This window comes from Gordonia sp. SCSIO 19800 (assembly GCF_018132775.1).
In the GTDB taxonomy this organism is placed as follows: Bacteria; Actinomycetota; Actinomycetes; order Mycobacteriales; family Mycobacteriaceae; genus Gordonia; species Gordonia hongkongensis.
In genome coordinates this window covers 173,014-230,315 of the sequence record NZ_JAGRQM010000005.1, presented here as the reverse complement: position 1 = coordinate 230,315, position 57,302 = coordinate 173,014, and the positions used below count along the sequence as shown (strand labels likewise).

The window sequence follows — 57,302 nt, the reverse complement described above, 5'->3', positions numbered from 1 at the left end:
CACCGGAACGAGCCGGTGTCGGTGCTGAGGCCGGCGTAGACGCAGGTGGCGATGTCGGCGTCGAGTTCGACGCCCAGGTCGTCGAGGACGTCGAGCACCAGCACGGCGGTGCAGTCGGCGGCCGGGTCCACCAGGTCGAGATCGCCAAAACCGGGGTTCGACGCGTGGTGGTCGATGACGATCGAGGTCTGCGCCGCGGTGAACGTCTCACCGAGCGAGTCCAGCCGCTCGAGGTTGGCGGCGTCGACCGCGACCACCAGTGGGTGTCCGACGACCTGCGCCGGAGCGCACAGCAACTTGCCGCCGGGCAGCCCGGCGAGCGAGGCCGGGAGCTGTTCGGTCCCCGGGTAGGAGACCTCGACGTCGACGCCCCGGCGGTCGAGTGCCAGCCCCAGCGCCAGACCGCTGCCGATCGTGTCCGCATCGGGCCGGACGTGACAGCAGATGGTCACCGCGGTTGCGGAGGCCAGCGTCGCGGCGATCGCCGCGCTCGACGAACTGCTCACTCGCGGGTACCGGTGGTGTCGTCGTCCGCCGACCGATAGGGGTCGGAGTCCCCCGCCGGCTTCGCCTCGGCGGCGCGTCGGGCGACGAGTTCGTCGTTAGCGCGGGCGCGGGCGACGAGCTCCTCCATCTGACGCGCGGCATCGGGAACCGTGTCGAGTACGAAGCGCAGGGTCGGGGTGAAGCGCACCCCGGTACCCGCACCGACCTTCGACCGCAGCACGCCGGTCGCCTTCGCCAGACCCGCGGCCGCAGCCTCGAAGTCGGGTTCGGCGTCGATGGATTCACCCATCACGGTGTAGTAGATCGTCGCATCGTGGAGATCGTTGGTCACCCGGGCATCGGTGACAGTCACATACGCCAGTCGCGGATCCTTGATCTCGTGCGCGATCGCCGACGCGACGATCGACGAGATCCGCTTGGCCAGGCGCTGAGCCCGTGCCGGATCTGCCATTCCAGGACTCCTTCCATAGCGCTGCGTGCGCGCCGACCGGAGACCGGTCGGCGCGCACCACAACTGTCGAGATGTCGTACGAGGGTGGTCGTCGCCGCGATCAGTCGCGCGGCTTCTCCCGCAGCTCGTAGGTCTCGATCACGTCGTCCACCTTGATGTCCGAGTAGGTCAGCGTGAGACCACATTCGTAGCCTTCGCGAACCTCGGTGGCATCGTCCTTCTCACGCTTGAGCGACGACACGGTGAGGTTCTCGGCGACCACCACGTTGTCGCGCAGCAGGCGGGCCTTGGCGTTGCGCCGCATGATGCCCGACTGCACGAGGCAACCGGCGATGTTGCCGACCTTCGAAGACTTGAAGATCGCGCGGATCTCGGCGCGGCCGAGCTCCACCTCTTCGTAGATCGGCTTGAGCATGCCCTTGAGCGCGCTCTCGATCTCGTCGATGGCCTGGTAGATCACCGAGTAGTACCGGATGTCGACGCCCTCGCGGTTGGCCAGCTCGGTGGCCTTGCCCTCCGCCCGGACGTTGAAGCCGATGATGATCGCATCCGAGGCCGCCGCCAGGTTGACGTTGGTCTCGGTGACGCCACCGACACCGCGGTCGATGATCCGCAGCGAGACCTCGTCGCCCATCTCGATGTTCAGCAGGGCCTCTTCGAGGGCCTCGACCGTACCCGAGTTGTCACCCTTGAGGATGAGGTTGAGCTGGCTGGTCTCCTTGAGAGCCGAATCCAGGTCTTCCAGGCTGATCCGCTTGCGGCTGCGTGCGGCCAGCGCGTTGCGCTTGCGTGCGTTGCGCCGGTCGGCGATCTGCCGGGCGATGCGGTCCTCCTCGACCACGAGCAGGTTGTCGCCTGCGCCGGGGACCGAGGTGAAGCCGATGACCTGGACCGGACGCGACGGCAGCGCCTCGGGGACGTCGTCGCCGTGCTCGTCGACCATGCGTCGGACACGTCCGTAGGCGTCGCCGGCGACGATCGAGTCGCCGACCTTCAGCGTGCCGCGCTGGACCAGCACGGTCGCCACCGGGCCGCGGCCGCGGTCGAGGTGCGCCTCGATGGCGACACCCTGGGCGTCCATGTCCGGGTTGGCACGCAGGTCCAGCGACGCGTCCGCGGTGAGCAGGACGGCCTCGAGCAGTGCGTCGATGTTCTCGCCCTGCTTGGCCGAGATGTCGACGAACATGGCGTCGCCGCCGTACTCCTCGGGGACCAGACCGTATTCGGTCAGCTGCCCGCGGATCTTCTGCGGGTCGGCGCCTTCCTTGTCGATCTTGTTCACCGCGACCACGATCGGCACGTCGGCCGCCTGGGCGTGGTTGACCGCCTCCACCGTCTGCGGCATGACGCCGTCGTCGGCCGCGACCACGAGGATCGCGATGTCGGTCGCCTTGGCGCCGCGGGCACGCATGGCGGTGAACGCCTCGTGACCCGGGGTGTCGATGAAGGTGATCAGGCGATCCTCACCGTTGAGGTGGGTGTTCACCTGGTAGGCACCGATGTGCTGCGTGATGCCGCCGGCCTCGCCCTCCCGGACGTTGGCCTTACGGATCGTGTCGAGCAGTCGGGTCTTACCGTGATCGACGTGGCCCATGACGGTGACCACCGGCGGACGCTGTTCGAGGTCTTCCTCGCCGCCCTCGTCCTCGCCGTAGGTGAGGTCGAAGCTGTCGAGCAGCTCGCGGTCCTCGTCCTCGGGGCTGACCACCTGGACGCGGTAGTTCATCTCCGAGCCGAGCAGCTCGAGCGTCTCGTCGTTGACCGACTCGGTCGCCGTCACCATCTCGCCGAGGTTGAACAGCGCCTGGACCAGCGAAGCCGGGTTGGCGTCGATCTTGTCGGCGAAGTCGGACAGCGACGCACCGCGGGCGAGACGGATGATCTCGCCGTTGCCGCGCGGCAGCCGGACGCCACCGACGGCCGGTGCCTGCATGTTCTCGTACTCGGCGCGTTTCGCCCGCTTCGACTTGCGACCACGGCGCGGTGCACCACCGGGACGACCGAAGGCGCCTGCTGCGCCGCCGCGTCCACGGCCGCCACCGCCACCGCCGCCGGGACGACCGCGGAAACCGCCACCGGGAGGTCCTCCCGGTGCACCGGCTCCGCCGCCGCCGCCGCGGTAGCCACCGCCGCCGCCGGGGCCACCACGGCCTCCGCCGGCACCGCCGCGACCACCCGGACGGGCGTCGGGACGGGCCGCGCGCGACGGCATGGCGCCGGGACTCGGACGCGGGGGCATGTTGCCGGGATTGGGACGGGGACCGCCCTGGCCGGGAGCGGGACGACCGCCACCGGGACGCGGACCACCCTGGCCGGCGGCGCCGGGACGGCCACCGCCGGGACGCGGACCGCCCTGACCCGGTCCGGGACGGGCAGCCGGACGCGGCGCGGGCGCCGGTGCCGACGAATACGGGTTGTTGCCCACCCGCGGCGTACGCGGACCCGGCTTCGGGCCGGGACGCGGACCCGGGCTCGACGTGGGGGCAGACGGTGCTGCCGACGCGGCCGGGGCCTGCGGCGCCGGTGCCGCGGGACGCGGGCTGGGACGCTCCGCCGCGGGGGCGGGCGCCGGGGCCGGGGTCTCCGCCGGTGCGGGTGCGGGCTTGGGTGCGCCCGGCTTCGGCGCGTTGGTGCGCGGGCCGGGGCTCGGACGATCGGCGACCGGCGCCGACGGGGTTGCGGGTGCACCGGGCTTCGGTGCGTTCGAGTTGCCGGACGGCTTGGGTCCGGGCTTGGCGCTCTGGCGCGGGCCGGGGGCCGGGGACGACTTGGAGTCCTTGGCTCCCCCGTCCTTGCCGGGGAACGATTCACGCAGTCGACGGGCCACGGGGGCCTCCACCGTCGACGACGCCGATTTGACGAACTCGCCCTGCTCCTTCAGACGCTCGAGCACCTGCTTGCTCGTGACGCCGAGCTCTTTGGCCAATTCGTGCACGCGGGCTTTGCCTGCCACTGCTCTCCTCACTTGGAGGCCAAGCGGCTCACCCGCTACGGCCTCGATTTAAGTCCGGTACATGCTCATCGTGACTTCACGGTGTGCTCATGTCTTCTGCTACCTGTTCCGGCTCCGGGGAGCCATCCTCTGGTGGGTGATCGCGCCGAGCTGTTCGGTGAGATCGTCCGGGTCCACGGTCAGACCGGGGGTCCGGAGTGCCGCGGCGAAGGCCCGGCGTCGCGTCGCGGTGGAGATGCACTCCGACCGCGCGTGCAGCCACGCGCCTCGTCCCGGCATGGTCTTCGCGGAATCGACCACGACTGTCGGGGTGTCACCGCACAGCTGTGCGACGACACGGACCAACTCGCCGGCCTCTGCCCGCTGCCGGCAACCGATGCACATCCGGATGGGTGTGCCGCCGGCTGGCGAACGGGGGGCGGATCGCTGAACCATCGATCAGTCTAGCGCGAGCGGGCCCGGCGGGGACAATCGGCTGCTGTGCGTCACTCCGGCCCGCCCTCGGCCGCCGGCGCGGCGTCGGACCGGATGTCGATCCGCCACCCCGTGAGCCGGGCCGCGAGCCGGGCATTCTGGCCCTCTTTGCCGATGGCCAGCGACAGCTGGTAGTCCGGCACGATGACCCGCGCGGCCTTGGCGGCGGCGTCGACGACCGTCACCGAGACAACCTTCGCGGGCGACAACGCATTCCCGACGAAGACCGCCGGGTCGGTGTCGAAGTCGATGATGTCGATCTTCTCGCCGGCGAGTTCGCTCATCACGTTCCGTACGCGCTGGCCCATCGGACCGATGCACGCGCCCTTCGCGTTGAGGCCGGCCACGCCGGTGTGCACCGCGATCTTCGACCGGTGGCCGGCCTCGCGCGCCACGGCGACGATCTCGACGCTGCCGTCCTCGATCTCGGGCACCTCGAGGGAGAACAGTTTGCGCACCAGGTTCGGGTGGGTCCGGGACAGGGTGATCTGCGGACCGCGTGGTCCGCGGCTCACGCCGACGACGTAGCACTTGATCCGGTCGCCGTGGGTGTAGACCTCGCCCGGCACCTGCTCGGCCGGCGGGATGATGCCCTCGGTCGAGTTGGCGTCGCTGCCGATCTGGACGACGACCATCCCGCGCGCGTTGGCGCGCGAGTCCTGCTGCACGACGCCGCCGACGATCTCGCCCTCGTGGGCGACCAGGTCCCCGAAGTTCTTCTCGTTCTCGGCGTCGCGCAGGCGCTGGAGGATGACCTGCCGTGCGGTCGTCGCCGCGATGCGGCCGAAACCCTCGGGGGTGTCGTCCCATTCGTGGACGACGTTCCCGTCCTGGTCGACCTCCTGCGCCATCACACGGACGGCGCCGGACTTACGGTTGACGTCGACACGGGCATGCGGGGCGAAACCGTCGGTGTGTCGGTAGGCCGTCAGCAGAGCGGTCTCGATGGCGGTGATGACGGTCTCGATCGAGATGCCCTTGTCGGCCTCGATCATGCGCAGGGCGGCGATGTCGATGTTCATGTCGTCGATCTCCTATTCACTTGTCGTGTTCATTTGTCGTGTTCAGTTGTCGGGCGGCGGCGGGGGCGCGGCGCGCTTCGATCTCGTCGGGTTCGAGGCCGCACAGTTCGAGCTCGCGGACGCTCGGCTGAGAGAAATCCACCTGCACCACGGCTTCGGTCACCGAGGCGAGGTCGACGGTCTCCACCGCGATCCGCCCCTTGTGGTTCGCGACCACCTCGACCGCCGGAGCCGGGTCGTCGAGCAGCCTGCCGATGCGTCCGGTGACGGTGCGCGGCTGCGATCCGGGTCCGCCGTCGACCTCCACGACGACGCGCCGACCGGTGTTGCGACGCCAGTGCCGGGGCAGGGTCAGCGGGCTGTCGACGCCGCGCGAGGTGACCTCGAGTACGTAGGCGAGGTCGGCGAAGTCGGGCGTGGCGTCGAGGAGGTCGGAGATCTCGGTGCTGAGTACGGCGAGGACGTCGAGGTCGCTGCCACCGTCGCGGTCGACCACGATCGACAGTTCCTCCTGGCCGTCCCGGCTGCGCACCGTGATGTCCTCGAGGTCGAATCCCCGCTCGGCGACAAGCTTTTCGACGAGTTCGCGCACCTGCGTCGGGCTGATCGGCATGCCACTCCCCTCGTCTTCAGTTGTCGGGCCGTGCCGGGTGTCGCACGACGTTGCTCCGAACATCCTAGTGGATCGATCGCGCGGAGAACTGCTGGCATGATGTCCCGGGTGAGCATGCCCCCGATCGAGCGACGGACCCTGCGGCACCCGATCGACCGGCGCACCGCCTTGCGCGGCGGACTCCTCGCGGGCGCCGTCGTCGTCGGTGCCGGGGCGGCCGGCGTCGGACTGACCGGTTGCGATTCGTCGCCCTCCGCGGAGACCCTGCTGGCCGAGAGCCTGGTGCCCCTGGTGCGCTCGGCGTCCGCGGACGAGAGCACCGCGCGCGCCCTGGTCGCCGTCGAGCCCGCCTACGCCACCGCACTCGGTGTCGTGGCCGATCAGCGCGCCCAGCACGCTCGCGCACTGCGCGAGGAGATCATCCGGCTCGACCAGGAGGTGGCGGCGACACTCGACCGTCCCGCCACCTCGGCGACCGCCTCGACATCCCCGGCGGGTGCGCCACCGGCGGCACCGTCCCTCGCTCGACTGCGCGTCGATCTCGACGCCGCGGCCGGGCAGGCCCGCCGGGTCGCGCTCGGCGCCGCCGGGTACGCAGCCGGGCTGACCGGGTCGGTCGCCGCGGCGGTCACTTCGATGCGAGAGGTGCAACTGGCATGACGTCCCCCGTGAACACACCGGCGTCGGATTCGCCGGCCGCGCAAGCAGATCCCGACGACCCGTTGGTCGTCGCCGCCGAGACCGAGAACGCCGCGATCTTCACCTACGGCGTCATCACCGCCTTCGTCGCCGCCTCCCGTCGACGCACCGTCGCCGAGTACGCCGACGCCCATCGCGCCCGACGCGACGAGATCGACCGGACGATCGAGGCGGCGGGGAACACACCGCCGCTGGCGGCAGCCGGCTACACGCTGCCGATCGAGGTCACCGACCCGACCACGGCGGCCCGCGCCGCGCTCGGCGCCGAGATCGACTGTGCGAGCGCCTATCGTGCGTTGCTGGAGCAGGCCGACGACGAGACCGGACGCCGGATCGGCGCCGACGGGCTGTCGGACAGCGCGGTGCGCGCCGCGCGCTGGCGGGTGGCTCTGCAGGAGAGCCCGGTCACGGTGGCGTTCCCCGGCTCCCCCGCTGGCGGCTGAGCCGCCTCAGCCGCGGGCGGCCGCCACCACCGCGTCGACCGCGGTGTCGACCGCGACCTCGGTGGCCTCACCGGTGAAGCGGTCGCGGATCTCGATGGTGCCGTTGGCATATCCGCGGCCGACGACCACCACGGTCGGCATGCCGAGGAGTTCGGCGTCCTTGAACTTCACTCCGGGCGACGCCTTCCGGTCGTCGAGGAGCACCTCGAGACCGGCCGCGTCGAGGTCGGCGGCGAGCTGCTCGGCGCCGGCGACGGCGGCCTCGTCCTTGTTGGCGATGACGAGGTGAACCGCGAACGGCGCCACCGACTTCGGCCAGCGCAGACCCTTGTCGTCGTGGGACTGCTCGGCGATGACCGCGACGAGACGCGACACCCCGACACCGTAGGAACCCTGGGTCAGGCGGACCGGCTTGCCGTTCTCGCCGAGGACGTCCACCTCGAAGGCGTCGGTGTACTTCTGGCCGAGCTGGAAGATGTGCCCGATCTCGATGCCCTTGGCACTCACCAGGGGTCCGGCGCCGTCCGGCGACGGATCGCCGTCGCGGATCTCGGCGGCCTCGACCGTCCCGTCGGGCGTGAAATCGCGGCCGGCGACCAGACCGACGTAGTGCCGGCCCGGCTCATCGGCGCCGGTGATCCAGGACGTCCCCTCGACCACCCGCGGGTCGACGAGGTAGCGGATGCCGTTCTCGGCCAGCGCCTTCGGTCCGATGTATCCCTTGACGAGGAATGGGTTCGCGGCGAAGTCGGCGTCGGTGAGCAATTCGACCTCGGCGGGCTCGACGGAGGCCTCGAGACGCTTGAAGTCGACCTCGCGGTCGCCCGGGACACCGATGCCGGTGACCTCCCAGTCGCCGCCCGGCGCACGGAGTTTGACCAGCACGTTCTTGAGCGTGTCCGCGCCGGTGTACTGCCCGTCGAGCGTCGCGTTCGCCCAGTCGACCAGGCTGTCGATCGTCGGGGTGCCGGGCGTGTCGTGGACGACCGCCGCGGGCAGGTCGTCGTAGGGCAGCGGGTCGGGCGCGCGGGTGATGACCGCTTCGACGTTGGCGGCGTAGCCGGATTCGACGCAGCGCACGAACGTGTCCTCGCCGACCGCGGACTCGGCCAGGAACTCCTCGGAGGCGCTGCCACCCATCGCGCCCGAGGTCGCGGCGACGATGACGTACTCGATCCGCAACCGCTCGAAGATCTTCTGATACGCCTCGCGGTGCGCGTTGTAGGCGGTCTTGAGTCCGTCGTCGTCGAGGTCGAAGGAGTAGGCGTCCTTCATCACGAACTCACGGCCGCGGAGGATGCCCGCGCGCGGCCGTTCCTCGTCGCGGTATTTGGTCTGGATCTGGTAGAGGATGACCGGCATGTCCTTGTACGACGAGTACTCACCCTTGACCAGCGTCGCGAACAGCTCCTCATGGGTCGGACCGAGGAGCATGTCGGCACCCTTGCGGTCCTTGAGGCGGAAGAGCGAGTCGCCGTATTCGGTCCAGCGGTTGGTGGTGTCGTAGGGCTCGCGGGGCAGCAGGGCGGGCAGCAGGATCTCCTGGCCGCCGATGGCGTTCATCTCCTCGCGGACGACGTTCTCGATCGCCTTCAGCACGCGTAGACCGAGCGGTAGCCACGAGTACACACCGGGCGCGACCCGGCGGATGTAGCCGGCTCTGACCAGCAGCTTGTGGCTGGGGACCTCCGCGTCGGCGGGGTCGTCGCGCAGGGTCCGCAGGAACAGGGTCGACATGCGTGTGATCACGACCAACCAGCTTAGTTATGGTGTTGCGGTGCTCGTCATCCTGCCTCCCTCCGAAACGAAATCCGACGGCGGGCGCGGCGCTCCCCTGGATCTCGACACGCTGTCCTTCCCCGAGCTGAACCCGGTCCGCAAGCAGGTCGCCGAGGCGCTCGTCGCCCTGGCCGCCGATCTCGAGGCCAGTCGTACCGCGCTCGGGCTCGGCGCCACCCAGCTCGACGAGGTCGACCGCAACGCCGACCTGTGGCTGTCCCCCACCCGGCCGGCTCTCGAGCGCTACACCGGCGTCCTCTACGACGCCCTCGATCACCGGTCGCTGACCCGGGCGGGCAAGACCAAGGCCGCCGACCGGCTGGCGATCGGGTCGGCGTTGTTCGGTGTCGTGCGGGCACCCGATCCGATTCCCGCGTACCGGCTCTCGGGCGGGTCCAAGCTGCCCGGCATGCCCACGCTGGCGGCGCTGTGGAAGCCGGAGCTGTCCCCCGCACTGGACGCGGTCGACGATTTCGTCGTGGACCTGCGCTCGGGCGTCTACCACCAACTCGGACCGGTACGGGGTGCGGTGACGGCGACCGTCATGACCGAACAACCGGACGGCTCACGCAAGGTGGTGAGCCACTTCAACAAGCACTACAAAGGTCTGATGGCCCGCGAGCTGGTCCGCACGCGCCGCACCGTCCGCGACATCGACGGACTGGCCGCGGTCCTCGCCGACGCCGGGCAGCGGGTCGAGATCGAAGCGCCGGACCGCATCGTCGTACTGACCGACTGACCCGGCACCGAGGTCCGCGACGCTACTGCGCGTCGAAGTCGAAGAGGGTTGCGCCACCGGGCTCCACGGTCTGCAGGACGGTCGCCCGCCGCGGCGTCACCCGGTAGACGTACCAGGGCGGCGGGCCGGCCGACGGCGCACTGAAGTCGGCGGTCAGCGCGGCACCCGACTCATCGACGCGGCACGGCCACCCGTCGCTCGCCCACAGCTCCGCCATCTCGGCGACGACGGCGGGCTCGGTGACCAGGTTCGCGTCGCCCTCGACCACCAGGTCGGCCTCGTCGAGTGCCACCGACAGGGTGCAGCGCGGGTCGCGGGCGAGGTTGCGCGCCTTCCGGGTCGACGGACCGGTCTCCAGCCATATCGCGTCCCGGTGCCACAGCGCCCCGATGCCGGTGACGTGCGGGCTGCCGTCGGCGTTGATCGTGGCGATCCACCACGTGTGCCGGTCGGGGCCACCGGTCCCGGGTGCCTGGGACACCCCGGCGGTCAGTCGGGCCGCGACGGGCTGCCAGTCGAGCGTGCCGATGTCGTAGAGCCCAGCGAGATTCTTGGCATCCATAGCGGGACCGACCGTGCGTCCGCCCGGAATTCATCGCCGGGTGTCGGACCCCGGGGTGCTCGTATCGGCGTCGAGCCCGGCGTCGGCGGCTTCCTGGGCGGCCTGTCCCTCGGCGACCTGCTCCGGCGTGAACCGCATGAACAACACCACGACCGCGGCGAGGACGGCGATGCCCGCGCAGGCGGCGAAGGCCAGCCCGTAACCCTCGGCCTGCGCGGCGAGCTGGGTGGGGTTCATCGTCTCGACCGGCGCGGTGGTGCCGCCCTTCGACAGCGCGCGAGAGGTGACCATCGCACCGACGACGACCAGGCCGACGGCCCCGCCGAGGTTCTGCGCGACCTGCGCGAGCGCGGTCAGGGGGCCGATCTCGGTGGTGCCCACCCCGGCCACCACGGACAGGGTCAGCGGGATGACCGCCAGCCCGACGCCGAAGCCGATCACGACGACCGGGACGAAGATGCTCGGGAAGTAGTCCGGTGAGTCGGTCGCGATCGACGATGCGTAGAGGCAGCCGACGAGGATCACCGCGCCGCCGACCAGGACGAGCCAGCGCGGCTGGATCATCAGCGCCAGCTTCGACGCGATCGCCGCGGCGATGCCCAGCCCGAACGCGAACGGCACGACCGCGAGCCCGCTCTGGATCGGCGAGTACTGCAGGATGCCCTGCAGGTACAGCGAGATGAACACCGCCATGCACATCATGATCATGCTGGCGAGCAGGATGGCGAGGAGGGCTGCGACGCGTGAGCTGTTGTCGAAGAGGGAGAACGGCAGCAGTGGGTTCCGGGCGCGCCGTTCGACCACGATGAACGCGGCCAGGGCGAGTGCGCCGAGGATGAACGAGCCGACCACGACCGGCGCCGTCCAACCGTTGGGCCCCTCGTTCACCGCGAGCACCAGCAGGGTGCAACCGAGGGTGCCGAGGACCGCGCCGGGCACGTCGAGGGGCAGCCGCTCACCCTGGGATTCCCGCAGCGCGACGATCGCCCCGACGACGACGATCAGACCGATCGGCACGTTGATGAGGAAGACCAGGCGCCACGACAGCTCGGTCAGCACCCCGCCGAGGATGAGCCCGGCCACCGATCCCACGCCGGTCATGGCCGCGTAGACCGCGAAGGCCTGACTGCGCGGTTTGCCGGGCGCGAAGGTGGTGGCGACCAGCGCCATGGCGGTGGGCGCCGCGATCGCCGCCGACGCGCCCTGCAGGGCCCGGCCGGCGAGGAGGCTCGCCTCGTTCCAGGCCAGTCCGCACAGCAGCGAGGTGAGGGTGAAGGCGACCACGCCGACGATGAACATCCGCTTGCGGCCGAACGTGTCACCGAGACGGCCGCCGAGGAGCATGAGACCGCCGAACGCCAGCACGTAGCTGCTGATGACCCAATTGGCGCTGGACTCCGAGAGCGTGAGCGCGTCGCGGATGCTCGGGAGCGCCAGCGCGGCCACGGTGCCGTCGAGCACGACGAGCAACTGCATCCCGGACAGCACCAGGATCGGCAGGCCGAAGACCGGACGGAACTGCTCGCTGTTCGGAGTTCCTGTGTTCACCGTTCCAGTGTTCACGGTTCCGGTGTTCGCAGCTCCGGGAGTCGACATAGAGAACGACCGTACCGGCCGATCGCCGGGACATGCCAATCTGCGTTGATTCGGTCTGGGTTGATCTGTTCAGGCGCCCTCGGTGAACGCGGCCACGTCGCCGATGACGACGATCGCAGGCGGACGCAGCCCCTGCGCCTCCGCGACCTCGCCGGCGTGGGCGAGATCGGTACGCAGCAGACGCTGGGTCGGCAGGGATCCGTTCTCGATCATCGCGACCGGGGTGTCGGGCCGCCGGCCGCCGTCGAGCAGTGCGTCGGCGAAGACCTCGACCCGTTCGACCGCCATCATCAGGACCAGGGTGCCGCGCAGCTTGCCCATCGCCGACCAGTCGATCAGCGAGTCGGGGTGGCCGGGCGGCACGTGGCCCGAGGCGATCACGACCTCGTGGGTGACGCCGCGGTGCGTCACCGGGATGCCCGCCGATGCCGGTGCGGCGATCGAGCTGCTGATCCCCGGCACCACGGTGACCGGGACCCCGGCGGCCACACAGGCCTGCAGTTCCTCGAAACCCCGCCCGTAGACATAGGGGTCGCCGCCCTTGAGGCGGACCACGAACTTGCCCTCCTTGGCCTTCTCCACGAGGACGTCGTTGATGGCTTCCTGCTTCATCGCGCGGCCGTAGGGCACCTTGGCGGCGTCGATCACCTCGACCTGCGGGCCGAGTTCGGCGAGCAGTTCGGGGGGCGCGAGCCGATCGGCCACCACCACGTCGGCCTCGGCGAGGAGCCGCTGGCCGCGGACGGTGATCAGGTCGGGGTCGCCGGGACCGCCACCGACGAGGGCCACGCCCGCGGCGTGCGGGGCGGCGTCGTCGACACTCAGCGACCCCTCGGCGAGGGCTCGGCTCATCGCGGCGCGGAGTGCGGCCGACAGTTTGTGGTCGCCGCCGGCGAGGACGCCGAACTGGACGTCGCGGTGACGGCCGGACGCCGGGGTGACGGCGGTGCCGTGGCGGGCGTCGTCGGCCCGGACGCAGAACGTGTGCCTGCGCTCGGCCTCGGCCACCACCGCCTCGTTGACGGCGGGATCGTCGGTGCAGGCCATCGCGTACCAGGCGCCCTCCAGATCGCCGTCGGCGTAGCGGCGCTGGGTGACGGTGATGCCGGTGAAGGATTCGACGGCCGGGGTGGGATCGAGCGCGATGACGTGCACGTGGGCACCCGCGGCGACCAGATTGGGCAGCCGCCGCTGCGCGACGGACCCGCCGCCCACCACGACGACCTTGCGTCCGCGGAGGTCGAGGCCGACCAGGTAATGCCCCTCTCCGGAGGGGAAGGCGTCGGGCCCGGGGACGTGCGGGGGTCCTGGGACATTCGACCCGGGGACGTTCGACCCCGGGACATTCGACAGGGCGGAGTCAGGCTCGGACATGGGAGCTGACCTTACCGGGACAGCCGATCTAGAGCGGCAACTCACCCGTCCGCCGGACGTGGGCCCACACATCGGCAGCCGGGACACCGAGCCGGTGGGCCGCGGACTGCAGCAGCGCCCCGAGCAGGCTCGAGGTGCAGAACGCGGCGTCCAGCGAGTCGTCGGCGTTGATCCGGATCTGGTTCCACCACAGCGGGTTCCGGTCCGCGGCGGCCTCGGCCATGGCGATCGCGGTGGCGAAACCGGCAGGGGCGGAGGCGGACGGCCGCGCGCCGGCCCCCCTCACGTCGGTCACGGTCACGTCGGTCACGGTCACGTCGGTCACCGGGCCCGCAGTTCCCGTGCGTGCTGGCGCTGCAACGCCCGCTCCCGCGACTCCTCGAACTTGCGCACCTTGACGTCCATCTCCTCCAGGAACTCCGCGAGGCGTTCGCGGTAGTGTTCGCCGACCGGCCCGAAGTCGTCGCGCTCGAAGATGCGCCACTTCCGCAGCACGGGCATGACGACATCCGACATGTGTTGCGGCAGATCGTAGATGCCGCCCTTGGCGATCAACACGGCGTTGCGCCGGAAGTTCGGCATGGTCGCGCCGGGCATCTGGAAGTTGGTCACGATCGCGTGGATGGCGGCCATGGTCTGGTCGGGAACGAGGTCGAGCGCGCCGGCGACGATGTTGCGGTAGAAGAGCATGTGCAGGTTCTCGTCGGCCGCGACACGTTGCAGCATGCGGTCGGCGATCGGGTCCCCGCATGCCTTCCCGGTGTTGCGGTGCGAGACCCGGGTGGCCAGTTCCTGGAAACTGACGTACGCGACCGCGAACAGCATGTCGAAGCTGTGGTCGCGCTGCCCGTCGTCGTCGGGCAGCGGGTTGAATCCCGACGTCATGTGCGCCATGCGTATCTCTTCGAGCTCGACCGGGTCGACACCGCGGGTCACCACCAGGTAGTCGCGCATCACGATCGAGTGGCGGTTCTCCTCGGCCGTCCAGCGCCCCACCCACCAGCCCCAGGCATCGTCGAGGGTGAAGTTGTCGGCGATCACCCGGTGGTACGACGGCAGGTTGTCCTCGGTGAGCAGATTGGTGATCATCGCGGCCTTGGCGACATCGGAGAGCCGCGACTGCGACGGATCCCAGTCGAGTCCGCCGAGAGCTGCGAAGTTGCGTCCGTCGTCCCAGGGCACGTAGTCGTGCGGGTGCCAGTCGCGCGTCATCTTCATGTGCCGCTCGACCTCGGTCTCGCACACGGGCAGCAGTTCACGCAGTAGATCCGAACCGGTCATGCCGCGGTCGGCGGGTTCGGCGTCGGGGGGTCCGATGAGGGTGGTCACGTGCTCTCCTGATCACAGCGGGGTCGTACCATCCACTCTGCGCGGCGGGACGGGTGGTGCTCGTGAGGCGAAGGTCCCGCATGTATGGGGTCCGACGTCGCGACTTCCCGGCGCCGCACATCCGGTACTTTCAGACCCATGTCCCCTGTCACGACCGATTCGGCCACCGCCGATCCGACCCCGTCCCCGAATCCGGTCCGCGCCTACCTCGTCGACGACCACGAGCTCGTCCGGCGCGGTCTGCGCGACCTGCTCGGAACCGCCGGCGACATCGAGGTGGTGGGCGAGGCGGCCTCGGTCGGCGAGGCACTTGTCGGCATCCTGGCGACCAAGCCCGATGTGGCCGTGCTCGACGTCCGGTTGCCCGACGGCAACGGGGTCGAGCTGTGCCGGGACGTTCGCGCCGCCGAACCGGGGATCAAGTGCCTGATGCTCACGAGCTACGCCGACGACGACGCGCTGCTCGCCGCGGTCCTCGCCGGCGCCTCGGGTTTCGTGCTCAAACAGATCCTGGGGCACAACCTGGTCGCCGCGGTTCGGACCGTCGGTCGGGGCGGTTCACTGCTCGACGATCGGTCCACGGCGGCCCTGCTCGCCAAGCTGCGCAACGAGAAGCAGACCGAGAAGGATCCGCTCGCCGAGCTCACCCATCAGGAGCGCGAGGTGTTCGCCCTGATCGGCGAAGGCCTGACCAATCGGCAGATCGCCGGCCGGATGTTCCTGGCGGAGAAGACGATCAAGAACTACGTGTCCCGCATCCTGGGCAAGCTGGACATGCAGCGACGCACCCAGGTCGCCGTGATGGCGACCAGACTCCGCGACGGCAAGGAGTGAGCTAACCCACCAGCGGCACCGACCAGGTGAGCGTCGTCCCGCCGCCGCTGGTCCGGCCCTCGCTCGTCCCGCCCCCACTCGTCCCCCGCGGGCGGGTGACGATGCTGAACGTCCCGTCGCAGTCCTCGGCCCGGCGCGTCAGGTTCTCGAGACCGCGATAGGTGACGTCGGCGCCGATGCCGACCCCGTCGTCGCTGATCTCGACGGTCAGGACGTCGTCGGCGGTCACCGACACCGCGATGTGGTCGGCCCGCGCGTGCCGGAGCGCGTTGCTCAAGCCCTCTCGCAGGACGGCGTCGATGTGTGGTCCGAGGGAGTCCGGGACCACCGTGTCGACGGGGCCGTCGAACTCCACGCTCGGCGAGATCGACGCGTGCCCGGACAGTTCGGACACGATGTCGAGCACGCGCCGCCGCAGCGTCGGGCCGACGTCGGTTCCGTAGGGCGTCTGCAGGTCGAAGATCGAGGTGCGGATCTGGGCGATCGTGCGATCGAGGTCGGTCATGATCTGCTCCAGGCGCGCGGCCGCCGCGGCCGGATCGGTGGACCCGGCCAGCAGCGTCTGTACCGACATCCCGACCGCGAAGAGTCGCTGGATCACATGATCGTGCAGGTCGCGGGCGATGCGGTGCCGGTCTTCGAGGACCTCGAGATCGCGGGCGATCTGTTGCTGCTCGGCGTAGACGACCGCCAGCGAGGCGACCTCGGCGACACCGGCGAGCCCGGCGATCTCCTCGTCGTCCCAATAGGGGCGGTTGCGGTGGGTGATGAGCATCCAGCCGAACGCCCCCGATGCGCGCTGCAGCGGTTGCACCGAGGTCCAGCGGGCGCCGCGCCGGATCAGCGACTCTGCGATCTGGCCGGAACGCTGCACCCGCAGCGCCGTGGCGTCCGGCGGGATGAAGTGCTCGATCTCCACCGGGTCGCCGGTGTGCCCGCGTAGTTCCACCTCCCCCGCCATCTCGGTGAGCAGGTAGACATCGACCGCGCCGACGAGATCGGCGACATCGGCGCACATCCGGGACATTGTGTCCGACAACGCGATTCCGGCCAGCGGCTCCGACCCACGCCGGGCCAGAACCTGCATCCAGCGGTGGCGGGTGCGGGCCCGTTCGAAGAGACCCGCGTTGTCGACGGCGATCCCGGCGGCCACCGCCAGCACCGCGACGACGGTCTCGTCGACCTCGGAGAAGTCCTCCGCGGACCGCTTCTCGGTCAGGTACAGACTGCCGAACACCTCGCCGCGCACCATGATCGGAGCACCGAGGAAGGTGTGCATCGGGGGGTGGTTGGGCGGGAACCCGACCGACGTCGGATGGGCGCCGAGGTCGTGGATGCGGTGCAGGCGGGGATCGTCGATGAGCAGGCCGAGGACCCCGCGGCCGACCGGCAGATGTCCCATGGTGGCGCGTTGCGCATCGGTGATGCCGATGTGCACGAACTCACTCAGCCCGCCGTCCGGTCCGCGCACGCCGAGGGCACCGTACTGGGCGTCCACGAGTCCCGCCGCGACCTCGACGATGCGCTGCAGCGCGCGGTCGAGTTCGACCCCCTGCCCGACCACCAGCACCGCCTCCAGCAGTTCCCGGAGCAGGGCGGGATCGTCGGCACCGTGATCGGCGAGCGCGTCGAGCGTCTCGCGGAGCCGGTGCGCCAGCATCAGGACGCCCCGGGGGCGTCGCCGACGGACTGGGGCGTCGGCACCCGCCCACTCTCGACGGATCTGGACACGAAGCGGCACAACGCTTCCGGGATCGCGGCCGGATGCAGGTGCAGATACGAGGCGTGCACCGCGGCCGTCGCGACCCCGTGCATCGACGCGCGGCCGGCCGGATCCCGCCAGGCCCAGGCCGGGGCGAGCGCGCCGTCGCCGACCCCGCTGCGGTGGAACTCGTGACCGGTGACGCGTTCGCCGGTCCGGAACAGGGCCGAGTCGCCCACGGCCACGGCATCGCGGTATCCGAGCGTCAGGGTCGGGCCGAAGTGGCCGGGGATGTCGAGGACGCCGCTCATCGGGTGCCCGTCGAGTTCGGTGCACAGGTACAGCAGGCCCGCGCACTCGGCGTGGATCGGCCGACCCGCCGCGGCGTGCGCCCGGAGGTCGGCGCGCAGGAGATCGTTGGCGGCCAGCGCCTCGGCGTGTTCTTCCGGGAATCCGCCACCGATCACCACGCCGGCCGCGTCCGCGGGCAACCGGTCCACGAGCGGGTCGAAGACGACGACGCGCGCGCCGGCGGCGGTCAGCATCTCGGCGTGCTCGGCGTAACCGAAGGTGAACGCCGCGCCCCCGGCGACCGCGATCACCGGCGAACCGGCCGACGCGGCGGGACGATACGGCGCGACGGCTTCCGCAGCCGACCAGGCCGCGGCGTCGGGGACCGCACGTCCGCGGGCGGCGGCCACGATCGCCGGCAGGTCGAGGGCGCCGCGCAGGTGCGCGGTCATCGCGTCCACGGCGGCGACCGCGTCGGCGTTGCGTTCGGCGGCCGGGATCAGGCCCAGGTGCCGGGAGGGCACCGTCAGCGACGGGTGGCGCCGCAGCACCCCGAGAACCGGCAGTCCCACCCGCGCGGCGGCCTGTCGCAGCACCATCTCATGGCGTGGCGAGCCGACCCGGTTGAGGATGACGCCCGCGATCGACACCGAGGGGTCGTAGGAGAGGAACCCGTGTAGCACGGCGGCCAGCGACTGGCTGTGGCCCGCGGCGTCGACGACGAGGATCACGGGCGCACCGATGATCGACGCGACGTGCGCGGTGGAGCCGACGCCGAGTGAACCGGCGTCGCCGCCTGGACTGCCGCCCGTCCCGTTGCCGCTGTCGTGCTCCACGATCCGGCCGTCGAAGAGGCCCATCACGCCCTCGACGACCGCGATGTCGGCGCCCGCGGCGCCGTGGGCGAAGAGCGGCGCAATGCGTTCGGCGCCCACGAGATTCGGGTCGAGATTGCGTCCGGGTCGTCCGGCCGCGACGGCGTGGTAGCCGGGGTCGATGTAATCGGGGCCGACCTTGAACGGCGCCACCCGGTGTCCGGCCGCCCGCAGTGCGCCGATGAGGCCGGTCGTCACGGTGGTCTTGCCGCTGCCCGACGACGGCGCGGCGATCACGACGGCGGGCGTCGACGCCCGCGCGGAGATCACCATTCGATCCCCTTCTGCCCCTTGCGTCCGGCGTCCATCGGGTGGGCGATCTTGTGCATCTCGGTCACGAGATCGGCAGCGTCGACGAGGGCCTGCGGGGCGCGCCGGCCGGTGATGACCACGTGCTGGCGTCCGGGTCGGCGGGCGAGGGTGTCGAGCACCTCGGCGGTGTCCACCCAGCCCCAGTGAAGCGGATAGGTGAACTCGTCGAGGACGTAGAAGTCGTGTTCGCCGGCATCGAGACGGCGTGCGATCTCCGCCCACCCGGCCCGGGCGGCGGCGGCGTGGTCGTCGTCCTGGTCGTCGTTGGCCCGCAACCAGGACCAGCCCTGACCCATCTTGTGCCATTCCACCGGCCCACCGGCGCCGGTCTCCGCGTGCACCCGGTCGAGGGTGAGCATCGTCGACTCCTCCCCCACCTTCCATTTCGCACTCTTGACGAATTGGAACACCGCGACCCGCATACCCGCGTTCCACGCGCGCATCGCCATCCCGAAAGCGGCGGTCGACTTGCCCTTGCCGTCGCCGGTGTGCACCGCGAGGACGGGCTGGTTACGGCGCTGTCGCGTCGTCAAGCCGTCATCGGGGATGCTGACCGGAACTCCCTGGGGCACTCGACTTCTCCTCTGGTCTCAGATGGGGGGTGGCGGGGGCGGTCAGGCCGCTCCCCGCGCGGGTGCGTGTCCGGTCAGCGCGGTGGCGGACAGTTCGTCCATCGGGATCAGGCTCGCGCCGAGGTGGGCCGCGAGATCGCCGGCGAGTCCGAGCCGGACCATCCCCTGCTCGCAGTCGACGACCACGGACCCGATGCCGCGACGACGGATACCGTCCGCGGCTTCCCGCGCCCGTGCCATCGCGCCTCGTCCTGAGGTGGCACGTCCGTCGGTGAGTACGACCAGCAGCGGCCGCCGGTCGGGCTCGGCGCGGCGACACCGCTGCACGACATCGGCGGCGAGCTGCAGGCCCTCGCCGAGCGGTGTCCGGCCGCCGGTACGGATCTCCTCGAGGCGGCGCACCGCGATCTCGACCGATTTGGTGGGCGGCACCGCAAGCGTCGCGGAGGAACCCCGCGCCACGACCACCGCGACGCGGTCGCGCCGGGTATACGAGTCGCGCAACATCTCCACGCACAGTTCGGACACCGCGGCCAGCCGACGCCGGGCGGTCATCGACCCGCTGAGGTCGACCACGAAGACGACGAGGTTGGCCTCCTGGCCGACCCGTTGCGCCGACCGCAGGTCGGGGGCGGCGATCCGCACACCGCGCTCGGACCCGGCCCCGCCACGACCGGCCCGGCCCGCGGCGGAGAGCACCGTGCCGAACAGATGCATCGGTCGGCCGGCATCGAAGTCCACGGCGTGGGTGGTGTGTCCGCGACGGCTCCGCGCCTTCGAGCGGCGACCCGGGTCACCGTCGCCGAGTCCGTCGACGCGCAGGGTCGGCATGCGGCGAGCCGTCGAGGTCGGCACGGATCCGAACGCCGGTCCGGGAGCGTGCTGCGGGGCGTCGGTGTCGCCGGTCTCGGACGCCGCATGGGAGTCGGGGTCGGTGTCGGGCGCCGGGCCGGTGTCGGACGCGGAGTCCGGGGCCTCGCCGCCGCCACCGGGCGGTGGTGTCTCGGGCGGTTCCGGGTCGTCATCGGGCGAGTCGGGTCCGGCCGCGTCCTCGCCCGCCGACATCGCCTCGTCGAGCTGGTCGCGGCTGAGCCCCGACTCGTCGAAGGGGTTGCGGCGGCGCCGATGCGGCAGCGCGAGCTCGACGGCCGCCCGGACGTCGGTGTCCTCGACGGCCGCCGCCCCGCGCCAGGCGGCATGGGCGAGCGCGGTCCGGGCCACCACGATGTCGCCGCGGAGTCCGTCGACGTCGAGGTGGGCGCAGATCCCGGCGATACGGCGCAATTCCCGGTCCGGGAGGGCCACCGCACCCACAGCGGCTCGTGCGCTCGCGATCCGTTGTGTCAGTTCGTGTTCGGCGGCGGCATGGGCGGCGACGAACGACGCCGGATCGGCGTCATACGCCATGCGGCGGCGCACCACCTCCACGCGTTCGTCGACGTCGCGGCCGGCGGCCACGTCGACGGCGAGCCCGAACCGGTCGAGCAGCTGCGGGCGCAGCTCGCCCTCCTCCGGGTTCATGGTGCCGACGAGTACGAAATCGGCCGCCTGGGTGTGTGACACACCATCGCGTTCGATCGTGACCCGTCCACTGGCCGCCGCGTCCAGCAGCACGTCGACGAGGTGGTCGGCGAGCAGGTTGACCTCGTCGATGTACAGCACCCCGCGGTGCGCCCGGGCGAGCAGACCGGGAGTGAACTCGGCACGGCCGTCCCGCAGCACCGAGGTGAGGTCGAGCGAGCCGATCACACGGTCCTCGGTTGCACCGATGGGCAGTTCGACCACGCGGCCGGCGGTGTCGTCCGTGGCACCGGGGACGCTGAGCAGCGGACCGAGCCCGCGCACGATGGTCGATTTCGCCGTGCCCTTCTCCCCGCGGATCAGGACACCCCCGATACCCGGCGAGATGGCCGACAGGATCAGTGCGAGCTTGAGCTGCTCCTGCCCGACGACGGCGCTGAACGGATAGCGCACGTCGGCGTGCGTGTCCACGGAAGCGGGGAGTTCACCGAGGGTCGTCATCGTGACCCGGCGCGGAGCATCGACACGTGGGGGATCCCGTCCTCGAGGTAGTCGTCGCCGTCGCGGACGAAACCGAACTTGCCGTACATCTCGGTGAGGTAGGCCTGCGCCTCGATCCGGCACGGGCGCTCCCCGACCTCGGCGAGCGCGGCGGTCATGAGGGTCGCCACGAGGCCGTGACCCCGATGGTTGCGTTCGGTGCAGACGCGGCCGATCCGGAAGACCTGTCCGCCGTCGGCCTCCGGTTCCTCGAGCAGACGCAGCGTCGCCAGTACCGCCCCCGGGTCGGGCCCGTCCTCGTCGCCTCCGTCGGTCCGGTCCCCACCGTCGGTGATCCAGAACTGGCGCGTCGTCGGTTCCAGGTCTCGGCCGTCGAGTTCGGGATACGGACAGGCCTGCTCGACGACGAAGACCTCGACCCGCAGCCGGAGGACCCGATACAGCGTGGCTGCGTCCATGTCGTCGGCCAGGGCGCGGTGCACCCGCGGTTCAGAGATCATGTGTCGTGGTTAGCACACAAGGCGACCGGACTTCACCTCGCGCGGATCAGCCGGCGGTGGCGGGCGCGAGCCGGCCGGTCTCGGCCGGGACCTCGTTCCGGTCGGTCAGCTGCAGCGTCTTGTTCGTCCAGTCCCACACCTGGCGGTACAGGTCGCGGTTGTCGTTGAGCTTCTGACCGAAGGACGGGATGATCGCGGTCAGCTTCGACGACCAGCCTGCGTACTCCTTCGGGAAGCACTGTTCGAGCACCGAGATCATCGCCGGCACGGCGGTCGAGGCGCCGGGGGACGCACCGAGGAGCCCGGCGATGGTGCCGTCGCCGGCCGCGACGACCGCGGTGCCGAACTCCAGCTGACCACCCACCCCGGTCTTGCGGATGACCTGCACGCGCTGTCCGGCGGTGATGAGCTCCCAGTCGGCGCCGAGCGCGCGGGGGACGAATTCCGACAGCGTCTTCACCCGGTCGGCCGGCCCGGCGGCGAGCTCGCTGATGAGGTACTTGAGCAGCCCGAACTCCTTGGGCGCGATCGACACCATGGGGAGCAGGTTGCCCGGCTTGATCGAGGCGGGCAGGTCGGTGATTTTGCCGCTCTTGAGGAACTTCGGCGACCACCCGGCGTACGGGCCGAACAGCAGGCCCGGCTTGTGGTTGATGACGCGGGTGTCGAGGTGCGGCACCGACATCGGCGGGGCACCGACGGCGGCCTGCCCGTAGACCTTCGCGTGATGCTCGGCGACGAGATCGGGGTTGGTGCAGCGGAAGAACTCACCGGACACCGGGAACCCGCCGAACCCCTTGGCTTCTTTGATGCCCGACTTCTGCAGCAGGTGCAGCGCACCGCCGCCGGCACCGACGAACACGAACTTCGCGTGCACGGACAGCTTCTGCCCGGTCCGGCCGTTACGGACCTTCACGATCCAGCTGCCGTCGGACTGCTTGGACAGGTTGGTCACCGAATGGCCGAAGTAGATGTCGGCGCCCTGGGCGACGTAGTTGAGGAGCTGCTGGGTGAGCGCGCCGAAATCGACGTCGGTACCCTGATCGAACCAGTTCAGCGCGACCGGGTCGGCGAAGTCGCGTCCCTCCGACATCAGCGGCAGGCGCGCGGTGAACTCGGCCGGGTCGTCGATGAACTCCATGCCCTCGAACAGGGTCTGGGTCGCAAGATTGTCGTAGCGCTTGCGGAGGTACTTCTGGCCTTCGGCGCCGTGGGTGAAGGCGACGTGCGGGATGGGGTTGATGAACTCCGACGGGTCACCGAGGATGCCGTTGTCGACCGAGTGGGCCCAGAACTGGCGCGACACCTGGAACTGCTCGTTGATGGTGAGCGCCTTGTCGATGTTGACGTCGCCGTCGGCGGTCTTCGGCGTGTAGTTCAGCTCGCAGAGTGCCGAGTGTCCGGTGCCGGCGTTGTTCCACGGGTCGCTGCTCTCGGCGGCTGCGGCGTCGAGCTGCTCGAACAGGCTGATCGACCAGTCGGGCTGAAGCTGTCGGAGCAGCGCTCCGAGGGTCGCACTCATGATTCCCGCACCCACCAACGCGACGTCGGTCGTGATCACCGTTTTCGACACCTGGACTCCACTTCACCTGGAGGGACACTGTGACCGGTGTTCGTCGCGGCACGTCGTCCCGGATGGCAACTTCTCGACCGGGCACTTCTCACCCGGTCCTTGTCGATCGTCATTGTCCAGCATGGCACGTCCAGCACGAGAATCGACCTTCGCAACTGTGTGCTGCACGACATCCGGGCTGTCCTGACCTGTCACTATGCTGGTCGCCGTGAGCGCATCCGCAGCCGCCGACTGGCAGCCCGACCGATTTCTCGAGGACTACCGGCAACGCGTCCTCCCCCTGGGCCCCGATCCCGACGGTGAATCGCCGATCACCGCGACCCTGGTGCGACGCGCCGAGTCGTCACCCGCGCGCGGCGCCGTGCTCTACGTCCACGGGTTCACCGACTACTTCTTCCACGAGCCACTCGCCGACTTCTTCGTCGACCGCGGGTACGCGTTCTATGCCGTCGACCTGCGAAAATGCGGGCGATCGCGGCAATCGCACCACACGCCGCACTTCACCACCGGCCTCGCGATGTACGACGAAGAGCTCAACGCGTCACTGCGGATCATCCTCGACGAGGTGGGACCCGACTGCCGGGTCGTGGTGGCCGGGCATTCGACGGGCGGCCTCATCACCGCACTCTGGCTCGACCGGTTGCGACAGCGCGAGCCGGCGCTGCACGCGGCAGTTGACGGACTCCTGCTCAACTCACCCTGGTTCGATCTGCAGGGCGACGCGGTGCTCCGCACCCTCCCGGTCACGCTGCTCGTCAAGGCGATCGCCGCCGTCGCGCCGACCAGGGTGATACCGAAGGAACTCTCGCAGGCCTACGGCGAGAGCCTGCACGACAGCGCGCACGGCGAATGGAAATACGACCTGTCGGCGAAACCGCTGGGCGGATTCCCGGTCACCTTCGGTTTCCTCGACGCGGTGCGCAGCGGTCAGCGTCGCCTGCACCGCGGCATCGACGTCGGTGTTCCCGCGCTCGTGTTACGTTCGGACAAAACGCATTTCGCCAGGACCTACTCGGCGTCCACCGATCATGCCGATGCCGTCCTCGACGTCACCCACATCGCCCGCTGGAGCGGGTGCCTCGGCGGCCGCGTGACCGCGGTACCCATCCCCGACGCCCGGCACGACGTCTTCCTCTCCGTCGCACACGCCCGCGAGCACGCCTATCGCGAGGTCGACCACTGGCTGTCCGCCGTCCTCTCAACCGAAAGCGAGAATCCCCTATGACCGCCACGCAGGTCGTCGACCTGGCCATCATCGGCTCCGGCAGCGGCAACGCCATTCCCGATGACCGCTTCGCGGACAAGACCCTCGCGATCTTCGAGGAGGGCGTCTACGGCGGCACCTGCCTCAACGTGGGGTGCATCCCGACCAAGATGTTCGTCTACGCCTCCGAGGTGGCCGAGATCGCCACGCACGGTGCGCGCCTGGGCGTGCACTCGAAGGTGGACTCGGTCGACTGGCCCGGCATCGTCGAGCGCGTGTTCGGCCGCATCGACCCGCTGTCGCAGGGCGGCAAGGAGTACCGGGTCGACCGGTGCGAGAACATCACCGTGTACGACTCCCATGTCGAATTCGACGGGCGCGACGACGACGGCCGGTACCGGTTGGTCACGCGAGACGGCGACACGGTCCTCGCCGACGAGGTCGTGCTCGCCGCCGGATCGCGCGCGGTCATCCCCCAGATCGTCGCCGACTCGGGGGTCACCTACTACACCAACAACGACGTCATGCGTCTTCCCGAGCTGCCCGAACGCCTGATCATCGTCGGGAGCGGTTACATCGCAGCGGAATTCGCACACGTCTTCGGCGCGCTGGGCTCACATGTGTCGATCATCGCGCGCGGCCCGGCTCTGCTCCGGAAGCAGGATGCCGACATCTCCAACCGCTTCACCCAGGTGGCCCGGGAGAAGTGGGACGTGCGGCTGGAGACCACGATCACCGAGGCCGAGGACCTGCCCGACGGCGGTGTGCGGGTCGGGCTCTCCGACGGCGCGACACTGGAGGCCGACGTCCTGCTGATCGCGACCGGCCGGCAGCCGAACGGCGACCGGCTCAACCTCGACTCCGTCGGCATCGAGCTCGATGACGAAGGTCGCGTGCGCTGTGATCAGCACGGTCGCACCGCTGCCCGCGGAGTGTGGACGCTGGGCGACGTCAGCTCGCCGTACCAGCTCAAACACGTCGCCAACCACGAACAGCGGGTGGTGCAGGCCAATCTCCTGAAAGGCTGGGACGCAACCGATCTGGACGCCTTCGACCACCGGTACGTCCCGGCGGCCGTGTTCACCCACCCGCAGATCGCCGCGGTGGGCCTCACCGAGGACGAGGCTCGCGAGGCCGGCCACGACTTCGCCGTCAAGGTCCAGGCCTATGGCGATGTCGCCTACGGCTGGGCGATGGAGGACACCACCGGATTCTGCAAGCTGATCGCCGAACGCGGCACCGGCCGGCTGCTGGGCGCACACCTCATCGGCCCGCAGGCACCGACGGTCATCCAGCCGGTCATCCAGGCGATGCACTTCGGCCAGACCGCACACGAACTTGCCCGCGACCAGTACTGGATCCACCCGGCGATGCCCGAGGTCCTGGAGAACGCGATCCTCGGCCTGGACATCTGACGGCCAGGCCCTCCGAGCGACCTCAGAAAATCGTTGAGCGCAGGGCGATCTCGCTGGCGAGGGCCGGGGCCGCGCGCTGCGGGATCCAGTGGTCAACGCCCGCGAGTTCGCAGTAGCGGAAGTCGCCGTAGACGTACCGACCGCTGCCCTGCGCCTGTTCGCGACCCAGGGCGGTGTCGGCGTCGCTCCACAGCAGCGTGGTCGGGATCTCGACCGGCGGGCACGCCATCGTCGCCTTGATGTCGCCGGTGAAGTTCGCGCGGTACCAGTTCAGCGCCGCGGTCAGGGCGCCCGGTTCCCGCAGCGGGGCGAGTTCGTCCTCGGAGATCCCCACCGCCCGCAGCTCGGCGGCGTCGTCGGCGAGCAGCCTCTCCTCGGCCCCGTCGGCCACGAAATCGAGGATGTACGAAGAACGTTCACGCTGGTCGCTACCGACGAGCGCGTCGCGCATGGCCGACGGATGCCCGGTGCTGGCGACGACGAGACCGGTGAACCGGTCGGGGTACTTCCCGGCGAGATGCCACGCGACGATGCCGCCCCAGTCGTGCCCGACGAGGATCGCGTAGCCGATGCCGAGGGCGTCGAGAACCCCGATCACATCGGAGACGAGGTGGGTGAGCCGGTAGTCGTCCACCCCGGGCGGCCGCGCGCCGGGGCTGTACCCACGTTGATCGATGACCAGTGTCCGCAGCCCCGACTCGTGCAGGCGCGGCAGTACGTCGTCGTAGCAACTCCCGTTCACCGGGAACCCGTGCAGCAGCAGAACCCACGGACCGGTCTCCGGTCCCCCGATCCGGACGTCGAAGGTGAGGCCGCCCACGGTCACCTGACGTCGGTCGTCGATCATGGGGCGGTCTTCAGTCATGGCGCCCACGATAACCCGTCTCCACGACCCCGGCGTCTACAAGTCCTCGAGGTGGTGACGGATGACCTTGGGGTGGCGCGGCGGCCCTTGTTCGATGAGGCGCGTCACGGCGTCGAGGTCGAGGTGTTCGGTGACGAGATCGGCCATCGCGTCGACCTGTCGCCGACGTACGGCGTCGACGTCGGTGCCCGGCGCCACGCGGAATCCTCGGACACCGGCCTCGGCCGCCACGTCGGCCAGAAGTCGACGCCGGAAGTCGTTGCACGCCAGCAGTCCGTGCCAGTGGGTACCCCGGACCGCCCCCCGCACCGCGCCTTCCGGACCGTGCCGGTCGTCGACGATCCACGTGTTCTCGGCCGATCGGGTCACCCGGCCGTGATGGATCTCGTAGCCACTGATCGGCACCCCTGACATCGGAACACCGGACACCTCGCCGCCGGTCCCGGTCACCTCGCCGCCGGTCCCGGTCACCTGCCGCACGGTTTTTTCGGCGTAAAACTCGATGTCGAGGTCGAACAACCCCAGTCCGGGCACCCGCCCGCGACCGGACTCCACTCGGTCGTCGAGGGTGCGGCCCAGCATCTGGAATCCGCCGCACACGGCGACGATCGGACGTCCGCGGGCCGCGCGTTCGGTAAGTGCCTCCCCGAGACCGCGCGCCCGCAGCCACTCGAGGTCGGTGATGGTGGCGCGGGTGCCGGGCAGCACGACGAGGTCGGCGGCCGCCACCCCGGCCGGGTCGTCGACCCAGGTGACGTCGACACCGGGTTCGCAGGCCAGCGCCTCGACGTCGGTCGAGTTGGAGATCCGCGGCAGCCGGATGGCGGCGACCCGCAATCGAGGTACTCCGGTCGCGGAGGATTCGGTGAACGAGCGCGGTGGCCCGACCCGCCGCCCGACCGGCGCCGCGAGCGAGTCCTCGGCGTCGAGCCACAGGTCGTCGGCGAAGGGCACCACCCCGAGTGTCGGCCGTCCCGTGATCGCCTCGACCTGCCGCAGTCCCGGCTCGAGGATCGACGGGTCACCACGGAACTTGTTGACCACGAACCCCGCGATCAGCCGCTGATCGGCGTCGTCGAGGACCGCGGTGGTACCGAACAGATGGGCCAGCGACCCGCCGCGGTCGATGTCGGTGACCAGCACCACCGGGAGGTCCGCCGCCTGTGCGAGACCGAGATTCGCGATGTCGTTGGCGCGCAGATTGATCTCGGCGACCGAACCCGCACCTTCACAGATGACGACGTCGAAGTCGCGTCGGAGACCGGCCAACTCGTCGGCGACGACGGCACGCAGCCGCGCCCGCCAGTGCAGGTAGTCGGCGGCCCCGACGTCTCCGGCGGGCCGACCGCGGAGGATCACGTGCGAGCGACGGTCACTGCCCGGTTTCAACAGCACCGGGTTGAACCTGGTGGAGGGTTCGAGGCCACAGGCGAACGCCTGCAACGCCTGGGCACGACCGATCTCGCCGCCGTCGAGGGTGACCACCGAGTTGTTGGACATGTTCTGCGCCTTGAACGGTGCGACCCGCACACCGGTGCGCCGCAGCGCACGGCACAGCCCGGCGACGATGAGGCTCTTCCCGGCATCGCTGCTGGTACCGCCCACGAGCAATGCGCCACCGAGTCCGTCCACCCGGAACAGACTAGAGGCCGAACCCGAGGCCGCGACCACGGTGGCGTCGTTCACAAGTCCCACCGTTCACCTCGCGGTCGTGCGGGTCTGGATACAGTGACCCGGACGAACAGGTCGACAGCCGGTCGTTCGGAGTCAAGGGGGGTCATCGGACGTGGAGGTCGTGAAGCCCGGGTCCGTGTTCGCCGGATATCGCGTCCTCTCGATGCTCGGGCGCGGCGGCATGGGACAGGTCTGGCTCGTCGAACACCCCACCCTGGGCCGCCGCGAGGCCCTCAAGATCATCTCGCCGAACCCCGCCGATCCCAGTTTCGCCGAGCGGTTCCGCAACGAGGCCCGCACCGCCGCGGCCCTCGATCACCCCGGCATCGTCACGGTCTACACCCACGGCGTGGAGAACGGCAGCCCGTGGTTCTCGATGTCCTACCTCGAAGGCGAGGACCTCGCCGCCGCGTCGGCCCTGCCGGTCGACGACGTGGTGACGGTCGTCGGCAAGGTCGCCGACGCGCTCGACTATGCCCATACCCGGCGCGTCATCCACCGCGACATCAAACCCGCGAACATCGTGGTCGCCCGCGGCCCCGACGGCCGGATCACCCGGGTCACCGTGCTCGACTTCGGCATCGCCCGCCTGATGGACGGCGCGAAGATGACCGCGACCAACCTGTTCGTCGGCACCCTCGCCTACGCCGCACCCGAGATCCTCACCGGCGAACCGGCGATCCCGGCGTCGGACCAGTACGCGCTCGCGTGCACGACCTTCCAGCTGCTCACCGGATCGCAGCCCTATCCCGGGCAGACCCCGATGGCCCTGATCGCCGGCCACGTCAACACGCCCGCACCGCGGATCTCCGAGCGCCGCCCCGACCTCGTCCACGTCGACGCCGTGTTCGCGCGCGCCCTCGCCAAGAACCCCGCCGACCGGTTCGCGTCCTGCTCCGAGTTCGCCGCGGCGCTCGCCCGGGCGGTCGAGATCGCGTCGACGGCGCCCTCCGTCGTCGCGGCGCAGGCACCCGGCCGTCCGTTCTCACCACCGCTGCCCACCCAGCAGGCGCCGGTGCACCCGGTGGCCCACCGTGCCCAGCCACCTGGCGGTCACCCACCGTTCCCGGCGTACGGTCCCGGCGGGCCGCCGCCGGGTCCACCACCCGGATATGTGACCGGGCCCGGCGGACCCCACGGACCCGGCCCGGGGTCCCGGGGAACGGGCTCACGCACCGCCTGGATCGTCGCCGCGGTACTCGGCGTCGTCGTCCTCGTCGTCGGTGTCGTCGGCGCCGCGATCGCCCTCAGCGGATCGGGGTCGGGTCCAGGGACGGCGCCGGTCGCCGGGTCATCGACGACGCCGCCCAGCAGTTCCGGCGGATCCTCCACCGGCAGCGATGAGTTCGAGTCCATCGCCTCCAGCGGGGACAGTACGTGCGCGGTGCGCGGCAATCGACTGTACTGCTGGGGCGACAACGAACGGGGCACGCTGGGCGACGGTACGACCACCGACCGCCCGCGCCCGGTCGCGGTCACCAGCATCTCCGACGTCTCGGCGGTGAGCATGGGCGGCCTCGGGACGACCTGCGCGATCAGTTCCGGAGACCTCTACTGCTGGGGTTACGGGATCGGACCGCCCGGGCAGAACGTGCCGCTGCCGACGAAGGTGTCCGGCCTGTCCCGGGTGTCGGCGGTGTCGGTCGGGCTCACGATCTGCGCGATCAGCGACGGCGACGCCTACTGCTGGCGCAACAACGCGAGCGGCCAGGTCGGCAACGGCAGTACCGGGTCGGTGGACGTGCCCACCCGCGTCGCCGGTCTCTCGGACGTGACCGCCGTGTCCACGTCGCACACCACGAGTTGCGCCATCGCCGGCGGTTCGGCGTACTGCTGGGGCAACAACCGGGAAGGCCAGATCGGCGACGGCACCACACTCGACCGCCTCACCCCGACCCGGGTCCTCGGACTCGACTCGCCCACGTCGATCAGCACGAGCCTGTACTCGACGTGTGCGGTCGCCGGCTCCGGCGGCGTGTTCTGCTGGGGCCAGAACACCAGCGGCCAGCTCGGCGACGGCACCGAGCAGAACCGGCGCACCCCGACCCGCATCGACGTCCGCGGGGCCACCGAGGTGTCCACGGCGGCCTACGGCGGTTGCGCCGCCGCGGGCAGCTCCGCCTACTGCTGGGGTTCGCGCAGCGATCAGCCGGACAAGAGCCCCGACCGCGTCAACGGACTGTCGGGGGTCACCGAGGTCACCACCGGTTCGGCGAACGTGTGCGCGGTCGCGGACGACGAGATGTACTGCTGGGGCCTCAACGGCCAGGGTCAGCCCGGCAACGGGACGACCACGACGAGCAGCGAACCGCAACCCGTCCGCTTCCCCGCCTGAGCGTCTCGGTTGTCGGACCGAACCTCAGTTGTCGGGCCCGATGTCAGTTGTCCGGCACAGTGAGAATCTCGGCGCCGTCGTCGGTGACGACGAGGGTGTGCTCGAACTGCGCGGTCCACCGGCGGTCGGCGGTCACCACGGTCCAGCCGTCGTCCCACATCTCCCACGGCAGTGCGCCGAGGTTGATCATCGGCTCGATGGTGAAGACCATCCCGGGTTCGAGGACCGTGTCGACGTTCGGTTCGTCGTAGTGCAGCACGATCAGCCCGTTGTGAAAGGTCTCACCGATGCCGTGGCCGGTGAAATCGCGCACGACCGTGTAGCCGAACCTGTTCGCGTAGGACTCGATGACCCGACCGATGACATTCAGCTCGCGACCCGGTTTGACGGCCTTGATGGCCCGCTCGGTCGCGATCCGCGTCCGCTCGACGAGATCGGCGGCCTCCTGGTCGACGTCGCCGGCGAGGAAGGTCGCGTTGGTGTCGCCGTGCACGCCGTGGATGTAGGCGGTGACGTCGATGTTGACGATGTCCCCGTCCTCGATCACCGTCGAATCCGGGATGCCGTGGCAGATCACCTCGTTCAACGAGGTGCAGCACGACTTCGGAAAGTCCTTGTAGCCCAGGGTTGACGGGTAGGCACCGTGGTCGATCATGTACTCGTGCGCGATCGCGTCGAGTTCGTCGGTGGTCACGCCCGGGGCGACGGCCTTGCCCGCCTCGGCGAGTGCGTTGGCCGCGATCTTGCTCGCGATGCGCATCTTCTCGATCGTCTCGGCGGTCTGCACCCAGGGCTCATGGCCCTCGTTCACCGTCGGCTTCCACACGTATTCGGGACGTTCGATGGAGTCGGGCACGGACCGGATGGGCGACACGATCCCCGGCGTGAGGGCACTGCGAACTGGCATGCGACCAGACTATCCCGGCCCGTCGCGGCGAGGCCCGTGGGCGGACACCGCGGCGAACGTCACTAAGCTCGCCGGGAGGAGCCGATGGGAGGCCATCGGAGTCGACGATGGAGGTGTGCGGTGCGGACCAGGGGCTTACGGGCGGCGCTGGTGATGGTGCTGACCGTGCTGAGCCTGTCGGCGTGCTTCGTCACCCCGATCGAGCAGGAGCGGCACTCGCCGGGCGCACATCTGCGCGACGGCCCGCAGACTGCGACGCTCGCGGAGTCCGACGTCACGCCCGTCGTCGAGAATCCCGCTCCCCGGCTGCCCGCGACCGTGGACTCGCTGCGGTACGGCGACGTGACCGTCGACGACGCCGACCGGATCATCGCCGTAGACATCAACGGAACCCTCGGCAACATCGTGTACGCCCTCGGACTCGGGTCGCACGTGGTGGGGCGCGACACGTCCACCGCCTTCCCCTCGGCGAGATCGCGGCCGGTGGTGACCAACCGCGGACACAGCCTCAACGCCGAATCCGTTCTCGCCCTTGACCCGAGCGTCCTGCTCGTCAGCGAGTCCACTGTGCCCACCGCCGCCGTCGACCAGATCCGCGACTCCGGCGTCGCGGTCGTCGTGTTCCCGGCCGCCCGCAATCTGGAGTCGAACGACACCCTGATCCGCTCGGTCGCAGCCGCACTCGGTGTCGCCGATGCCGGCGAGAAGCTCGTCGCCCGGACCGACGCCCAGATTCAAGAGGCGCGCGCGCTGGTCCCGGATCCGTCCGGAGATCCCACCATGGCGTTCCTCTACATCCGCGGACGCAACCTGCTGCTGCTGGCCGGGCCCGGATCGGGTGCCGACGACCTCATCGAGGCGCTCGGTGGCCGGGATGCCGGCGCGGCAGCCGATCTCACCGGCGCGTTCACCGCGATCAGCGCCGAGGCCATGATCACGGCCAACCCGGACGTGATCCTCGTGATGACCCAGGGCGCGGCCACCGTCGGCGGACCCGAGGGGGTGCTGACCCTGCCGGGTGTGGCCGACACCGAGGCCGGCCGCAACGGACGGGTCGTGCAGATGGACGAGAGTCAGATCCTGGCGTTCGGCCCCGAGGTCGGACTGGTGCTGGGTGCGCTGGCGAGGTCGATCTACGCATGACCGACCCAGCGCGGACCACGACGGACCCGGCGACCGAGCCGACGACCCCGTCGGCCGTCGTCGCTCCCCCGGCCGGCACGTCGCATCGGGTCCGTGACCTCACGGTGGTGGCGGTGATGCTGGTCGCCTTGGTCGTGCTCGTCATCGTGTCCGCGGGCACCGGAAAGGTGTCGGTGCCGCCGCTCGAGGTGCTCGGCAGCCTCGCCCACCATTTCCACCTCGATCTCGGACCGCTCCCCTCCCACCCGAACGGCGAAGGCGCGCTGTGGAATGTGCGCTTCCCGCGCATCGTGCTCGGACTGTTCGTCGGAGCCGCGCTCGGCGCCGCGGGTTGCCTCCTGCAGGGAGTGCTGGCGAACCCGCTGGCCGAACCGGGGATCATCGGCGTCTCCTCCGGCGCCGCGGTCGGCGCCTGTCTGATGATCGTGCTCGCCGGCGGGACCGCCGGAGCCGGTGGCGCCGCGGGCAATTGGGCTCTCGCCGGGGCCGCCTTCGTGTTCGGCCTCATCACCGCGGCCGCGGTGTACGTGTTGTCCCTCCGCGACGGCTCGTCGTCGGCGATCATGCTGGTGCTCACCGGTATCGCGGTCAACGCGTTCGCGGCCGGGATCATCGCGTTCCTCACCTTCGTGGCCACCACCGCGGCCCGCGAGCAGATCATCTTCTGGCAGCTCGGTTCGCTCGCCGGACGCACCTGGAGCGAGATCTGGGTCGTCGCACCGCTCGTCGTGGTGGGTGTCGCGGCCTGCCTGTTCCTGGTCTCGAAGCTCGATCTGCTCGCGCTGGGCGACATCCAGGCCGCCTCCCTCGGCGTGAACGTGGAGGCCGTCCGCCGGCAGGCGATCGTCCTCACGGCGGTACTGACCGCCGCCGCGGTCGCCTTCGCCGGGATCATCGCCTTCGTCGGCCTCATCGTGCCGCACGTGATGCGCCTCATCGTCGGCCCGCGCCACGCGATCTTGTTACCCACCAGCGTGATCGGCGGCGCGCTGGTCATCACCGGCGCCGATCTCGCCGCCCGGACGATGCTCGGTGACGCCGACCTCCCGCTCGGGATGTTCACGTCCCTGATCGGTGGCCCGGTCTTCTTCATCCTGTTGCGTCGCAGCCGTCACGCGGGTGCCGGATGGTGACCGAAACCGCCGCGACGACGACCCCGGGCATCCACGCCCGAGACGTCTCGGTCGTTCTCGGCGGACGCGAGGTGGTGAGCGCGGTGACCCTCGAGGTCGGACGTGGTGAACTCGTCGCCCTCGTCGGTCCCAACGGATGCGGCAAGTCCACGCTGTTGTCGGCGCTGTCGGGCACCCGCACTCCGAGCCGCGGTCACATCGAGGTCGACGGCCGGGACGTCGCGACGACCTCGATGCGCGAACTCGCCCGCCACCGCTCGCTGGTGACCCAGCAGAACCGGGTGGACACCCCGTTCACCGTGTCCCAGGTCGTCGCGATGGGCCGCTACCCGTGGCTGCGGACGCCCCGCGCGGCGAACTCCCCCGCCGTGATCGCCGACGCGATGGCACTGTGCGAACTCGGCGACATCGCCGACCGGCCGTTCGGACAGCTCTCCGGCGGCCAGCAGGCGCGTGTCTCCCTGGGCCGTGCCCTCGCCCAGGACACTCCCGTCATGATGCTCGACGAGCCGACCGCGGCACTCGACATCCACCATCAGGAGCAGGTCCTCGACATCCTGCGCGTCCACCGCGATGCCGGGAACGCCGTGCTGCTGGTGGTGCACGACCTCACCCTCGCCGCCGCCTACGCCGATCGGGTGGCCGTGATGAAAGACGGCCGGCTGCTCGCGATCGGGCCGACGTCGGAGGTGATGACCGTCGACCTGCTCAGCCACACATACGACCACCCCGTCGAGGTGATCGAGCATGCCGGGCGACGGGTGATCCTCCCCGTCCGGACACCTGGTAGCGCCTAGAAGATGGTGCGCACTGTGGTGAGGGCGTCTCAGGAGAGAGGGCGCACCGCGTAGCCCGGTCCGAGACCGGCGAAGAAGTCGCGGGTGACGGCCACCGCGTTGTTCGAGTCACCGCCGCCCACCACGAGGGTGGCGAAGGCGATGTCGCCACGGTAACCGGCGAACCAGGCGTGTGACCCGCCGGCGAACTCCGCCTCACCGGTCTTGCCGAAGACCGCACCCTGGCCGTCGATCACCGACGCCGTACCGCTCGTGATGACCTCGCGCATCATCGGGCGCAATTGGGCGTAGACCTCGGGCGCCATCGAGGGCGTCGGTCCCTCGACCTTCGTCGGCTTGTCCAGGATGAGTTGCGGCACCGGGGCCTTTCGACCGTTGGCGACGGTGGCGGCCACCAGGGAGAGGCCGAGCGGCGAGACGAGGACCTTGCCCTGCCCGAAGCCGTCCTCACTGCGGGCGACGAGTTCGTTCTCGATCGGCACCGAGCCGGACACGGCGTCGAGGCCGGCGATCTCGTATTGCTGCCCGACGCCCATCGCGGCGGCGGCGTGCGCGAGGTCCGACGGACCCATCTCGCTGGCGAGCTTGGCGAACGTGGTGTTGCAGGATTGCGCGAACGCCCGGAGCATCGACACCGTCCCCAGCGAGAACCCGTCGTAGTTCGGGATCAGGCGCGGCCCGATCTGGATCGCGCCGGGACATCCGACGGGGGTGTCGGGGGTGGCCATCCGATGGCTGATGGCGGCCGCGGCGGTCACCATCTTGAAGGTCGACCCGGGCGGGTACAGACCGGTCGTCGCGATGGGCCCCGACCGGTCGGCCGCGGGATTCTGGGCGACCGCGAGGATCCGGCCGGTGGACGGCTGCACGACGACGAGCGCGATCTGGAACCGGTTGGTGGCGTTGACCGCTCGCTGAGCCGCGTTCTGCACCGTCCGCGACAGACTCAACGAGACCGCCGGCGCGGGGTCCGGGTCGTGGTCGGCGAGGACGTCGGCGTCGAGGCCGTTGGGGTTGACCGTCACCACCCGCCAGCCCGCCCGCCCCGACACCTCGGAGTCGACGACCTTCTTGACCTCGGTCAGCAGGGCAGGCGCGAATCTCGGGTCCTCGGGGACCAGTTCGGCCTGTTCGTTGGTCACGACGCCGGGGATCGCCAGTTGGTCGCGCAATCGGTCGAACTGGTCGTGGGACAGCCGGGCGAGCGGGTACTGCTGCCGGTTCGCGGTGACCTGTTCGATGATCGTCTGCTCGTTGAGCGAGGGACTGAACCGGCGCAGTACCGCGACCGCACCGGTCACCGACTCGGCGACCGACGCACCCTGTTCGGCGGCGGCGGTCGCATCGAAGTTGACGCCCACGACGGTGCCGTTGACCATCACCTCCGAGCCGTCCGACTCGTTGACCGTCGCGCGCGGCGCCTCGACGATCTGGAGCGAAAGGCGTTGATCGGCACCGAGTTTCGGATGGATGTTCGTCGACGCCCAGCGCACCGCCCAGCCGTCGTCGGACCGGCCCATCCGCAGGGTGGCGTCGTAGGCCCAGTCGCGGCCCCGCGGCAGCGCCCACGTGTAGTCGACGTCCACCTCGGCGGTGTCCCCGGTGACGCGGACACGCCCGGCCTGCGACTCGAGCGCTTCGGCACCCAGCCCGGCCCAGGCCGACTCCATCGCCGACTCCGCGGCAGCGGGGGTGTCGGTCAGCGCCGCCGCGGTCGCGACCTCACGATCGGCGTAGGCCTGCAGGAAGCGCTCCGCGGCGCGGCGCGGGCCGTCGTCCTCGGAGGCCGAACAACCGACCGTGGCCACCGTCACGGCAGCACACACCGCGACGATCACCGCCGGGGTCCATCGAGTTCGCATGCGCCACATCGCAGTCGAGTCTAGGGTGGCCCGGCCGGAATCCCGCGACGCCACGCGGGGCGGGCACTCAGTCGACGAGGACGGTCGCGAAGGTGCCGACCTCGGTGAACCCGATGCGGTCGTACACCGCGCGCGCGGTCACGTTGAAGCTGTTGACGTACAGACTCGGAATGCGGCCGTGAGCGGCGACGGCCTCCGCGACGGCCGCGGTACCACCCAGTCCCAGTCCCTCACCGCGCCGGTCGGGGTCCACCCAGACTCCCTGGATCTGGCCGACCCGGCGGGACAGCGAGCCGATCTCGGCCTTGAACACGACGTCGGGGCCGTCGAACCGCGCGAACACCCGCTGCGCGGTGATGAGCGAGGCGAGGCGTCGTCGGTAGGAGCGGCCGCCGTCGCCGGCCGTCGGATCGACACCGACCTCGCCGATGAACATGTCGATGGCCGCGGGCATGTACGCGTCGAGGTCGTCGAGGGTCACCAGTCGCACGAGCGGGTCGGCGGATACCGCCGCGCAACATGTGAGGGCGAGCAGCGGCTGCACCGGCCGGACCTCACGCGCCGGACCCCATACCGGCTCGATCTGTTCCCACATCTGCATCACGAGGTCGGCGCGGCCGACGATGGAGGAGCATGCCCGCGGTCCGGCGATGGCGCGGTCGGAGAAGTAGTCGAGATCCTCGGGCGAACCGGTGAGCGGGATCAGGTTGGCGCCGGAGAAGCACAGGGACGACGCGGGATTCTGCGCGGTCCACAGCTCGCCGCCCAGCAACCGAGGGTTGATCCCGTGCGTCTCGAAGCGGGCCGCGACCATGCACATCGCCACCGGGTCCGAGGTGAGGACACGTTCGACAGCAGCCGCATCACGAGCGCCGAGCGGCTTGTCGCCCAGTAGCTTCAGCAACGCCGCTCCTCCCTCTCGAGCCTGCCGCCGACCTAGGAAACGGTCACCACGGGCGGGCCCACGTGAGTACCGTCTCCAGTTTCTCCTGATTCCTCGGCGATCCGCAGCGCTTCTTCGATCAAGGTCTCCACGATCTGCGCCTCGGGAACCGTCTTGATGACCTCGCCCTTGACGAAAATCTGCCCCTTGCCGTTTCCGGACGCCACGCCGAGGTCGGCCTCGCGGGCCTCGCCGGGGCCGTTGACGACGCACCCCATCACAGCGACGCGCAGCGGGACCTCCATGCCCTCGAGCCCGGCGGTGACCTCGTCGGCCAGCTTGTAGACGTCGACCTGGGCGCGGCCACACGACGGGCACGAGACGATCTCGAGCTTGCGCGGGCGGAGATTCAGCGACTGCAGGATCTGGTCGCCGACCTTGATCTCCTCGGCCGGCGGGGCCGACAGGGACACCCGGATGGTGTCGCCGATGCCCTCGCTGAGCAAAGCGCCGAAGGCGACCGCGGACTTGATCGTGCCCTGGAACGCGGGCCCGGCCTCGGTGACCCCGAGGTGCAGCGGGTAGTCGCAGGCGGCGGCGAGCTGGCGGTAGGCCTCCACCATGATCACCGGGTCGTTGTGCTTCACCGAGATCTTGATGTCACCGAAGCCGTGCTCCTCGAACAGCCCGGCCTCCCACAGCGCCGACTCGACGAGCGCCTCCGGGGTCGCCTTGCCGTACTTCTGCAGGATCCGCTTGTCGAGGGACCCGGCGTTGACGCCGATCCGGATCGGGATCCCGGCATCACCGGCCGCCTTGGCGACCTCCTTGACCCGGCCGTCGAACTCCTTGATGTTGCCCGGGTTGACGCGCACGGCGGCACAGCCGGCGTCGATCGCGGCGAAGATGTACTTGGGCTGGAAGTGGATGTCGGCGATCACCGGGATCTTGGACTTCTTGGCGATGATGGGCAGCGCCTCGGCGTCTTCGGGGCGCGGGCACGCGACGCGCACGATGTCGCACCCCGAGGCCGTCAACTCCGCGATCTGCTGCAGGGTGGCATTGATGTCGTGGGTCTTGGTGGTCGTCATCGACTGCACCGAGATCGGGTGGTCGCTGCCGACGCCGACCGAGCCGACGAAGAACTGCCGGGTCTTCCGACGCGGGGCGAGCACCGGCGGTGGTCCAGCGGGCATGCCGAGTCCGATCGGCACGGCGGTCGCGGGAGTCGGGGCGTTCATCTCGTTCACCTCTGGGGGTTTCGGTTCTTCGGTGGTATTCGGAGCCGGACGGCGACCCGGATCGTCCGGGTCACTGCCACGGGTTGATCGGGTTGATGATGTCGGCGGTGAGCGTGAGCACCATGAAGCCGGCCATGATCACCACGGCGGCGTAGGTGATCGGGAGCAGTTTGTAGTAGTCGACGGCCCCACCGGGTGCCCGGCCGAACCAGCGCCGCACGGTGTCGCGGCCCTTCTCGTAGCCGACGATCGCCATGTGTCCGCCGTCGAGCGGGAGGAGCGGGACCAGGTTGAACAGTCCCAGGAAGAAGTTGATGCTGATCAGCAGCATCCAGAACAGGTCCCACAGCCCGCGCTCGACGGCCTGTCCGCCCAGAACCGAGGCGCCGTAGACGCTGACCGGGGTGTCGAGGGCGCGTTCGCCGCCGGTGACCGCGGTCCACAGCGCACCGATCTTCGACGGCAGGGACAGCAGCGCGTTCCAGGTCTCGACGAACAGGTCGCCGGTGAAGCCGATCGCGCCGGGCACGATCTCGAAGCCGCTGTAGGTGATGACGGTCGGCGGGACGTCGTAGGCGATCCCGACCATGTTGTAGGTCTGGGTCTCGCTGGTGCCGTCGGCGTTCGTCGTCGTCACAGTGGTGGGCTCGGGGGTCATCGTCAGGTCGAGTCGCTGACCGTCGCGGTCGACCGTCAGCGCGACCGGGCCGGCGGACTCGCGGATCACCGGGGTCAGATCCGACGCCCGGTCGACCGGCTGGCCGTTGATCGCCACGATGTCGTCGCCGGGGAGCAACCCGGCGACCTCCGCGGGACCGGTGCCGGCGGCACAGGGCGCGTCCTTCTTCTCACCGTCGACGATCGTGCTGGTCGCCGGCACGCACTGCGTCTCGGCGACGCGTGCCGGGGTCGGCCCCGGGTTGAGGTTCGGCAGTCCGAACGTCAGACCGACGATGATGATGAGAACGAAACCGAGGAGGAAGTTCTGGGCCGGTCCGGCGAACAGCACGACCAGGCGTTTCCAGGCCTTCTGCTTGTACATAGCCCGGTCCTTCTCGTCCCAGGCCAGCTCCTCGTGCGGGGTCATTCCGGCGATGTCGCAGAATCCGCCGAGCGGCAGCGCCTTGATCCCGTACTCGGTCTCGCCGCGACGGGTGGACCAGATCGTGGGACCGAAACCGACGAAGTATCGCCGCACCTTCATGCCCGTCGCCTGCGCGGCCCACATGTGACCACATTCATGCCAGGCGACCGACAGCAACAGCGCCACGGCGAACAGCGTGACGCCGATCGCGAAACTCACGTACCTACTCCATCCGGATCACGGGGCGCACCCGCTCACGAGGGCCGCCGATCAGACGGATGCGGCCGCGACCAGCTGCGCAGCACGATCCCGGGCCCACCGATCGGCGGCGAAGACCTCTTCCACAGTACCTGGCGTCCGGCGCCACTGATCTGCCTCGCCGAGCACCTCCTCGATGACCTCGACGATGCGCGGGAACCGGATCGCACCTGCGAAGAACCCTGCTGCGGCGGCCTCGTTGGCGGCGTTGTAGACGGCCGTCAGGCTGCCTCCCGCCGCACCGGCGCGTCGAGCCAGGTCGATCGCCGGGAACACCGCGTCGTCGACGGGCTCGAACGTCCACGACGACGCAGTCGAGAAGTCGCAGGCCGTCGACGAACCGGGCACCCGGTCCGGCCATCCCAGGGCCAGGGCGATGGGCAGCTTCATCGACGGCGGTGAGGCCTTCGCCACCGTCGCCCCGTCGACGAAGGTCACCATCGAGTGCACGATCGACTGCGGGTGGACGGTGACGTCGATGTGGTCGTAGTCGACGCCGAACAGCAGGTGCGCCTCGATGACCTCGAGGGCCTTGTTGACCAGGGTCGCGGAGTTGAGCGTGATCATCGGGCCCATCGACCATGTGGGATGTCGGCCGGCCTGCTCGGGGGTGACGTCCTCGAGTTGCGCACGGGTCCATCCGCGGAACGGGCCACCCGACGCGGTGAGGACCAGTCGATCCACCTCGGCGGCCGTTCCCGCGCGCAGGCATTGCGCGATCGCGGAGTGCTCGGAGTCGACCGGGACGATCTGCCCGGGAGCGGCGGCGTCGAGGACGAGCGCCCCGCCGGCGACGAGTGATTCCTTGTTGGCCAGCGCGAGCCGGGCACCCGATCGGAGTGCGGCGAGGCTGGGCGCCAGGCCGATCGAGCCGACGACGGCATTGAGGACGACATCGACCCCGGTGTCCGCGGCGACGGCGTCGACCAGGTCGCACATCGCATCGGCTCCGCCGAGGACCCGGCCGCCGAGGCGATCGGCGAGCTCGTCCGCTCGCGCGGTGTCGGCGACGGCGATCCGCGAGGCCGGCACGCCGAACGCGGCGGCCTGATCGGCGAGCAGATCGGGATTCGCCCCACCGGCACCGAGACCGGCGACCTCGAAGCGATCCGGATGCTCGGCGATCACCTCGAGAGCCTGGACGCCGATGGAACCGGTGGAGCCGAGGATCAGCACGCGTGTGGGCACGCACCCATTCTGGACCATCCACGTCGACGAACCGCCGCCGCCGGTGACACCGGACCGTCCTGCGGGCGGGGGGTGCCGCTATGCTGCTCGGAGAACTACTACCGATCGTCAGACATCTGACGTCCGCGCTGTGAGGAGTGGCTGTGGCAAGCACCGATGTTGAGCACACTGTGGGGCACGGCGATGGAGGGCATGGCGAAGTCGAGGTCATCGACACCGGCTGGCGCCGCGAGCCCGCCGATGCCCCGTCCGCCCGGTTCGGCTGGCACGGAGCGGCGACCAAGACCTTCTACGGTGCGGCCATCTTCTTCGCGCTGTTCCTCCTCGCGATGATCATCGGCAACCACACCGGTCACATCGAGGACCTGTACCTCATCGCCTTCGCCGCGGGCACCCTGTTCTTCGCCGTGCGCGGATGGTGGATGAACCGCGGAAAGTGGTCCTGACCAGACACATCGATTCATCGACGACGAACGCCGAGCGGTGATCCGCTCGGCGTTCGTCGTATCTGCTTCTCAACTCGCCCCGGGTCGACGCCCCGGGGTCAGCGCTCTTCGGCCGCCAGCTGACCACACGCGGCGGCGATCTCCTGCCCGCGCGTGTCGCGGACGGTGCACGAGACCCCCTGTTCGCGGACCCGGCGGACGAATTCGCGTTCCACCGGTTTGGGACTGGCGTCCCATTCCGATCCCGGCGTCGGGTTCAGCGGGATGAGGTTCACGTGCACCAGCGACCCGAGGGCGCGGTGCAGCTTCTCCCCCAGCAGGTCGGCCCGCCACGGCTGATCGTTGACGTCGCGGATGAGGGCGTACTCGATGGAGACGCGCCGTCCGGTGGTGTCGGCGTAGTAGCGGGCCGCCTCGAGCACCTCGGCGACCGACCACCGGTTGTTGACCGGGACGAGGGTGTCGCGGAGTTCGTCGTCGGGCGTGTGGAGGGAGACCGCGAGCGTCACCGCGAGCCCCTCGTCGGCGAGACGGCGGATCGACGGCGCGAGACCGACGGTCGACACGGTCACCGAGCGGGCGGAGATCCCGAGGCCCTCCGGCGCCGGCGAGGTGATCTGCCGGACGGCGCTGACCACTCGCTTGTAGTTGGCCAGCGGCTCACCCATGCCCATGAACACGACGTTCGACAGGCGTCCGGGCTCGCCGAGTTCTCCGTCGCGCAGCGCGCGGGCCGCGGCCCTCACCTGATCGACGATCTCGGCGGTCGACAGGTTGCGGTCCAGTCCGCCCTGCCCGGTGGCACAGAACGGGCAGGCCATGCCGCAGCCCGCCTGGCTCGAGATGCACAGCGTGTTGCGATCGGTGTAGCGCATGAGGACGCTCTCGAGGAGTGTGCCGTCGTGCAGGCGCCAGAGCGTCTTGCGGGTGGAGTCGTCGTCGCAGGAGATGTGCCGGACCGGGGTGAGCAGCTGCGGGAAGAGCTTGTCCCGCACCGATTCGCGCGACGCCGACGGCAGATCCGTCATCTCGTCGACGTCACCGTTGAGGCGCGCGTAGTACTGGCGGGCCAGTTGATCGGCCCGGAACTTCGGCAGCCCCAGGTCGGCCAACACCGCGACGCGACCGGCGGGGTCGAGGTCGGCGAAGTGTGTCGGCGGCCGCCCACGCTTGGGCGCGTCGAACACAAGTGGCAATGAGGTCATTTCGCCATTGTCGCATGTCATGATGAAGTGATGACGACACCCGAGGACCGACGGCACACGGGTTCGGTACCGGCGTGGGGCGAACAGCCCGCCGGGTCACCGCCACCGGCGACCGGCCATGCGCACACCCCGGAGCAGCACGCCCCCGACCCCGACCCCGACCATCGCGACCGTCTCCGCCGCACGGTCGCCGATGTGGAACACACGCGGACGCGCGCCACCTGGTTCGGCGTGGTGATCGGCGCGATCATCCTGGTCCTGCTGCTCGTCTTCATCGTGCAGAACCTCCAGTCGCAGAACATCGACTTGCTGTTCTGGGAGGTCAATCTGCCCCTCGGGGTCAGCCTGCTGATCGCGGCCATCGCCGGTGCGCTGGTCGTCGCGCTCGTGGGCGGCCTGCGGATGCTCCAACTGCGACGCGCGCTGAAGAAGGCAGCCAAGTAACGTCCGGCGGCGCGCTGGCCCGCGCTCAGAGCAGCGCGGTCAGCACGACCCACACCACGAACGCCGACGGCAGCAGGCTGTCGAGCCGGTCCATGATGCCACCGTGGCCGGGCAGCAGCGTGCCCATGTCCTTGATCCCGAGATCGCGCTTCACCTGGGATTCGACGAGATCACCAAGGGTCGCGCAGACCACCAGGACCGGTCCCAGGATGATGCCGATCCACCAGTGGCTCTCGAGCAGGAACACCACGCAGCCGACGGCACCGACAGTGCCGACGACGAGCGAGCCCACCATGCCTTCCCAGGACTTCTTCGGACTGATCGCCGGCGCCATCGGGTGCTTGCCGAACATCACGCCCGCGGCATAGCCGCCGACGTCGGAGCACACCACGACGACCATCAGCGTGGCCACTCGGGCCGCCCCGTCGTCCTGCACCACCAGGTGGGCGCCGAACGACGCGAGCAGCGGCAACCACGCCAGCACGAACACCGTGACGGCAAGGTCGCGGAGATAGTTGACCGGCGCCTTGTCGATGCCCTGCCCGAGGAGCTTCCACACCATCGACACCAGGGCCGTCGCCACGAACGCGACGAGAGCTCCGGTCGGACCCCAGGGCCAGCTCGCCCAGATGATGGCCTGGCCGCCGATGAGCAGCGGCCAGAGAGCGACGTCGTAGCCGCCGGTGCGGAGACGTTTGATGACCTCCCAGGTGGCGACCGCGAACGCGACCGCCACGAGGCCGTACCAGACCTTCGGGACGAAGATCAGGATCGCGATGATGCTGATGCCGAGTGTGCCGCCGACCGCGATCGCGGCCGGCAGGTCGCGGCCGGCGCGCGACTTCTTCTCACCGCCCCGTTGCGGAACCTCGTTCACACCTCGAGCAATTCGTCTTCTTTGTGCTTGACCAAGTCGTCGATCTGGTGCACGTAGGTCGCCGTGGTCTTGTCCAGTTCCTTCTCGGCGCGTGAGACCTCGTCCTCGCCGGCCTCGCCGTCCTTCTGGATGCGCTTGAGCTCGTCGGCAGCCTTGCGCCGCACGTTGCGGATCGCCACCTTCGCGTCCTCACCCTTGCCCTTGGCCTGCTTGACCAGATCGCGGCGACGCTCCTCGGTGAGCTGCGGGACGGCGACCCGGATGATCGTGCCGTCGTTGGTCGGATTGACCCCGAGGTCGGAGTTGCGGATCGCGGTCTCGATGTCGCGCAATGTCGACGCCTCATACGGCTTGATCACGACGAGTCGCGGTTCGGGCGTGTTGATGCTCGCGACCTGGGTCACGGGGGTCATCGAGCCGTAGTACTCGATGTTGACCTTGTTGAACATGGCCGGGTTCGCCCGCCCGGTGCGGATGGAGCCCATGTCCTCCTTGGCGACGTTGACCGCCTTCTCCATCTTCTCCTCGGCGTCGAGCAACGCGTCGTCGATCATCTTCGTCCTTGTTCCGTTCGGTCGGTGTTCTCGTCGATCTCGGGGTCAGGCGCCGGTTCAGGTGCTGACCAGGGTGCCGATGCGGTCACCCGCGACCGCACGGGCGATATTGCCCTGCTGGAGCAAATTGAACACCAAGATCGGCATCTTGTTGTCCATACACAGGCTGAAGGCCGTCGCGTCGGCGACCTTGAGCTCCTTGTCGAGCACCTCGCGGTGAGTGATCTCGGTGAAGAGGGTGGCGTCGGGGTTGGTACGCGGGTCGGCGTCGTACACGCCGTCGACCGCCTTGGCCATCAGGACCACCTCGGCCTTGATCTCCAGCGCACGCTGGGCCGCGGTGGTGTCGGTGGAGAAGTACGGCATCCCCATGCCGGCGCCGAAGATGACGACGCGGCCCTTCTCCAGGTGCCGCTGGGCGCGCAGCGGGAGATACGGCTCGGCGACCTGCCCCATCGTGATGGCGGTCTGCACCCGGGTCGAGATCCCGCGCTTCTCCAGGAAGTCCTGCAGCGCAAGGCAATTCATGACCGTGCCGAGCATGCCCATGTAGTCCGAGCGGCTGCGGTCGAGCCCTCGTTGCTGGAGTTCGGCGCCGCGGAAGAAGTTGCCGCCGCCGATCACGACGGCGACCTGGACACCGGAATTGACGACGTCGGCGATCTGGTCGGCGACGGTACCCACGACGTCGGGGTCGAGCCCGACTTCGCCGCCACCGAACATCTCGCCGCCCAACTTCAGCAAGACCCTACGGAATCCATCCCGCCGGATGGGGTCGGACGCTTCACTCATCGGCTTCCTCACTCGTCGGTTCGGTGAACTATCGTACGTCGTCACCGGAACGGACCCGCGACACGCGTCGTGCGCGCCGCGCGAGGGTGCCCTGGGGATTCAGCCGCGCAGGGCCGCCTCGAACTGCGGCCAGGCACGATGCAGTTCGTCCTGCCAGTACGGCCACGCATGGGTACCGCCCTCGTAGAGGTGGAACGTCGCCGGCACACCGATGTCGCGCATCCGGCGCTGAAAGTTCTTCGTGCACTGCGCCGTGGCGGTTTCGATCACCGCCCCGACCGCGATCTGGTCGAACAGCTTGGAGCCGTTGCCCTCGATGCCGGGGCCGTCGAGGGTGTCGTACCGGCCCGGCATCCCGGATCCGTTCGAGACGTAGATCGACGTTCCCCGGAACGCCTCGGCGTGCAGGTACGGATCGTTCGCACGCCACGCGGGGTCATCAGGCGGTCCCCACATGTTCAGGGTGTTCGCACCGCCGCGGCCCTCGACGACCATCCGGACGACGGCCTGCCCAAGCGGATCGCTGGTCTGCGCGCAGCCACTGAACGAGCCGATCGCCTGATAGACCGACGGCGCATGCAGGGCCAGCTGGAACACCGACGTGCCCGCCATCGAGATCCCGGCGATCGCATTGCGTCCGGTGCCGTCGAAGCGCTCGTCGATCGTTGCCGGCAACTCCTCGGTGAGGAAGGTCGCCCACTTCTGCCGCCCCAGCACGGGGTCGGACCGCTGCCAGTCGGTGAAGTAGCTCGCCGCGCCGCCCATCGGGACGACGATGTTGACGTTCTCGTCGGCGAAGAAGGTCCGGATGTCGGTCCGGTCGAACCAACTGCTCCCACCTTCCCCGCCGGCCGCGCCGTTGAGGAGGTAGAGCGTCGGGGCGGACCCCTGTCCGCGGGCCGGCCACACCTTGACCGGGACCACCCGACGCATCGCCACCGACCGGACGGCGACCTCGATCTCACCCCCGCGCTGTACCGTCTCGCCGACGATGCGAGCGGGCGCGGGTGTCGCGGCGGCGGGCGCCGCCAGTCCGAGTGTCGCAGCGAGCAGCGCGATCACGAGGGTCGCGGTCCGCACCGTCGTGTGCAGGTTCCCCGGTCGGTCACCGTTGGCAGACCCGTCGTCCATACCCCTCGCCTTCATTCGGGTGCGACCGCCGTCACACGCGCAACCCCGGCAGTGTGCCCGACGCACCGCCCGATGTCCACATGGGTCAATCGTCCAGCACCGCAACGGCATTCGATGAGACAGAGAGACAGGGACTGATACAACGTCTCATCGCACCACGGTTGTCCCGTTTCCCCGGCCGTCGAGGTTACCGTGCGGTAGGGTGCGTCCCGGTCGGCCGCTCCACCGTCGGGGACACCTCGGACATCTCTGGTGCGTCGGTCGCCGGATCCACTTTCCCGCAGGCGAATCGAGGAGCACACATGATGAAGTTCGGCCTCATCGAGGAATGGGAGCCCCGTCCCGGTCACCTGACCAGCTGGGTGGCCTCCCTCGCTTCGGTGACGAATGCCGATCGGGCTCCTGTGCATCCCTCCCCACCGTCCCACCAGCAGGAGGAGTACCTGCGTGTGGCGTGGCGCAACGAGTCCGCGGGTTTCCGTTTCGCGCGGCTCTGCCTGATGGCGTTCGACGTCTCGGCCCCACTCGACGTGTCCGCCATGACGAGCGCGGTCAACGAGTTCGTGCGGCGCCACGACAGTTTCCGGTCGTGGTTCTCGATGGAGGACGACGGTTCGATCCTCCGCCATCTCGTGCCCCCGGAGGTCGTCGAACTCATCCCGGTCGTATACGGAGACCGCGACGCCCCGCAGCTGCGGACGCACGTGCAGGACGAGACCTCGGGGCCGTTCAACTGGGACTGCTTCACCTTCGGAGCCATCGAGTGGGAGGGCGGGTTCACCCTCTACGCCGCGGCCGACCATCTCAACACCGACGGGATCTCCCAGGCCATCACCTGCGTGGACCTGTTGACCCTCTACATGAATGCGGCCTTCGGCGGCGACGCCGAGCTGCCCCCGGTCGGCAGCTACCTCGACTACTGCGCGCGCGAACGCGCCGTGTCGCGTCAGTTGACACGTCGTTCACCGCACGTCCAGCGCTGGATCGACCTGGTGCAGGCCAACGGCGGACGACTACCCGGTTTCCCGTTGCCGCTCGGCACCGGCGCGCAGACCTACACGCGCAGCGCGATCGTGAACTCGACCCTGTTCGACGAGCCCACCGCCGCGCGCTTCGAGCAGATCTGTCGCGATCTGGGCGCCAACATGATTGCCGGGATCATGACGGCGGCCGCCCTCGTGTACGCCGAATTCACCGGTCGAAGTGAGTATTTCGGGATGACGCCGAAGAGCACGAGATCGGGCACCGCGGAGTTGAAGTCGGTGGGCTGGTTCACGAGCCTGATCCCCGTTCCTCTCACCGTCGACGACGACACCACGTTCCGCTCCCTGGTACCGGAGGCTGCGCGCAGCTACGAGTCCGGAAAAGAACTGACCGACATCTCGTTTCACCGGGTTCTCGAACTCGTGGAACCCGCCGACGAGATCGCGGTCCGGTCCGGCTGGGCGGTGCCGATGGTGTCCTACATCGACGTCCGCAAACTACCCGGTGTCGAGATCTTCGAAGCCGGGAACGGGTGCCTCTTCGGCAATCGTGGTAGCAGCGAAGAGGTGTACATGTGGGTCAATCGGTTCTCCGGCCAGACCTCGATCACGTTGCTGTACCCCGACACCGAGATCGCGCGCGAGTCCGTCACGCAGTATGTCGAACGATTCGTCGCGGTGATGTCCGCGGTCGCCGACCTGGGCGACTACCGACCCTCGCTGCCGGCCCTCGCACCGTGACCGCCGGCCCCGCGGCGGGCCGGGAGACGACGGGCACTCTGCGCGATCGTCCGGGGGCCTGGGCGGCTCTCGCGGGATGCCTGCTCGGGGTGTTCATGCAGATGCTGGACACCACCATCGTCAACATCGCTCTGCCCGATCTCGCCCGGGATCTCGGCGCGTCGACGTCGCAGCAACTCCTGGTGCTGACGGTGTACACCCTGTCGTTCGCGTGCACCCTGCTGACCGCAGCGACACTGGGGGCGCGTGTCGGACGCCGGCGGATGTTCGTGGTCGGGATGGTGGCCTTCACCGTGACGTCGGTGCTGTGCGGTGTGGCGACCGGTCCTGCTGAACTCATCGCCTGTCGCGGAATACAAGGCGTGAGTGCGGCGCTCATGTCCGCGCAGACCCTGGCTCTCATCGCGGCCCTGTTCGACAAGAGGCGTCACGGACTGGTCTTCGGCGTCTACGGGGCCGTCGCCGGTATCGCCGCCATCCTCGGTCCGGTGATCGGCGGCTTCCTCGTCGACGCCGACGTTCTCGGATGGGGCTGGCGCGCGATCTTCTTCGTCAACGTGCCGCTCGGCCTGCTCTCGTGCCTGCTCGCCCACCGCCGCCTACCCGACGCGCGCGAACCGTCGCCGGGACGCGTGGACGTCCCGGGCGTGGTGCTGTCGGCAACGGCGCTGTTCCTGCTGCTGTACCCGCTGGCCCTCGGACGCGAGTTGGGGTGGCCCCCGATCCTGTGGGGGATGATCGGGACGGCCGGAATCCTGTTGACGCTGTTCGCTGTTCACGAGGTGCGTGTCGACGCCCGCGGTGGCACTCCCCTGTTACGACCACGGCTGTTCGCCTCGCGCCGCTTCGCGGTCGGGCTTCTCCTGTCGCTCCTGTTCTTCAGTGTGTTCGCCGGGTTCTTCTTCACCGTGTCGATCTCGGCTCAGTTCGGACTCGGCTACTCGGCCTTCGGGACCGGGATGCTGGCCCTGCCCTTCGCGATCGGCGCCGCGGTCGGCTCACTCGCCTCACCACGCGTGGTCGCCCGCATCACCGCCCCGCACACCCTGATGGCCGGATCCGTCGCCGTCGGAGCCGGATTCGTCTGGCTCGCGATGATCATCGAACCGGCTGCGGAGACCCTGCCGGTGCTTGGCATCCTCGGTCCCCTCGTACTCGGCGGTCTGGGGACGGGTGTGTTCATCGCACCGCTGCAGGCCGTGATCCTGTCCGACACGACCGAAGCCACGGTGGGCACGGCAACCGGGACGATCCCCACTGTTCAGCAGATCGGCGCCTCGATCGGGCTGGCGGTCGTCACCCTCTTCTTCTTCGGTCAGGTGGCCGGCCGGACAAGCGAGACGGTTCCGGCGGTGAGAGCCGAACTCGTTGCGTCGCTGTCGGAGTCACCGGTTCGCCCGGTGCTGCACGGGGCGGTCGCCGATCGTTTCGCATCCTGCGCGAGCGATCAGCTGCGGTCCGCACATCCGGAGCGACCGGCGCCCGCCTGCGCGGGCGGACCGACGTCGCCGGCGGTCGCCGCGGTCGCCGCGCAGGCACGGCCCTGGACTCAGGATGCGGCGCGGTCTGTGACCGCTCGGACTTTCCTGGCCGCGCTGAGGACGACCTTGGTGATGCTGGGTCTCGTCGCCGTGGCGATCGGGGCACTCGCCGCCGCTCTGCGGACGCGACGGACCCCATGAACGCACATCGCCCCGTCTCCTCGACGGAGACGGGGCGATGTGGAACGCGTTCGATCAGGCCTGGCCGACCTCGAACCGGGTGAAGGCCTTGACGGTCACACCGGCGTCGTCGAGCAGGGCCTTGACGGACTTCTTCGAGTCCTGAACCGAGGCCTGGTCGAGCAGCACGACGTCCTTGTAGAAGCCGTTGACGCGACCTTCGACGATCTTGGGCAGGGCCTGCTCGGGCTTGCCCTCCTCCTTGGCCGTCTGCTCGGCGATACGACGCTCGTTCTCGACGACGTCCGCGGGGACCTCGTCGCGGGTGGCGTAGCGCGCCTTGAGCGCGGCCACCTGCATCGCGGCGCCGCGAGCGGCCTCCTCGGCGACCTCGCCCTCACCGGTGTAGGACACCAGCACGCCGACGCCCGGAGGCAGGTCCGACGCGCGCTTGTGCAGGTACACGGCAACGGGACCGTCGTAGTAGGCCACGCGCCGGAGCTCGAGCTTCTCGCCGATCTTGGCCGAGAGAGCCGCCACGGCCTCGTCCACGGTGCCGTCGCCGAGCGGAGCCTTCTTCAGCTCGTCGAGGTCGTTGGTCTTCGCCGCGGCCGCCGCGTTCACGATGTCGTCGGCGAGCTGCTGGAACTCACCGTTCTTCGCGACGAAGTCGGTCTCGGAGTTGATCTCGATGAGCGCGCCGCCCTTGGCCGCGACCAGGCCCTCGGCCGTGGAGCGCTCGGCGCGCTTGCCCACGTCCTTGGCGCCCTTGATACGCAGCTCATCTACGGCCTTGTCGAAATCGCCGTCGTTGTTGGCCAGCGCGTTCTTGCAGTCGAGCATTCCAGAGCCGGTGAGCTCACGGAGACGCTTCACATCAGCTGCGGTGTAGTTCGCCATCGTCGGCGAGCCTCCTTAGAGAAAGTGTTGGGACCGGACTGCGAGCAGTCGGGACTACTGAGCAGCCGGGGCGTCGGTCGCGGCGGCGTCGCCGGCCGGTGCCGCAGCCTGGGTCAGCAGTTCCTGCTCCCACTCTGCCAGCGGTTCGCCACTGCCGGCCTCGGGCTTGGCGTCGCCACTGGCGGCGCCGGCACGGGCCTGGACGCCCTCGGCCACGGCCGAGGCCACGACGCGGGTGAGCAGTGCTGCGCTGCGGATGGCGTCGTCGTTGCCCGGGATCGGGTAGTCGACGAGGTCGGGATCGCAGTTGGTGTCCAGGATCGCGATGACCGGGATGTTCAGCTTGCGCGCCTCGCCGACGGCGATGTGCTCCTTGTTGGTGTCGACGACCCACACGGCCGACGGAACCTTGGCCATGTCGCGGATACCGCCGAGGGTGCGCTCGAGCTTGTTCTTCTCACGCGTGAGCATGAGGATTTCCTTCTTGGTGCGTCCCTCGAAACCGCCGGTCTGCTCCATGGTCTCGAGCTCCTTCAGGCGCTGCAGGCGCTTGTGGACGGTCGAGAAGTTGGTGAGCATGCCACCGAGCCAGCGCTGGTTGACGTACGGCATGCCGACACGGGTCGCCTCCGCGGCGATCGATTCCTGTGCCTGCTTCTTGGTGCCGACGAAGAGGATGGTGCCGCCGTGGGCGACGGTCTCCTTGACGAACTCGTACGCCTTGTCGATGTAGGTCAGCGTCTGCTGCAAATCGATGATGTAGATGCCGTTGCGGTCGGTGAAGATGAATCGCTTCATCTTCGGGTTCCAACGGCGGGTCTGGTGCCCGAAGTGTGCGCCGCTGTCCAGCAGCTGCTTCATGGTCACGACAGCCATGATCGTCCTTTTCTCGCAGTTGTCGTCGGTACCGTCGGTACCGACCCTGGCGCCTGCGGCCGAGTGCCACCCGAGACGGCATGGGCCGTTCCGGGACTGCTCACTTGGCGTGTGTTTCTCGACTGTGCTGGTCAGGGCGTCGAAGCCCGGAGCGTCACAGACCTGAGTGCAGGCGCGCGAAGTCACCTCATCAACGAGCGATGAGGTGCGTGGGAGAGTTTACGCCGCGGCGGATGGAACACCAAAACGCCTTCGCCCACGTCGGAGACGGTTGTGGTCATGCAGTCGGAGACGGTTGTGGTGATGCAGTCGGAGACGGTTGTGGGCGGATCCCATCCGGCTTCCGCTGCGTCCAATCACCGTGCCATCCCGATCACTGCGTGTCCTCGCCGCGTTCCTGCCGACTGTCCTCTGCGTCGTCGGTCCGGGCCCGGCCGCCGCGTCCGTCGGTGTGTACGCGGCGCCGTTGTCGCCCCGGCCCACCGTGGTCACCGCTTACGACGAGCCCGAGAAGCGATGGCAGCCCGGCCACCGGGGCGTCGACCTCGCGGCCGGGCCCGGCCAGACCGTCCGCGCGGCGGGGGCCGGTCGCGTGCGCTTTGCGGGAACGGTCGCCGGCCGGCCGGTGGTCTCGGTGTCCCATCCGGACGGCGTGACCACGACGTACGAGCCGGTGGAGGCGAGTGTCGACGCGGGTGATCACGTCTCGCGGGGTGAGGTCATCGGGACCGTGATGACCGGTCATCCGGGATGCCCGGTGCCCGCCTGCCTGCACTGGGGCGCCCGACGCGGTAGCGGACGTGCGGCGGACTACCTGGACCCGCTGGGCCTGCTCGGGGCCGTGCGCGTCCGGCTCAAACCGGTCGACTGACGGCGGTCACGCCCGCGGGTGCGCCTGTCGATGGACGGCCCGCAGACGTTCGACGCTCACATGCGTGTAGATCTGCGTCGTGGCGAGCGACGAGTGTCCGAGCAGTTCCTGGACGACACGCAGGTCGGCACCACCCTCGAGCAGATGAGTGGCGGCGCTGTGCCGGAGTCCGTGTGGCCCGGTCGCCGGGCCTCCGCTCGCCTCGACCGCGCGTGACACGACCGAGCGCGCCATCCGCTGGTCGAGCCGTCCGCCGCGGGCACCGAGCAGGAGGGCCGGCCCGGACGCGTCGGTCACCAGGGCCGGACGTCCGGAACGCAGCCAGGCGTCGATCGCGCGGGCGGCGGGCTCCCCGTAGGGGACCGACCGTTCCTTGTCGCCTTTGCCGATCACCCGCACCACCCGTCGCCCGGCGTCGACGTCGCCGACGTCCAGCCCGCACAACTCCCCCACTCGAACTCCGCTGGCGTACAACAACTCCAGGATGACCCGGTCCCGCAGGGCGATCGGGTCGTCGGGGGCACGATCCACTTCGGTGGCCGCGATCGCCGCCTCCGCCTGGGCGGGGGCCAGTACGGCGGGCAGGGTCCGATGTGCCTTGGGCGCCTTCAACCGCTGTGACGGGTCGGCCGCCAGGTAGCCCTCGCGGACCGCCCACGCGCAGAACGTCTTCGCCGCGGAGACCTGCCGGGCCACGGTCGTGCGCGCGGCGCCGCGCCGGGTCAGTTCCGCGAGCCAGGCCCGCAGCAGCGGGAGATCGATGTCGGCTACCGCGATTCCGCGGGCACCGGCGAACGAGACGAGGGCGCGAGCCCCACCGACATAGGCGCGGATCGTGTGCTCGCTGCGCCCTTTCTCCAGGCGCAGGTGGTCGGCGAAGTCGTCGAGCATGGTCACGACCTCACCGCGTCGGGCACCCGAGTGCAACCGCACACGCGGCGTCGTGGCCGAATCGGTGCCTGTCCGGCCGGTGGGCTCAGCCCTGGGCGCCGACGGCCTCCTCCTCGGCCCGCAGGTCGGCCTTCCACTGTCGGAAGCCCTCCTCGGTCCGGCCGCGCCGCCAGTACCCGGAGATCGAGGCGTTGGCCGCACTCACGCCGCGTTCCTTGCGGATGTAGGCCCGCAGGTTGTGCATGACCGCTTGCGCCTCGCCGTGGATGAACACGTGCGGTTCGCCCTCGAGCCATTCCGTCGCGCGCACGGCCGCGATGAGCGGGGCGTTGTCACCGGCGAGCGAATCGTCGACGTCCGCCGCGGGTCCGCCGCGGTGCACCCACGAGACCTGTGCCCCGGCGGGTGCGTCCAGGTCGAGTTCGTCGTCGGGGCCGGCGACCTCGATGAAGACCTTGGCGACGGCGTCGGCGGGAAGGGCTTCGAGTGCGGCGGCCACCGCGGGGAGACCCGCCTCGTCGCACGCCATGAGATGCCAGGGGGCATCGGATCGCGGACGGTAGCCACTACCCGGCCCGATGAAACGGATCGTCTCGCCCGGCTCCACCGAGGCCGCCCAGGGGCCGGCGATGCCCTCGGTGCCGTGCACGACGAAGTCGACGACGAGCTCGCGGGCCTCCGCGTCGACCCGGCGCACCGTGTAGGTACGCAAGACGGGTTGCCGCTCGGGCGCCTCGTTCGTACGGATCTCCTGGAGATCGAACGGTTCGGGATAGCTGACACCCGGCGGTGCGAAGACGAACTTCACATACATGTCGGTGTCGGGTTCCCCGGACTTGCCCAGAGCCGGTCGGAAGTCGTCGAACCCCTCCCCGCCCAGGTAAAGGCGTACGAAATGCGGGCTGATCCGCTCTCTTCGCAGCACCGTCATCGTGTTCACGCGTTTCGCCATCGAACCTCCCTTTCGGGTCAACCCTACGCCTACGAGATTAGGCCACCCTTAGCTTTAGAGCGGCGAACCACCCATCCGCGGTTGTAAGGTTTTCTATCGATCAAGCGATGTGAATTTGAGACTTTGTCATTCCTAAAGTCAGACGTCGCGAGACCCGACCAGAGGTGACTCCATGCCGGATCAGCCCGTGGACCAGTCCACCCCGCGCCGCGGCTCGCGGCTCAGTGTGGAGGACTGGCTGGAGGCCGCGACCCAGATCCTGGTCGACGACGGGATCGACGCCCTCAAGATCTCGCGCCTCAGTGCGCGCCTCGGTGTGACCAAGGGCAGCTTCTACTGGCACTTCACCGACATCGGGGCACTGAAGACCGCGCTCGCCGAACACTGCCGACGGGCACAGTCGGCGGCGGCCGACCGGATCGAGGCACTGGAAGCCCTACCACCGGTCGAACGGGTCGAGGGGATGGCGCGCCTGCTGTCGGACCCTCGCCGCTGGGCGATGGAGTCCGCCCTGCGCCGCTGGGCCCAGACGGACGAGTCGATCGCGAACTCCGTCGATGCACTCGACTGCCGGATCTTCTCGATCGCGATCTCGGCCATGCGCGAACTCGGGTTCTCGGAGGCCGAGGCGCACGCACGCGCGACGACGCTCCTGTACGCGGGAATCGGTTATGTCCACGCTCATGGCCGTCTGAACGAGGCGACGGTCGAGGATCTGCATGTCATCATCGACGTCCTCACCCGCCGCTGAGGTCACGCCAGCCGCCATCGTCCGTCCACGTTCTGCGCGTACCCCTTGATGTCGAGGTGCGCGAGCGCCGCGCGGACGGTTCCGATGTCGAGGCCGGCGGCGAACGCGATCTCGTCGATCCCCACTCCACCCCGGCCGGGAATGGCGTCGTGGACCCGTAGTTGCTCGGCGTCGAGCGCGTCGGTCGGTTTCGCGCGGCCGCGGCCGATGTCGCCCCCACCGTCGGGTCGTACCAGGTTGATCACCGACGCGACGTCGGACACCAGTACGGCGAGCTCGTCGGCGATCATCCGGTGACATCCGACCGAGGTCGCCGAGGTGACGGGACCTGGAACGGCTCCCAGCGGCCGGCCGAGCTTGCGCGCCCAGGCGGCGGTGTTCGCCGCGCCGGACCGTCGCCCTGCCTCGACCACGACGGTCGCGCCGCTCATCGCGGCGACCAATCGGTTCCGGGTGAGGAACCGATGTTTCGCCGCTGTCGTCCCGGGCGGGTACTCGCTGATCACCGCGCCCGTGCGCGCGATCGCGGTCAGCAGCGACGAGTGTGACGCCGGGTAGTCGCGGTCGATCCCACACGCCATCACCGCCGCGGTCACCCCGCCCGCCGCGACGACCGCGCGGTGAGCGGCGCCGTCGATGCCGAACGCCCCGCCGGACAGCACTGCGAAACCCTGGGCCGACAACCCCGACGCGAGCGTCTGCGTGACGTGTTCGCCATACGACGACGCGGCACGGGACCCGATCAACGCGATCGACGCAGCGGCGAGGTCGTCGAGCCGGGCCGGACCGCGCACCCACAGGGCGAGCGGTTCGCCTCCGCGCGCGGCCGTGTCGGCCTGCCCCAGCGCCAGCAACGACCAGGCCGGCCACTCCGGATCGGCACGGGTCACCAGGCGCGCACCGACCCGCTCGGCGGCGTCCAGATCGTCGACCGCACAGTCTGATTCGCTCCGAGCCGCGGTGGCGGCAAGCACCGTCTCGTGGCCGCCGGGCACGGTGCGCCGACGGATCGCCGCGGCCGCCTCGACCGGACCGATGTCGTCGACGAGCGCGATGACCGCGGCGCACGGCGGTTCGGCGACCCGCGCCAGATAGGCCCAGGCGATGGATTCCGGCGACCGGGGTTCCGACGAATGGGCGGAGATCACCAGGTCGCTCCTCGGTCTCGGTACAGAAGTGACTGTGCGACATCGTCTTCGACGGGACGCCCGGACCCGCTCAGATCGCTGAGGGTCCATGCCAGCCGCAGAGCGCGATCGGCACCGCGGGCCGTCACGCGGCCGTCTCGGAGGAACAGTTCGATGGGCCGCAGCACGTCGGGCGGCAGCCGGAACCGCTGCCGCAGCGCGGACCCGGGAACCTCGGCATTGGTGCGCCACCCGAATTCCGACCACCGCTCGATCGCAGTGGCACGCGCCGCGGTGACGCGGGCCCGGACGTCGGCACTCGACTCCCCGGCACCGCTCATCAGCGCGGTGTTGCCCGGTGGGTCCATCCGCACGCGGATGTCCACGCGGTCCAGCAGCGGTCCGGACAACTTGCCCAGATAGCGCCGCCGCACGACGGCCGTGCAGACGCAGTCGACGTCGTGGGCGGGCGCGCACGGACACGGGTTCGCCGCGAGGATCAGCTGAAAGCGCGCGGGATAGACCGCCATGCCGTCACGCCGGGGCACCCGGACCTCGCCGTCCTCGAGGGGTTCCCGCAGGGATTCGAGCGACTTGACACTCATCTCGGCGCACTCGTCGAGGAACAGCACTCCTCGATGCGCCTTGGACGCCGCGCCCGGCCGGGCGAATCCGGTACCGCCACCGAGCAGGGCTGTGATCGATGAGCTGTGGTGCGGGGCGACGAACGGCGGTTCGGTGATCAGCGGACGTCCGGGCGACAACTCCCCCACCAGGGAATGGATCGCCGTCACCTCCAACGAGTCCTCGAGACCCAGCGGCGGCAGAATGCCCGGCAACCGCCGCGCGAGCATCGTCTTGCCGATCCCCGGCGATCCGGTCATCAGGA

General features: G+C 69.7%; 53 protein-coding genes (2 of these 53 only partly in view). 16 read left to right on the top strand and 37 right to left on the bottom strand.

What is annotated here, in order from left to right; translation table 11 throughout:
• The 6 genes from KB201_RS08475 to rimP form a co-directional block, all read right to left on the bottom strand.
• On the bottom strand, positions 1-506 hold the 5' portion of the coding sequence (locus KB201_RS08475) for a bifunctional oligoribonuclease/PAP phosphatase NrnA (RefSeq protein ID WP_058250134.1). Its footprint begins 451 nt before the window's first position; 506 of the gene's 957 nt are visible here — the first part of the coding sequence; it begins with the start codon at positions 504-506; its stop codon lies beyond the left edge, outside the window.
• The gene (rbfA, locus tag KB201_RS08470; protein WP_078112274.1) at positions 503-958 is read right to left on the bottom strand and encodes a 30S ribosome-binding factor RbfA; all 456 of its coding nucleotides are present in this window, start codon (positions 956-958) and stop codon (positions 503-505) included. Before rbfA ends, KB201_RS08475 begins: the two co-directional genes overlap by 4 nt.
• Positions 959-1,058: 100 nt before the next feature.
• Positions 1,059-3,911: a translation initiation factor IF-2 gene (infB, locus tag KB201_RS25050; protein ID WP_078112273.1), complete on the bottom strand. Its 2,853-nt coding sequence runs from the start codon at positions 3,909-3,911 to the stop codon at positions 1,059-1,061.
• A 99-nt stretch (positions 3,912-4,010) separates the two neighbouring features.
• Complete coding sequence (locus KB201_RS08460; RefSeq protein ID WP_078112272.1) at positions 4,011-4,295, bottom strand: YlxR family protein; 285 nt, start codon at positions 4,293-4,295, stop codon at positions 4,011-4,013.
• 101 nt (positions 4,296-4,396) lie between these two features.
• Positions 4,397-5,407, bottom strand: coding sequence for a transcription termination factor NusA (gene nusA, locus KB201_RS08455; protein ID WP_058250130.1), 1,011 nt, complete (start codon positions 5,405-5,407; stop codon positions 4,397-4,399).
• A gap of 16 nt (positions 5,408-5,423) precedes the next feature.
• Positions 5,424-6,020, bottom strand: coding sequence for a ribosome maturation factor RimP (rimP, locus tag KB201_RS08450; RefSeq protein ID WP_078112271.1), 597 nt, complete (start codon positions 6,018-6,020; stop codon positions 5,424-5,426).
• Between the two features lie 96 nt (positions 6,021-6,116).
• Here rimP and KB201_RS08445 point away from each other — a divergent pair, with 96 nt between their 5' ends.
• The gene (locus KB201_RS08445; protein WP_058250128.1) at positions 6,117-6,680 is read left to right on the top strand and encodes a hypothetical protein; all 564 of its coding nucleotides are present in this window, start codon (positions 6,117-6,119) and stop codon (positions 6,678-6,680) included.
• A complete protein-coding gene (locus tag KB201_RS08440; protein WP_078112270.1) occupies positions 6,677-7,162 on the top strand; it encodes a ferritin-like domain-containing protein in 486 nt (161 codons plus the stop codon). Before KB201_RS08445 ends, KB201_RS08440 begins: the two co-directional genes overlap by 4 nt.
• Positions 7,163-7,168: 6 nt before the next feature.
• On the opposite strand, the gene KB201_RS08435 is transcribed toward KB201_RS08440, so the two are convergent.
• Positions 7,169-8,899: a proline--tRNA ligase gene (locus KB201_RS08435; protein WP_078112442.1), complete on the bottom strand. Its 1,731-nt coding sequence runs from the start codon at positions 8,897-8,899 to the stop codon at positions 7,169-7,171.
• Between KB201_RS08435 and yaaA the strand changes: the two genes are divergently transcribed.
• Complete coding sequence (yaaA, locus tag KB201_RS08430; protein WP_176455892.1) at positions 8,898-9,680, top strand: peroxide stress protein YaaA; 783 nt, start codon at positions 8,898-8,900, stop codon at positions 9,678-9,680. The genes KB201_RS08435 and yaaA overlap by 2 nt on opposite strands.
• 22 nt (positions 9,681-9,702) lie before the next feature.
• Here yaaA and KB201_RS08425 read toward each other — a convergent pair whose 3' ends face one another.
• The 5 genes from KB201_RS08425 to KB201_RS08405 all read right to left on the bottom strand — a co-directional run bounded on the left by KB201_RS08425 (position 9,703) and on the right by KB201_RS08405 (position 14,541).
• Complete coding sequence (locus KB201_RS08425; protein WP_078112268.1) at positions 9,703-10,242, bottom strand: pyridoxamine 5'-phosphate oxidase family protein; 540 nt, start codon at positions 10,240-10,242, stop codon at positions 9,703-9,705.
• A 30-nt stretch (positions 10,243-10,272) separates the two neighbouring features.
• On the bottom strand, positions 10,273-11,718 hold the full coding sequence (locus KB201_RS08420) for a DHA2 family efflux MFS transporter permease subunit (RefSeq protein WP_176455899.1): 1,446 nt from the start codon (positions 11,716-11,718) through the stop codon (positions 10,273-10,275).
• 189 nt (positions 11,719-11,907) lie between these two features.
• Entirely contained in the window at positions 11,908-13,212 is a 1,305-nt protein-coding gene (cobA, locus tag KB201_RS08415) for a uroporphyrinogen-III C-methyltransferase (RefSeq protein WP_231742230.1), read from the bottom strand.
• A 28-nt stretch (positions 13,213-13,240) separates the two neighbouring features.
• Entirely contained in the window at positions 13,241-13,507 is a 267-nt protein-coding gene (locus KB201_RS08410) for a hypothetical protein (protein WP_091344227.1), read from the bottom strand.
• Positions 13,508-13,533: 26 nt separating this feature from the next.
• Positions 13,534-14,541: an acyl-ACP desaturase gene (locus KB201_RS08405; RefSeq protein WP_058250123.1), complete on the bottom strand. Its 1,008-nt coding sequence runs from the start codon at positions 14,539-14,541 to the stop codon at positions 13,534-13,536.
• Positions 14,542-14,679: 138 nt separating this feature from the next.
• On the opposite strand from KB201_RS08405, the gene KB201_RS08400 reads away from it, so the two are divergent.
• Positions 14,680-15,375, top strand: a complete 696-nt coding sequence (locus KB201_RS08400) for a response regulator transcription factor (RefSeq protein WP_058250122.1) — start codon at positions 14,680-14,682, stop codon at positions 15,373-15,375.
• A 1-nt stretch (position 15,376) separates the two neighbouring features.
• Here KB201_RS08400 and KB201_RS08395 read toward each other — a convergent pair whose 3' ends face one another.
• The 6 genes from KB201_RS08395 to mqo are packed head-to-tail and all read right to left on the bottom strand — an operon-like array spanning position 15,377 to position 23,222.
• Positions 15,377-17,035 carry a GAF domain-containing sensor histidine kinase gene (locus KB201_RS08395; RefSeq protein WP_211538828.1) on the bottom strand — a complete coding sequence of 553 codons (1,659 nt, stop codon included), beginning with the start codon at positions 17,033-17,035 and terminating at the stop codon, positions 15,377-15,379.
• Entirely contained in the window at positions 17,035-18,516 is a 1,482-nt protein-coding gene (locus KB201_RS08390; RefSeq protein WP_211538826.1) for a cobyrinate a,c-diamide synthase, read from the bottom strand. Before KB201_RS08390 ends, KB201_RS08395 begins: the two co-directional genes overlap by 1 nt.
• Positions 18,510-19,127: a cob(I)yrinic acid a,c-diamide adenosyltransferase gene (cobO, locus tag KB201_RS08385; RefSeq protein WP_058250119.1), complete on the bottom strand. Its 618-nt coding sequence runs from the start codon at positions 19,125-19,127 to the stop codon at positions 18,510-18,512. Before cobO ends, KB201_RS08390 begins: the two co-directional genes overlap by 7 nt.
• Before the next feature lie 42 nt (positions 19,128-19,169).
• Positions 19,170-21,149 (bottom strand): VWA domain-containing protein, encoded by a 1,980-nt coding sequence (locus tag KB201_RS08380; protein WP_211538819.1) that lies wholly within the window; start codon positions 21,147-21,149, stop codon positions 19,170-19,172.
• A complete protein-coding gene (locus KB201_RS08375) occupies positions 21,146-21,649 on the bottom strand; it encodes a GNAT family N-acetyltransferase (protein ID WP_058250117.1) in 504 nt (167 codons plus the stop codon). Before KB201_RS08375 ends, KB201_RS08380 begins: the two co-directional genes overlap by 4 nt.
• Positions 21,650-21,695: 46 nt before the next feature.
• Positions 21,696-23,222 carry a malate dehydrogenase (quinone) gene (mqo, locus tag KB201_RS08370; RefSeq protein WP_058250116.1) on the bottom strand — a complete coding sequence of 509 codons (1,527 nt, stop codon included), beginning with the start codon at positions 23,220-23,222 and terminating at the stop codon, positions 21,696-21,698.
• A gap of 196 nt (positions 23,223-23,418) precedes the next feature.
• Between mqo and KB201_RS08365 the strand changes: the two genes are divergently transcribed.
• Complete coding sequence (locus KB201_RS08365) at positions 23,419-24,447, top strand: alpha/beta hydrolase (RefSeq protein WP_211538817.1); 1,029 nt, start codon at positions 23,419-23,421, stop codon at positions 24,445-24,447.
• Positions 24,444-25,841: a mycothione reductase gene (gene mtr, locus KB201_RS08360; RefSeq protein ID WP_137809356.1), complete on the top strand. Its 1,398-nt coding sequence runs from the start codon at positions 24,444-24,446 to the stop codon at positions 25,839-25,841. Before KB201_RS08365 ends, mtr begins: the two co-directional genes overlap by 4 nt.
• 22 nt (positions 25,842-25,863) lie before the next feature.
• Here the strand turns inward: mtr and KB201_RS08355 are convergent, their stop codons facing one another.
• Both KB201_RS08355 and KB201_RS08350 read right to left on the bottom strand, forming a co-directional pair.
• On the bottom strand, positions 25,864-26,667 hold the full coding sequence (locus KB201_RS08355; protein WP_078112257.1) for an alpha/beta fold hydrolase: 804 nt from the start codon (positions 26,665-26,667) through the stop codon (positions 25,864-25,866).
• Between the two features lie 75 nt (positions 26,668-26,742).
• Entirely contained in the window at positions 26,743-28,338 is a 1,596-nt protein-coding gene (locus tag KB201_RS08350) for a cobyric acid synthase (RefSeq protein WP_058250300.1), read from the bottom strand.
• 163 nt (positions 28,339-28,501) lie between these two features.
• On the opposite strand from KB201_RS08350, the gene KB201_RS08345 reads away from it, so the two are divergent.
• Entirely contained in the window at positions 28,502-30,715 is a 2,214-nt protein-coding gene (locus tag KB201_RS08345) for a protein kinase (RefSeq protein WP_231742228.1), read from the top strand.
• Positions 30,716-30,758: 43 nt separating this feature from the next.
• Here KB201_RS08345 and map read toward each other — a convergent pair whose 3' ends face one another.
• Positions 30,759-31,622: a type I methionyl aminopeptidase gene (gene map / locus KB201_RS08340; protein ID WP_058250111.1), complete on the bottom strand. Its 864-nt coding sequence runs from the start codon at positions 31,620-31,622 to the stop codon at positions 30,759-30,761.
• 120 nt (positions 31,623-31,742) lie between these two features.
• Between map and KB201_RS08335 the strand changes: the two genes are divergently transcribed.
• Genes KB201_RS08335 through KB201_RS08325 form a run of 3 tightly spaced genes read left to right on the top strand, consistent with a single transcriptional unit; the run spans position 31,743 to position 34,695 of the window.
• Complete coding sequence (locus KB201_RS08335; RefSeq protein WP_058250110.1) at positions 31,743-32,765, top strand: hemin ABC transporter substrate-binding protein; 1,023 nt, start codon at positions 31,743-31,745, stop codon at positions 32,763-32,765.
• The gene (locus KB201_RS08330; RefSeq protein ID WP_058250109.1) at positions 32,762-33,898 is read left to right on the top strand and encodes an iron ABC transporter permease; all 1,137 of its coding nucleotides are present in this window, start codon (positions 32,762-32,764) and stop codon (positions 33,896-33,898) included. The genes KB201_RS08335 and KB201_RS08330 overlap by 4 nt, the downstream gene beginning before the upstream one ends.
• A complete protein-coding gene (locus tag KB201_RS08325) occupies positions 33,892-34,695 on the top strand; it encodes a heme ABC transporter ATP-binding protein (protein ID WP_211538815.1) in 804 nt (267 codons plus the stop codon). The genes KB201_RS08330 and KB201_RS08325 overlap by 7 nt, the downstream gene beginning before the upstream one ends.
• A gap of 29 nt (positions 34,696-34,724) precedes the next feature.
• Here KB201_RS08325 and KB201_RS08320 read toward each other — a convergent pair whose 3' ends face one another.
• The 5 genes from KB201_RS08320 to dxr form a co-directional block, all read right to left on the bottom strand.
• A complete protein-coding gene (locus tag KB201_RS08320) occupies positions 34,725-36,566 on the bottom strand; it encodes a penicillin-binding transpeptidase domain-containing protein (RefSeq protein ID WP_211538807.1) in 1,842 nt (613 codons plus the stop codon).
• 58 nt (positions 36,567-36,624) lie between these two features.
• A complete protein-coding gene (locus KB201_RS08315) occupies positions 36,625-37,461 on the bottom strand; it encodes a GNAT family N-acetyltransferase (RefSeq protein ID WP_211538805.1) in 837 nt (278 codons plus the stop codon).
• A 32-nt stretch (positions 37,462-37,493) separates the two neighbouring features.
• Positions 37,494-38,681, bottom strand: a complete 1,188-nt coding sequence (ispG, locus tag KB201_RS08310; protein WP_078112440.1) for a flavodoxin-dependent (E)-4-hydroxy-3-methylbut-2-enyl-diphosphate synthase — start codon at positions 38,679-38,681, stop codon at positions 37,494-37,496.
• 70 nt (positions 38,682-38,751) lie between these two features.
• Positions 38,752-39,984: an RIP metalloprotease gene (locus tag KB201_RS08305; RefSeq protein ID WP_078112253.1), complete on the bottom strand. Its 1,233-nt coding sequence runs from the start codon at positions 39,982-39,984 to the stop codon at positions 38,752-38,754.
• 51 nt (positions 39,985-40,035) lie between these two features.
• On the bottom strand, positions 40,036-41,211 hold the full coding sequence (dxr, locus tag KB201_RS08300; RefSeq protein WP_078112252.1) for a 1-deoxy-D-xylulose-5-phosphate reductoisomerase: 1,176 nt from the start codon (positions 41,209-41,211) through the stop codon (positions 40,036-40,038).
• Positions 41,212-41,354: 143 nt separating this feature from the next.
• Here dxr and KB201_RS08295 point away from each other — a divergent pair, with 143 nt between their 5' ends.
• On the top strand, positions 41,355-41,657 hold the full coding sequence (locus tag KB201_RS08295) for a DUF2631 domain-containing protein (protein ID WP_078112251.1): 303 nt from the start codon (positions 41,355-41,357) through the stop codon (positions 41,655-41,657).
• Positions 41,658-41,755: 98 nt separating this feature from the next.
• On the opposite strand, the gene rlmN is transcribed toward KB201_RS08295, so the two are convergent.
• A complete protein-coding gene (gene rlmN / locus KB201_RS08290) occupies positions 41,756-42,862 on the bottom strand; it encodes a 23S rRNA (adenine(2503)-C(2))-methyltransferase RlmN (protein WP_211538796.1) in 1,107 nt (368 codons plus the stop codon).
• 30 nt (positions 42,863-42,892) lie between these two features.
• On the opposite strand from rlmN, the gene KB201_RS08285 reads away from it, so the two are divergent.
• The gene (locus KB201_RS08285; RefSeq protein ID WP_211538788.1) at positions 42,893-43,306 is read left to right on the top strand and encodes a lipopolysaccharide assembly LapA domain-containing protein; all 414 of its coding nucleotides are present in this window, start codon (positions 42,893-42,895) and stop codon (positions 43,304-43,306) included.
• 25 nt (positions 43,307-43,331) lie between these two features.
• On the opposite strand, the gene KB201_RS08280 is transcribed toward KB201_RS08285, so the two are convergent.
• The 4 genes from KB201_RS08280 to KB201_RS08265 form a co-directional block, all read right to left on the bottom strand.
• A complete protein-coding gene (locus tag KB201_RS08280; RefSeq protein ID WP_159370638.1) occupies positions 43,332-44,183 on the bottom strand; it encodes a phosphatidate cytidylyltransferase in 852 nt (283 codons plus the stop codon).
• On the bottom strand, positions 44,180-44,737 hold the full coding sequence (gene frr / locus KB201_RS08275) for a ribosome recycling factor (RefSeq protein ID WP_058250099.1): 558 nt from the start codon (positions 44,735-44,737) through the stop codon (positions 44,180-44,182). The genes KB201_RS08280 and frr overlap by 4 nt, the downstream gene beginning before the upstream one ends.
• A gap of 57 nt (positions 44,738-44,794) precedes the next feature.
• A complete protein-coding gene (gene pyrH, locus KB201_RS08270) occupies positions 44,795-45,529 on the bottom strand; it encodes a UMP kinase (protein WP_058250098.1) in 735 nt (244 codons plus the stop codon).
• A 99-nt stretch (positions 45,530-45,628) separates the two neighbouring features.
• On the bottom strand, positions 45,629-46,660 hold the full coding sequence (locus tag KB201_RS08265) for an alpha/beta hydrolase family protein (RefSeq protein ID WP_211538786.1): 1,032 nt from the start codon (positions 46,658-46,660) through the stop codon (positions 45,629-45,631).
• 80 nt (positions 46,661-46,740) lie between these two features.
• Here KB201_RS08265 and KB201_RS08260 point away from each other — a divergent pair, with 80 nt between their 5' ends.
• A complete protein-coding gene (locus KB201_RS08260) occupies positions 46,741-48,384 on the top strand; it encodes a condensation domain-containing protein (RefSeq protein WP_374193903.1) in 1,644 nt (547 codons plus the stop codon).
• 95 nt (positions 48,385-48,479) lie between these two features.
• Positions 48,480-50,066, top strand: a complete 1,587-nt coding sequence (locus tag KB201_RS08255; RefSeq protein ID WP_211538887.1) for an MFS transporter — start codon at positions 48,480-48,482, stop codon at positions 50,064-50,066.
• Between the two features lie 54 nt (positions 50,067-50,120).
• Here KB201_RS08255 and tsf read toward each other — a convergent pair whose 3' ends face one another.
• Together tsf and rpsB are read right to left on the bottom strand one after the other, a co-directional pair.
• Positions 50,121-50,945 (bottom strand): translation elongation factor Ts, encoded by an 825-nt coding sequence (tsf, locus tag KB201_RS08250; protein WP_211538783.1) that lies wholly within the window; start codon positions 50,943-50,945, stop codon positions 50,121-50,123.
• A gap of 54 nt (positions 50,946-50,999) precedes the next feature.
• On the bottom strand, positions 51,000-51,821 hold the full coding sequence (rpsB, locus tag KB201_RS08245) for a 30S ribosomal protein S2 (protein WP_058250093.1): 822 nt from the start codon (positions 51,819-51,821) through the stop codon (positions 51,000-51,002).
• Between the two features lie 361 nt (positions 51,822-52,182).
• Between rpsB and KB201_RS08240 the strand changes: the two genes are divergently transcribed.
• Positions 52,183-52,692 (top strand): M23 family metallopeptidase, encoded by a 510-nt coding sequence (locus tag KB201_RS08240; protein WP_374193902.1) that lies wholly within the window; start codon positions 52,183-52,185, stop codon positions 52,690-52,692.
• Positions 52,693-52,698: 6 nt separating this feature from the next.
• Here the strand turns inward: KB201_RS08240 and KB201_RS08235 are convergent, their stop codons facing one another.
• Positions 52,699-53,583 carry a tyrosine recombinase XerC gene (locus KB201_RS08235; RefSeq protein ID WP_211538883.1) on the bottom strand — a complete coding sequence of 295 codons (885 nt, stop codon included), beginning with the start codon at positions 53,581-53,583 and terminating at the stop codon, positions 52,699-52,701.
• Between the two features lie 85 nt (positions 53,584-53,668).
• Positions 53,669-54,535 carry a siderophore-interacting protein gene (locus KB201_RS08230; RefSeq protein ID WP_058250092.1) on the bottom strand — a complete coding sequence of 289 codons (867 nt, stop codon included), beginning with the start codon at positions 54,533-54,535 and terminating at the stop codon, positions 53,669-53,671.
• A gap of 172 nt (positions 54,536-54,707) precedes the next feature.
• Here KB201_RS08230 and KB201_RS08225 point away from each other — a divergent pair, with 172 nt between their 5' ends.
• Positions 54,708-55,286 (top strand): TetR/AcrR family transcriptional regulator, encoded by a 579-nt coding sequence (locus tag KB201_RS08225; RefSeq protein ID WP_058250091.1) that lies wholly within the window; start codon positions 54,708-54,710, stop codon positions 55,284-55,286.
• Between the two features lie 2 nt (positions 55,287-55,288).
• Here KB201_RS08225 and dprA read toward each other — a convergent pair whose 3' ends face one another.
• Together dprA and KB201_RS08215 are read right to left on the bottom strand one after the other, a co-directional pair.
• A complete protein-coding gene (gene dprA, locus KB201_RS08220) occupies positions 55,289-56,431 on the bottom strand; it encodes a DNA-processing protein DprA (protein ID WP_211538881.1) in 1,143 nt (380 codons plus the stop codon).
• On the bottom strand, positions 56,431-57,302 hold the 3' portion of the coding sequence (locus KB201_RS08215) for a YifB family Mg chelatase-like AAA ATPase (protein WP_211538781.1). Its footprint extends 637 nt past the window's final position; 872 of the gene's 1,509 nt are visible here — the last part of the coding sequence; its start codon lies off the right edge, out of view; its stop codon occupies positions 56,431-56,433. Before KB201_RS08215 ends, dprA begins: the two co-directional genes overlap by 1 nt.

Coding starts and splice junctions, on each gene's coding strand:
- KB201_RS08420 (WP_176455899.1), bottom strand. CDS start 11,718: ATGCAGTTGCTCGTCGTGCTCGACGGCACCGTGGCCGCGCTGGCGCTC.
- pyrH (WP_058250098.1), bottom strand. CDS start 45,529: ATGAGTGAAGCGTCCGACCCCATCCGGCGGGATGGATTCCGTAGGGTC.
- mtr (WP_137809356.1), top strand. CDS start 24,444: ATGACCGCCACGCAGGTCGTCGACCTGGCCATCATCGGCTCCGGCAGC.
- rbfA (WP_078112274.1), bottom strand. CDS start 958: ATGGCAGATCCGGCACGGGCTCAGCGCCTGGCCAAGCGGATCTCGTCG.
- KB201_RS08230 (WP_058250092.1), bottom strand. CDS start 54,535: ATGGCGAAACGCGTGAACACGATGACGGTGCTGCGAAGAGAGCGGATC.
- KB201_RS08425 (WP_078112268.1), bottom strand. CDS start 10,242: ATGGATGCCAAGAATCTCGCTGGGCTCTACGACATCGGCACGCTCGAC.
- rlmN (WP_211538796.1), bottom strand. CDS start 42,862: ATGACCTCATTGCCACTTGTGTTCGACGCGCCCAAGCGTGGGCGGCCG.
- KB201_RS08285 (WP_211538788.1), top strand. CDS start 42,893: ATGACGACACCCGAGGACCGACGGCACACGGGTTCGGTACCGGCGTGG.
- ispG (WP_078112440.1), bottom strand. CDS start 38,681: ATGAACGCCCCGACTCCCGCGACCGCCGTGCCGATCGGACTCGGCATG.
- KB201_RS08365 (WP_211538817.1), top strand. CDS start 23,419: ATGCTGGTCGCCGTGAGCGCATCCGCAGCCGCCGACTGGCAGCCCGAC.
- KB201_RS08435 (WP_078112442.1), bottom strand. CDS start 8,899: ATGTCGACCCTGTTCCTGCGGACCCTGCGCGACGACCCCGCCGACGCG.
- KB201_RS08390 (WP_211538826.1), bottom strand. CDS start 18,516: ATGGTGATCTCCGCGCGGGCGTCGACGCCCGCCGTCGTGATCGCCGCG.
- KB201_RS08255 (WP_211538887.1), top strand. CDS start 48,480: ATGCAGATGCTGGACACCACCATCGTCAACATCGCTCTGCCCGATCTC.
- KB201_RS08440 (WP_078112270.1), top strand. CDS start 6,677: ATGACGTCCCCCGTGAACACACCGGCGTCGGATTCGCCGGCCGCGCAA.
- KB201_RS08445 (WP_058250128.1), top strand. CDS start 6,117: ATGATGTCCCGGGTGAGCATGCCCCCGATCGAGCGACGGACCCTGCGG.
- KB201_RS08380 (WP_211538819.1), bottom strand. CDS start 21,149: ATGACGACCCTCGGTGAACTCCCCGCTTCCGTGGACACGCACGCCGAC.
- KB201_RS08460 (WP_078112272.1), bottom strand. CDS start 4,295: ATGTGCATCGGTTGCCGGCAGCGGGCAGAGGCCGGCGAGTTGGTCCGT.
- KB201_RS08320 (WP_211538807.1), bottom strand. CDS start 36,566: ATGTGGCGCATGCGAACTCGATGGACCCCGGCGGTGATCGTCGCGGTG.
- rimP (WP_078112271.1), bottom strand. CDS start 6,020: ATGCCGATCAGCCCGACGCAGGTGCGCGAACTCGTCGAAAAGCTTGTC.
- frr (WP_058250099.1), bottom strand. CDS start 44,737: ATGATCGACGACGCGTTGCTCGACGCCGAGGAGAAGATGGAGAAGGCG.
- tsf (WP_211538783.1), bottom strand. CDS start 50,945: ATGGCGAACTACACCGCAGCTGATGTGAAGCGTCTCCGTGAGCTCACC.
- map (WP_058250111.1), bottom strand. CDS start 31,622: ATGCCAGTTCGCAGTGCCCTCACGCCGGGGATCGTGTCGCCCATCCGG.
- KB201_RS08400 (WP_058250122.1), top strand. CDS start 14,680: ATGTCCCCTGTCACGACCGATTCGGCCACCGCCGATCCGACCCCGTCC.
- yaaA (WP_176455892.1), top strand. CDS start 8,898: ATGCGTGTGATCACGACCAACCAGCTTAGTTATGGTGTTGCGGTGCTC.
- KB201_RS08375 (WP_058250117.1), bottom strand. CDS start 21,649: ATGATCTCTGAACCGCGGGTGCACCGCGCCCTGGCCGACGACATGGAC.
- cobA (WP_231742230.1), bottom strand. CDS start 13,212: ATGTCCGAGCCTGACTCCGCCCTGTCGAATGTCCCGGGGTCGAACGTC.
- KB201_RS08395 (WP_211538828.1), bottom strand. CDS start 17,035: ATGCTGGCGCACCGGCTCCGCGAGACGCTCGACGCGCTCGCCGATCAC.
- nusA (WP_058250130.1), bottom strand. CDS start 5,407: ATGAACATCGACATCGCCGCCCTGCGCATGATCGAGGCCGACAAGGGC.
- KB201_RS08325 (WP_211538815.1), top strand. CDS start 33,892: ATGGTGACCGAAACCGCCGCGACGACGACCCCGGGCATCCACGCCCGA.
- KB201_RS08330 (WP_058250109.1), top strand. CDS start 32,762: ATGACCGACCCAGCGCGGACCACGACGGACCCGGCGACCGAGCCGACG.
- KB201_RS08225 (WP_058250091.1), top strand. CDS start 54,708: ATGCCGGATCAGCCCGTGGACCAGTCCACCCCGCGCCGCGGCTCGCGG.
- KB201_RS08235 (WP_211538883.1), bottom strand. CDS start 53,583: ATGCTCGACGACTTCGCCGACCACCTGCGCCTGGAGAAAGGGCGCAGC.
- KB201_RS08260 (WP_374193903.1), top strand. CDS start 46,741: ATGGGTCAATCGTCCAGCACCGCAACGGCATTCGATGAGACAGAGAGA.
- KB201_RS08265 (WP_211538786.1), bottom strand. CDS start 46,660: ATGGACGACGGGTCTGCCAACGGTGACCGACCGGGGAACCTGCACACG.
- rpsB (WP_058250093.1), bottom strand. CDS start 51,821: ATGGCTGTCGTGACCATGAAGCAGCTGCTGGACAGCGGCGCACACTTC.